Here is a 55,427-nt window from a genome sequence, read left to right on the forward strand (position 1 = left end):
TCGGGGTCCATGGCGTCGGTTTCTCTTGAGCCATTCACATTCTTCGTCATTGCGAGGCGCGTAGCGCCGCGGCAATCTTTAACAGGCAGGATATGCGTTACGGGATTGCCACGCTACGCTCGCAATGACGTGGGGACACGGGGTCACTGGAATTTTTCCCCTACTGGTTCATGCGCATCTTACTGACCAAGCCTAGACATCCACCACGCACTGCGCCAGCCAGCGGCCGTCGGCAAGCTGCCGCACCTCCAGCGCGGTCAGGGTCGCGCCCTTGACCTCCACCGCGGGCTGATGCCGGGTCCGGTCCACCGGCTCGCCCCAGGCCGTGGCCTGCAGCCTGCCGTTGTCGATGGCGACCTCGTAGCGGGCGAACAGCAGCCCTTCGGTGGCCATGGCATAGACCAGGGCGTTGATCCAGTCCAGGAACAGAAAATCCAGGTCCGGGGCCTGGCAGGCGAGGGTGAGTGACTGCCTGGGCTGTACGGTTTCGGGCCGGGTGATCACGGCGGTCAGGGCGAGCCCCGCCATGCTGAAGGCCGCGGCCGGGGTGGCGCCGATGCCGCGGATGCCGATGTCGGCGCCATGCTGGAAATGTTCCCAGGCGGCGTCGACAGTGCTGCTGTCAGTCATCGGCAGCCGCCCCCTGCGGTTCGCCGCCATCCCGGTCGACCAGCGGCACGAACATCACCGGCAGCAGGTCCTCGCTGCTGATCCGGCCATCGGCGGCCTTCCGATAGAGCATCAGTTCCTGGCTGAAGGTCCCGCCTATCGGCGCAATCAGGCGTCCCGCCGGGGCCAGCTGTTCCAGCAGGGCAGGCGGCACGCGCTCGCAGGCGGCGGTGATCATGACGCCGTCGAAGGGCGCGGCCTCCGGCCAGCCCAGACGGCCGTTGCCGATGCGGGTGTGCACATTGTCCAGGCCGAGCGCCTGCAGTCGCTCCTGTGCCAGGCGGCCGAGCGCGGCGACCGTCTCCACGCTGTACACCTGCGCGGCCAGCCGGGCCAGGATGGCGGCCTGGTAGCCGGAGCCGGTGCCGATCTCCAGCACCCGGGAGTGCGGCGTCAGGGCCAGGCACTGACTCATCAGGGCGACGATGTAGGGCTGGGAAATGGTCTGGCCGTCGCCGATCGGCAGCGGGTGGTTGCCGTAGGCCTGGTGGCGCAGGTGGGCGGGGATGAAATGTTCGCGCGGCACCGCCTCCAGCGCGGCCCGCACCCGCGGGTCCAGCTGCGGGCAGCCGGTCATTGCGCCGGTATAGGCGAACTCCTGCTCGATCTCGCGCAGCAGCCGGGCCCGGGCCTGATTCAGGGCGGTGTCTGTCATCGTTTCAAGTATAGGCGCGCCGCTGCGCCCGCGGCCACGGATGCGGCCGGGCCTGACCCAACTCAAGCCGGCGCGATCCGGACTTCGGCCGCGGGCGCAGGATTTGCTAGCATAGGCAGTTCACCCAATGCTACGGACCCGCCATGACGACAAGCCCGACGCCCCTGCCCGCCGCGCAGCTGTGTGCCCTGTGTGATCCGCAGCAGTTCGACTTCCACACCACGGACGACCTGGAGCCGCTCAGCGGCATGGTCGGTCAGACGCGGGCGCTGGAGGCGATCCGCTTCGGCGTGGGCATCGACAACCATGGCTACAACCTGTTCGTGCTGGGCCCGCCCGGCGTGGGCAAGCAGACGGCCGTGCACAATTTCCTGCGCGAAGCGGCCGCTGCCGCGCCGGATCCGCAGGACATCTGCTACGTCAACAATTTCACCGACAGCTACCAGCCGCACCTGATCCGGCTGCCGGCCGGCATGGGCGCGCGCTTTCGTCGCGAGATGCTGCACCTGCTCGAGGAGTTGCGCGGGGCCCTGCCCTCGGCCTTCGAGAGCGAGGAGTACCAGCATGCGCTCAAGCGCATCGAGGACGAGTTCGATCAGCGTGAGCAGCGCGCCATGCGCGAATTCGCCGCGCGCAGCGAGTCGCAGCAGGTCAAGCTGATCCAGCGCCCGGGCGAGTTCACCTTCGCGCCGATCTACGAGGACAGGATCCTCGATGCCGAGGGCTTTTCCAAGCTGCCCCGGGACGAGCAGCAGCGCATCGAGCGCATCATCCGGCGACTGGAACAGGAACTGCAGGACCTGCTGCAGAGCACACTGCCGCAATGGCGGCGCGAGCGGCGTGAACGCCTGCGCCAGCTCAATTACGAGTTCACCCGCCAGGCCGTGGGCGGCTACATCGATTCCATCCGCAATACCTACAAGAGCTTCCCCGCCATCCAGGCCCACCTGGACGCAGTCGAGCAGGACGTGATCGAGAACGTCGGCCTGTTCCTGCGCCAGGAGGACGGGGGCATGACGCCCGAGGAGTTCATGCACGGGCCGCTCAAGCGCTATGGCGTGAACCTGCTGGTCGAGCACGAGGAGGGGCAGGGCGCGCCGGTGGTCTATGCCGACAATCCCACCTATGGCCAGCTGTTCGGGCGCATCGAGCATGTGGCCCAGATGGGCGCGCTGATGACGGACTTCACCCTCATCCGTGCCGGCGATCTGCACCGGGCCAACGGCGGCTATCTCGTGATCGACGCCCGCCGGCTGCTGCTGCAGCCCTTCGCCTGGGAGACCCTCAAACGGGTGCTGGAGACCCATGAACTGAAGATCGAATCCCTCGGGCAGTCCCTGAACCTGATCAGCACCGTCTCGCTGGAGCCCGAACCGGTGCCGGTGAATCTCAAGATCGTGCTGCTGGGCGACCGGCTGCTGTACTACCTGCTGTATGAATACGATCCCGACTTCGGGGAGCTGTTCAAGGTCGCGGCCGATTTCGAGGACGACATCGAGCGCAGCCCGGAGAACTTTGAGTTGTTCGCGCGGCTGATCGCCACCCTGGCGCGCAAGCACCAGCTGCGGCCGCTCGATCGCGAAGCGGTGGCGGCGATGATCGATTACAGTGCGCGCGAGGCCGCCGATCACGCGCGCCTGTCCATGCACATGCGCAGCATCGCCGATCTGATGCAGGAGGCCGCCTACTTCACCGCCCGGCGCAACGCCGACACCGTCAGCGCCGAGGATGTGCGTACCGCGTTCACTGCCCGCATCGAGCGCGTGGACCGGCTGCGCGACCGCATGCTGGAGGAGATCCGCAAGGGCGTGGTGCATATCGATACCGAGGGCAGCCAGGTGGGCCAGGTCAACGGCCTGACCGTGCTGGAGCCGGGCAACTTCCGTTTCAGCCTGCCGGTGCGCATCACCGCGGTGACCCGCCTGGGCGAGGGCGAGGTGGTGAACATCGAACGCGAGGTCGAGATGAGCGGGCCGATCCATTCCAAGGGCGTGTTCATCCTGTCCAGCTATGTGGGCATGCGCTTTCTGCCGGACCAGCCGCTGTCGCTGACCGCCAGCCTGGCCTTCGAGCAGTCCTACGCCGGCATCGAGGGCGACAGCGCCTCCCTGGCCGAACTGTGCGCACTGCTGTCCTCGCTGGCCCGGCTCGGCCTGCGTCAGGACCTGGCCCTGACCGGCTCGGTGGACCAGTACGGCAACGTCCAGGCCATCGGCGCCGTGAACGAGAAGATCGAGGGCTTCTTCGACCTGTGCCAGGCCCGCGGCCTGACCGGGCGCCAGGGCGTGATCATCCCGGCCAGCAACGTGGCGCACCTGATGCTCAAGCCCGAGGTGGTGGCCGCGGCCGAACGCGGCGAGTTCGCCGTCTATCCGGTCGCGCATGTGGATGCCGCCCTGGAACTGCTCACCGGCCTGCCTGCCGGCACGGCCGATGACAACGGCCTGTTCGCCGAGGGCAGTGTGAACCGCGCTATCCAGGAACGGCTGGCCGAGTTCGTCGCCATCCGCCAGGCCTTCGGCCAGCACAGGGACGAACCCGAGCCGGAGGTGCCCAGCCTCCCCTCCGGGGCCGACAACGACTGATCCCGCGAAAGTCCCTCTTCCCACCGGGGAGAGGGGAAAATGCCTGTACAGCTCCGAATGGCACTTACATAAGCCGGACTTCACTCTCTCCGTCATTCCCGCGAAGGCGGGAATCCAGGGCCTGGGAGGGCAAACAAATGCTGGATCCCCGCCTTCGCGGGGATGACGCAGCTAAAGTAAGTGCCATTCGGTACAGTTGCCGGTTTGCGAGCGCCCCAGTATTGACACCCTGCCACCGCTGGCGTAAAGTTCGCGCTTCGTTTTCGGGGCTATAGCTCAGCTGGGAGAGCGCCTGCATGGCATGCAGGAGGTCGGCGGTTCGATCCCGCCTAGCTCCACCAAATACCACGAGTGGTTTCATGCACCGATTCGGTCGCTTCCTGGCCTGGCTGGGTGCCGTACTGGTCGCGGTCGGACTGATCGGAGGCTTCACCGCCCTGTTCATGGATGCCGACAGTAACGCCGTACGGCTGCTGACCCTGGTTCCACTCGGCTTTGCCGGACTGCTGACGGGGATCGTCATCACCCAGCTGCACCGGCCGGCAGACGGCAACTAGCGCCACCAAGTTCCGTCCCCTTCGTCTAGAGGCCTAGGACACCGCCCTTTCACGGCGGCGACAGGGGTTCGACTCCCCTAGGGGACGCCATTACGATCAAAGGCCCGGGGTTCTGATCCCGGGCCTTTCTTGTATAGCGAATATATCTGCGGGTTGTTCAACTCCGTTTCGGGATATATTTCACCTGCTTCAGTCCTTCGAAGTCCGCGTCCTGCGTCCACAGCGTGGCATTATGAGCACGGGCGCAGGCGAGTATCACGGAATCGGCCAGCGGCAGTTTATGATCCATACCCAGTTTCGCCGCGGTTAAGGCAAGATCGCCGTCGAGATCAATGATCTCACCCTGACGCATCAACGCGATGGCAGACAAGGCGGCATTTTCATCCCGCTGCTGGCAGACGCGCTTGAAGACCTCCAGCAGGCTGATGGAAGGCACCAGCAGTTTCTCTGTATCGAGAACCGGGGTTGAGAAGAAATCGGCATTGGGGGCATCGGCGAAATATTCGAGCCATCCCGATGAGTCCACCACGTTCATACCCGGTCCTTATCGCGCGGCACGTCGGTATCGATCCCCTTCAAGAATCCCCGGGCAGTTTTGAGGTCCCGAACGGGAATGAATTCGAGCCGCCCGTCATAAATCAGCACCTCAATCTTCTCTCCCGGCTTGAGGTGTAGCGCCTGGCGCGCGGCCTTTGGAATAACGATTTGATATTTCTCTGAAATGGTTACTGATGTCATACGAATATCTCATCGATTCGGTATTCGTAAAGCGTAATCCTTGTCCGATGGGGAGTCAATCACCAGGGACGGCGGCTGCGAGGCATTGGTAGCGCAATCTCCACCACGGTGGTCACCACAGGGAAACCATAGCCTCCCCTAGGGGACGCCAGTAAAGGCAAAAGGCCTGGAGTGCAAAGCTCCAGGCCTTTTTTATGGTTCGTCGGATATCTCCGGGGAAGTATGCGAGACGCTTCAGCCGCTGACCCCATGAAAGCCGCCGAAGCCAAACGCCTCGATTTCCTGAAAAAGTCACTCCAGTTCGTCATTTCCATTTACCAGCGTACCTGGTCCTGGACCGAGTTGCAGTGCCGGTCGTTGTGGGACGATATTCTGCGCGCCGGGCGCAGTGGGCGCATCAGCGCCGACATCATCGGGTCGATGTCTATATCGACAGGGGGCTGAATGAGGTTTCCAGCCCGTCGCCGTTGCTGGTGATCGACGGGCGGCAGCGGCTGACCACCGCGACGCGCATCATCGTGGATATTTCGTTGAGCCGGGACCAGGGTAATCCGCAGCACATCTTCGAGAGCATGAACTCCACCGGACGCGAGTTGAGCACCAGGTGGATCTGATCCGCAACTTTGTGTTGATAGGGGTGGATACTGCACACCAGATCCAGTTGTATGAAGACCACTGGCGGCCGATGAGCGGAACGAAATGATATCCAAAAACAAATATTTGTCTGAACAGTTCAATCCTCGATTGAAACTATACGCAAATAACGTATACTCGATTCCATGAAACTGGTGTTTGTGGAAGCGCCGCCATTTACTCGGTTACTGGCGGACTACCTCACGGATGAGGCCTATCGGGATCTGCAAGCCGCGTTACTGGAAAATCCGGAACTCGGTGATGTGATTCCCGGGACGGGCGGGTTCCGCAAGTTGCGCTGGCAGGATGCACGCCGGGGCAAGGGAAAGCGGGGCGGTTTGCGGGTGATTTATTACTATCTCACCGACGATGGTCAGATCTGGTTCTTTGCGCTGTATGACAAGGACGAGGCGGTGGATTTAAGTGCCGAGGAAAAACGACTGCTTAAACAGGCGATTCAACAGGAGTTGGCCGCCAGGAGGCGAAAGCGATGAGCAGGAAACGCAAGCTGTTTGATGAATTGATGGAAGGGGTGGATGCCATGCGCTCGCAGCGCGAGGGCAAGATCACGCTGCGTACCCACGAGGTTGAAGCATTGCCCCCGCTTGAGATCGACCCTGCCACCATTCGGGAGACGCGCGAAAAACTGCATGTGTCCCGTGCGGTGTTCGCCCGCCATCTGCGTGTGTCGACCCGAACCCTCGAAAATTGGGAACAAGGCCGCGCCAGGCCCAATGCCCAGGCGGCGGCTCTGATCCTGATGGTTCGTCAGTACCCGGATACGCTGGAGAAGCTGCACTCGCTAAACAATGCCGCGGCCTGACGGTCCGGTCGGCAGCCGCAGGACTACGGCAATTGGCGTCATATGACGGGTTGTTTGATGTATATCGACAGGATGAGGTGCGGTCATGCGTATGACCCTGAATATCGATGATCAGCTGCTGGACGCAGCGCAGCGTATCACCGGCATTACCGAAAACGCCGCCCTGGTAAGGGAAGGGCTGTGCGCGCTGATCGAGCGCGAGAGCGCCCGGCGTCTGGCGCGGCTGGGCGGGTGCGAGCCGCAGTTGAGGTCAGCGCCGAGGCGGCAGCCCGGTCCGAAATGATCCGGCTTGACCCTCTGAAAGGGGTCGGTGATGACCCTCTGAAAGGGGTCGGTGACAAAACGCAATCATTTTCATTTGTCACCGACCCCTTTAAAGGAGGCGAGACCAGAAAGGAATCAGAGAAGCTGGCGCGCGAACTCGGTCTCGCCGGCCTCGGCAAAGGCGGCGGCGGTCAGCAGCTGTTCGAGTCGGGTGGTCAGGCGTTTGATCATGGCCGGGGTCCTGCAGTTAATTAGAAAAGCCTGATAGACTGATGCAGAATCCCTGCCAACCCCCGGAATGGTCAGCAGTACCTTGTTTTTAAAGGAAAACCCGGATTCCTGCAGCGGGCAGGCAGTGTCCATGACTGCTGCATATTGTAACGATCTGGCCGGCCTTTACTCAGATGAGGCTGCAGTTTGCTGTTTTCACGACTGTTACGCTGTGTAACAGGTGTTGCAAACTGCAATTTCCGCTATCATTCCGGATCATGACCTCGCTGCGCAAAACGGTCACCCTGGGCTACTACGCGCTCGCCACCCTGCTGGTCGGGGTGTCGCTGCTGGCGATCCTGGAACTGCGCCTGATCGGCGACAGGGTCATGGCCGGCGAGCATGTCACTGAGTTCTTCGGCTTCGCGCTCGAAATCCGCCGCTTCGAGAAGAATGCCTTTCTCTATCACCAGCCCGCGGACATCACCGAGGCGCTGGCGTATGCGCACCGGGCCCGGCGCACGCTCGAGCTCCACCAATCCGCCTTCGAGGCCTTCACCAGCACCGCCCGGCTGCAGTCGCTGCAGACGGCGCTGGCCGACTATGCCGGCCAGATGCAGCGCTACGCCGAACTGGCGGAAGGCGCAGCGGCGGAGCGGACGCAACTGGAGCAGGCCATCCGCCTCACCGGACGCGAGATCGTGGACACGGCTGAGGCCCTGGCCCAGGAGGAACGGCGTTTTCTGCGCGCCTCGCTGGACCGCCACCGTCTGCTGCTGCTCGGCTCGCTGGCATTGCTGGTGCTGCTGGCCGTGGCCATCGGTCAGTTCCTGTCGCGGCGCGTGACGCGCCCGCTCATGCGCCTGGAGGCCGGGATCGAGGCCGTGGCCGAGGGCCGCCTGGCGCGGCTGGACATGGCCTCCCCGCACCGCGAGATCGTCTCCCTGACCCAGGCCTTCAATCATGTCATGGGCGAACTGGAACTGCGCCAGCGCCAGCTGGTGCGGGCGGAGAAGCTGGCCTCGCTGGGCACGCTGCTCTCGGGTGTGGCGCATGAACTGAACAATCCGTTGTCTAACATCTCATCATCCTGCCAAATTCTGACCGAGGAGGGAGACGAGCTCGACCCGGACTATCGGCGTGAGCTGCTGGGCCAGATCGATGAGCAGACGCTGCGCGCGCGGCACATCGTCCGCACGCTGCTCGATTATGCGCGCGATGTCCCCTTCCGCAGGCAGGCGCTGCCGCTGGCCGAACTGATCGAGGAGACGCTGCGTCTGGTGCGGGGCCAGGTATCGAGCCGGGTCAACATCCACCTGGATCTGCCGGCCGGTCTGCAACTGCACGGTGACAAGCAGCGGCTGCAGCAGGCCTTCATCAACCTGATCCGCAATGCGCTGGAGGTGATGGAGAACCGCGGCACACTGCATATCAGCGCCCGGCGGGTGCAGGAGCACGCCTGGGCGGGCGGTGACGGCCCGCATTTTCTCGCCTTCGGCCGCTGCCGGGGCCAGGGCGAGGCAGTGGAGATCGAGATCCGTGACGACGGCCCGGGCATTGCGGCCGATATCCTGCCGCGCATCTTCGACCCCTTCTTCACTACCCGGGACGTGGGGCAGGGTTCGGGACTGGGGCTGTTCATCGTGTTCGAGATCATCGAGGAACACGGCGGCTGCATTGCCGTGGAAAGCGTACCCGGCCGGGGTACGGCCTTTTTCATCCGGCTGCCGGCCGGGGAGGGGGAGGCATGAGCGAGGGCAGGCTGCTGATCGTCGATGACGAGAAGATCGCGCTGAAGAACCTGGAACACGTCATGGCCAAGGCGGGCTACGCGGTCACCGCCACCCAGAGCGGGAGTCGGGCGCTGGCGCTGCTGGAGCGTCAGCCCTTCGATGTGGTGCTGACCGACCTGCGCATGGAAAAGGTCGACGGCATGCAGATCCTGAAGAAGTGCCGCGAGACCTGCCCCGATACCGAAGTGGTGATGATCACCGGCTATGCCACGCTGGACTCGGCGGTCGAGACCATGAAGCAGGGGGCCTTTTACTACATCGCCAAGCCGTTCCGCCTGGACGAAGTGCGCAAGGTGGTGGCCGAGGCGATGGAGAAGATCCAGCTCAAGCGCGAGAACCGCAGTCTGCGCGAGCAGGTGGAGCGCTACCGGGGCCGGGTCCGCATCCTGACCCAGGACGGGCGCATGCAGTCGCTGCTGGAGACGGCGCGGCAGGTCGCGCCCACCGATTGCAACGTGCTCCTCACCGGCGAATCCGGTACCGGCAAGGAACTGTTCGCCCGCTATCTCCATGCCCACAGCACGCGTCGCGATGGTGCCTTTGTCGCGTTCAACTGCGGCGCCTTCAATGAAGAGTTGCTGGCGAACGAACTGTTCGGCCATCTCAAGGGCGCCTTCACCGGGGCGGCCGCGGACAAGCGCGGTCTGCTCGAGGCCGCCTCGGGCGGCACCCTGTTTCTGGATGAGATCACCGAGATGTCGCCGGCCATGCAGGTCAAGCTGCTGCGCGCGGTGCAGGAGCGGGAGGTGCTGCCGCTGGGGTCGACCACGCCGGTGCCGGTGGATGTGCGTTTCATCGCGGCCACCAATCGCGATATCGAGGCGGCGCTGGACAGCGGTGCCTTCCGCCAGGACCTGTACTTCCGGCTCAACGTGGTCAATCTGCATCTGCCGGCGCTGGCCGAGCGCCGGGATGACATCCCGCTGCTGGCCCAGCATTTCCTGGCCAGGCACGCGGCACTGATGCACAAGACGGTGGACGAGATCACGCCCGAGGCGATGGCGCTGCTGACGGCCTACGATTTTCCCGGCAATGTGCGCGAACTGGAGAACATCATCGAACGCGGCGTGGCCCTGGCCACCGGGCATGCCATCGATACCGGGCATCTGCCCGAGCATCTGCGCAACCTGTCCATCCGCACCTTCCGGCGCAAGGACGGACGCATCCCGTCGCTGGAGGAACAGGAGCGCGACTACATCCAGTGGGTGTTGCAGGAAGTGGGCGGCAACCAGACCCGGGCCGCCCGCATCCTGGGCATCGATCGCGTCTCCCTGTGGCGCAAACTCAAGCGCTACGAGGCGCAGGAGTAGAGGCGGCGCGCTCAGCCCGCCCTGACCACCAGCACCGGCCCCGGCGCGGCGCCGATGACCCGCTCCGAGACCGACCCCAGCAGTACCTTCTGCAGGCCGCTGCGGCCATGGCTGCCGACCACGATCAGATCGGCCCCGGTGCTGGCGGCGGCCTGCACGATGGCCGTCTCCGGACGGTCGCCTGCATCCACCCGCGCCTCGGCCTCCAGGCCGTCATCGAGATAGGCCTGCAGGGTGCGTTGGGCGGCCTCCTGCGCCTCGGCCTGGCGCGCCTCACTGTGGCTCGGCAGGGTCGCCGACACCACCGTGAGCGGCAGTTCGCACAGCCGGGCCAGCCGGCCGGCGGCGTAGGCGGCGGCATCGGAATAGCGCGAGCCGTCGGTCGCCACCAGGATGCGGCTGCGCGGCATCTGCGCCGCCCGGGGGGCGACCAGAACGCTGCAGCTGGCCATGCCGCAGATCCGGCCGGTGGCGTCTCCGACCATCATCCGCGCCAGGCCGCGGCGGCCGCGGCGGCCCATGATCAGCAGATCGGCCTGCATGTCCTCGCTCTGCTGGAGGATCTCCGCCACCGGTTCCTGGCCGTGCCGGATCACGGTTTCGACCTCCACCCCGGCGGCCCTGGCCTGATCCCGGACCCTGTCCATGATGTCCCTGGCCTCCTGTCCCGCCGCTTCCGCCAGCTGCGGGGCCAGGGCGTCGTACTCGGGGTTGGAGATGACCACGGTCATCACGGTCAGGGCGGCGCCGCATCTGGCGGCCAGTTCCAGGGCCAGGCGCACGGCGCCGTCGGAATATTCCGAACCGTCGGTGGCCAGCAGCAGCTGCTCGAAGCGCCCCAGGGGCGAAAGCTCTGTCATCAGGTGTTCTCCAAGTCGCGTCAGTGGCCGGCGGCCAGGATGCCGGAGGCGGCCAGCACCAGCACCAGGATCTCGAGCGCGGCGATCACGACATAGGGCCGGTCGCCGTTGGCCTGCAGGATCGGCAGTACCCGGATGTAGCAGATAATGGTGACGGCCGACAGGAAGGCGATCGGCACGAAGTTGAGGAAATCGCCCGTGCCGGCCAGTCCCAACCAGCCCCAGCCGATCGGCACGTCGGCCGCGGCCAGGTAGTCGGGGGCGCGCATCGACCAGTAGTGCGTGATCTCCTCCAGCGGCACATGCGGGGTGATCACGCCGAAGACATAGAGCATGAAGGTCACCACCAGCAGCACGAAGCCGAGCTTCATGCCCGCATCGAGCAGCCCGGCATAAACGATCTGTTCGCGGGAGGCGTAGTCGGAGCCGTGTTCGGTGTGTGCCATGACGTGTGTCTCCTTGGTCAGATGCCCAGGCCCTTGAGCAGGGCGCGTGAGCCGGCCACCAGCAGCATGACGATGACGATCTTGCGCACCAGCGAGGCGTTGACCTTCTTCAGCAGGCGCACCCCCAGCAGCGATCCGAGCATGATGCCGATGATGGAAGGTACGGTGATGATGGCCAGGATGGCCCCCTGGTTCAGATAGACCCAGGCAGCGGAAGTGTCGACGATCGAGAGCATGAACTTGGAACTGGCGACCGACACCTTGAGCGGTGCGCCCATCAGCAGGTTGAGCACCGGGATGTTGGCCCAGCCGGCGCCGAGACCGAACATGCCGGCCATGATGCCGATGGCCACGAACAGCGACAGCCCGGTGGCGGTGCGGTGGACCTTCCAGTTGATGTCCTTGCCGGCGGCGGCATCGTGATAGATGCCGGTGATATGCAGCGCGCTGGACAGGTTGTCGGCCCGGGGTACCTCGGGGAATTCGGATTTCTTCGCCATCCACATCAGGGCGACGATGCCCAGGATGATGATGCCCAGCGCCAGGTTGACCACGTTGGCCGGCAGGGCCAGACCGATCATGGCCCCGACGATGGCCGAGGCCGAGGCGATCAGCGCCAGCGGCATGGCCAGGCGCAGGCTGGCCATGCCCGAGCGCAGCAGCCCCGGCCCCGCGACCAGGGCCCCGGCCAGCGCGACCATCAGGCCGGCGCCGCGGACGAAGTCCATACCGAAGGGGAAGAAGCCGCCGACGATGGGCACGAACAGCACGCCGCCGCCCACGCCCCCCAGCACCGCGACGATGCCCATGAGAAAGGTGGTGACGAACAGCAGGATCACCCAGCCCCACCAGGGCAGGGCCGAGGCGCTCCCGGCAGCACTCGCGGCCTCCAGTTCCGGACTGAGGCCCGCCGCTTCGGTGGCGCCGGCGGCGCCTCCGAACAGGGCTGCGCCAAGACCAAACAGGATAGTGAAGTAACTGATTCTTATTGTGATGCCCGGCATTCTTCTTCCCTTACGGCCAAATTGTTGCAATGTGCAATATGCTTGTTGCACTAATAAACGCTGGATTATAGCTTCGCCCCAGTCTATTTGCATCCGCTTATGATTTGCCTCGCCCTGCACCGGCCGCGTCGGCCTGCAGGCCGTCCCGGGGTATAATCAGGCTGTTTTCCGCAGCCGCGACCGACTCCTATGCAATGCGTCATCTACAAGGGCGACCGCAAGGCCGACACCTATCTCTATGTCGAATGTGAGGGCGATTTCTCCCGCGTGCCCGACTCGCTGCTGCAGCTGCTCGGCAACCTGGAACAGGTCATGACCCTGGAGCTGCACCCCGAACGCACCCTGGCCCGGGCCGACCCCGAACAGGTGCGCGAGCACCTGCGCCGCCAGGGCTTCTATCTGCAGCTGCCGCCGGAACACCGGGATCCGGTTTTGTAGCGGCTGGCCCGCCGCCCGTTTTTTTCCGTCATCCCGGCGCAGGCCGGGATCCAGAGCCGCCGCACCGATGGAATCTGCTTGATGGAACTCATCGACACCCACTGCCACCTCGATGTGCCGGAGTTCGATTCCGATCGGGAAGCCGTCCTCAGGCGTGCACAGGCGGCCGGCGTGACCACCCTCGTCAATCCCGGCATCCATGCCGAAGAATGGCTGCCGCTGATCGAACTGGCGCAGAACAGCCCCGGCGTGCATTACGCCCTGGGCCTGCATCCGGTCTATCTGGCGCGTCATCGCGATGCCGACCTCGACCGGCTGGAACGGCTGCTCGCCGAGACAGCGCCGGTGGCCGTGGGCGAGATCGGTCTGGATTTCCAGCTGCGCGAACTGGACCGCGACCGCCAGCAGCAACTGTTCGAAGCGCAGCTGGTCATCGCCCGGGATGCCGGTCTGCCGGTGATCCTGCATGTGCGCAAGGCGCACGATCAGGTGCTGCAGTCACTCAAGCGCATCCGGGTGCCGGGCGGCATCGCCCACGCCTTCAACGGCAGCCTGCAGCAGGCACAGCAGTACCGCGACCTGGGCTTCTGTTTCGGTTTCGGCGGCATGCTGACCTTCGAGCGCTCCCGCAAACTGCGCGAACTGGCCGCGGCCCTGCCGCTGGAGTCCATCGTGCTGGAGACCGATGCGCCGGACCTGACCGTGGCCGCCCACCGGGGCGAGCGCAACAGCCCCGAATACCTGCCCGACTGCCTGGCCGCCCTGGCCGGGGTGCGCGGCATCACGCCGGAGGACGCCGCCCGCGCCACCAGTGCCAACGCCCGTGCGGTGCTGGGGCTGCCCGGGCTATAATGACTCAGCGGTTGGAAATATTGGCAACAACACCGAACTGTACTGTCATCCCCGCGCAGGCGGGGATCCAGTTGCCGTGGCGGCTTGTGGATTCCCGCCTGCGCGGGAGTGACGCTGTGTTGTTGAGGCTGTCTCGACGCATCCATGCGTGAAGTGTGAAATCAACTATCTGAATGCGACCATGGACTTTCCCGCCCAACTCCTGCCCGACTGGCTGCTGTGGCTGAGCGCCCTGATCTATATTCCGGTGCTGGCGCTGGCCCTGTATGTGCTGCCGCGCCGGCGGCTGCGCGACAACGGCTTCACCCATGTATACTTCGCCGCCTGCGTGACCATGCTGCTGCTGTGGAGCATCAAGGCCGGCATCCACCCGGCGCTGAACTTCCACCTGCTGGGGGTGACCGTGCTGACCCTGATGGTGGGCTGGGCCTATGCCTTCATCGGGGTGTCGCTGGTGGCCCTGGGCACCACCCTGAACGGCAATGCCGGTTTCGAGACCTTCGCGCTCAATGTCCTGCTCATGGGCCTGTTGCCGATCATGTTCACCCAGCTGCTGCTGGACCTGGCCCGGCGTCGGCTGCCGCACAATTTCTTCATCTATGTCTACATCAATGCCTTTCTCGCCGGCGGTCTGTCCATCGTGCTGGCCGCGCTCAGCGGCACCCTGCTGCTGTGGGGGCTGGGTCTGCACGAGTTCGGCTGGCTGGGGCACCAGTACCTGGCCTACTTCCCGCTGATCTTCTTCTCCGAGGCGCTGATGAGCGGCATGCTCATGACCATGCTGGTCGCGCTGCGCCCGGCCTGGGTCTGTTCCTTTGATGACCGGCTCTACATCGACGGCAAGTAAGGCAAGCGGAGCGCACAGTGCACGACAAGCGGCGGGATACCCCTATCTACAATGTCGATTACGACGATTTCGAGGCGCGGGTGCTCAGCCCCTCGCACGAACGCCCGATCCTGGTCGATCTCTGGGCCGAGTGGTGTTCGCCCTGCCTGGTGATCGCGCCGGTGCTGGAGCGGGTGATCGCCGGGTTCGGCGGCGCGGTCTGGCTGGCCAAGGTGGAGGTGGACGAGGGCGAGAACATGAAGCTGGCCGGCCACTACCGGGTGCGCGGCTTTCCCACCCTGATCCTGTTCGAGCGTGGCGAAGAGAAGGCCCGCTTCAGCAGCGCGCGGCCGCAGCACTTCATCCGCGAATTCATCGAGCAGCACAGCGAACTGCTGAAACTGTAAGATTTCCTGTCAGTTGGCCGGGCCGGGCCGGGCTGTTACCATGCCCTGCAAGCGTCCTGTTCCGGGAGGAACGGGGATTATGGGGCTGCGACAACAATAAGACTTACCCATGACCCGGGTCATCACAATCAGCAGCGGCAAGGGCGGCGTGGGCAAGACCTTCGTCGCCGTCAACCTCGCCGTCGAGGCGGCCCGCCGCGGGCTGAAGGTCTGCCTGTTCGATGCCGACCTGGGCCTGGCCAACGTCGACATCCTGCTCAAGCTCCAGCCCGAACGCACCCTGGTGGATGTCATCGAAGGCCGCTGCGCGCTGCGCGACATCCTGCTGTCCACCGAGTACGGCGTGGACGTGGTGCCGGGCAGTTCCGGGGTGGATGTCATGGCCAATCTGCCGCCGGCCCGGCTGCAGCCGCTGCAGTCCCAGTTCGAGGTGCTCAAGGACTACGATCTGGTGCTGTTCGATACCTCCTCCGGCATCGGCCGGGGCGTGATGTCCATCATCCTGGCCTCGCCCGAGGTCTGCCTGGTCATCACCCCCGAGCCCACCTCGCTGACCGACGCCTACGGCATGATCAAGCTGCTTTACCGCGACGGCTTCACCGGCCGGCTCAGCGTCATCGTCAACAACGCCCGTACCCATGCCCTGGCCGAACATACCTTCGAGCGTTTTCGCGAGGTGGCCCGGGTCTACCTGCAGCGCTCCCTGCCGCTGCAGGGTGTGGTGCCCTACGACAGCCGGGTCGGTGAGGCCATCCGTATGCAGCGCCCGTTCCTGGCCCACGCCCCCGATGCCCCGGCAGCCCGCCGTCTGGGGGAACTGGCCGAGCGCCTGCTGACATCCCCGGCGCCGGTGACGGACGGCATCGACGAGTTCTGGCAGCACTATCTGGCCCGGCTGCCGGCGGACGAGGCAGCGCCGGCAGGACCGCCGCCGGCGGCGCCCGCGGCCGCTGCCGAGACGGCCAGCGTCTATCCCGATGCCGATCTGATCCGACAGCTCACGCACCGGCTGGATGACCTGTCCAGCCAGGTCCGTGCCCTGAGTGAACAGGTCGGCGCGCCGTCCGCTCCGGAACCGGCGCCCGCCGCCGGCCCGCCGGCCGCCGAGGCCGAACCGGAGCCGGCCGGACCTGAACCCCGCGTCGGCGTGATCCGGCTTCCGCGCGGTGCGCGCCATGCCCGCAGCCTGCGCCAGGACCGCCGGCCGACCCCGATCGACGGTCTGCAGCTGCGCCGCATCACCGGCCGGCTGCTGCTGCGGGCCCAGGAACATGCCCGTGGCCCGGTGACCGTCGATACCGCCATCCGTGAATTGGACGCGGACAACAATCTGCATCTGATCCCGGGCCGTTATACCTGCATCGCGCTGACGCTGACGGCGGTCGAGCAGCCGCGTCAGTTCGTCAACGATGTGCTGGATATCTGCGAGATCGACGGCTGTGATGTCCGCGAACTGGGCACCAGTCAGCATCTGTGGCTGACCAGCGATCGTGACGGCTGCATCAAGCTGGATGATTCCGACCGGACGCGGGCCAGGATCGAAATCCATGTCACGGCCAGTCCGACCGGTGAGGGGCGCTTGGCGCAGACGGAAGCGGCGGCGGACCCGCGGGCGCAGCTGGTCCGCAGCGGTGTCCCGGCGGGGGCCTGGCCGGAACTGGCCGAACGCCACCGCAACCGCCTGGTGCGCGAAGCCGATCTCAGTGATACGGAAATGGATGTCTACCGGCTGAAACGTTTCGGCAAGGCGCCGCTGTTCTGCGGGGTGGTTCGCTCCGGCAACGGGATGGAGAGCCGCGAACGGAACCAGGCCAACAGCGCCGGTGACTGATTGCCCGCATCCCGGCCTGCGCCGGGATGAGGAAAGGGGGGATGGGGGATGGCTGCCGGGCCATGCCGTGCCCGGCCTCATTCGGGTGGAGACTATTCGGTCGTCTCGATCTTCGCTTCCTTGCGCAGCTCCGCCATGTACTCGCTCAGCCGCTGATTGTTCAGCCGGTTGACGATCTGCTCACGTACCTCTTCCAGTGCCGGTGCCTGGGCCTTGCGGGTGTCCTCCAGCTTGATGACGTGCCAGCCGAACTGTGTCTTCACCGGCGCGCTGGAATGCTCGCCCTTGTCCATCTGCTGAACGGCCTCGGAGAATTCCTTCACCATGCGGTCGGGCGAGAACCAGCCCAGGTCGCCGCCGCGGGGGCCGGTGGGGCCGGTGGATTCGGCCTTGGCCAGTTCGGCGAAGTCGGCGCCGTCGTCGAGTCTGCTGATCAGTTCCCGGGCCTGCGCTTCGCTGTCGACCAGGATGTGGCGGGCATGGTACTCATTGCCGGTCTGGCTGGCGGCCAGTTCCTCGTAGGCGGCCTGGATGTCGTCCTCGGTGACGGGGTGACGCTGCAGGTACTGGCGGGCGGCCATGTTCACCATCAGGTTCTGACGGTAGAACTCGAGTTGCTGCTGCAACTCGGGATGCTGGTCCAGTCCCTGCCTGTGTGCGTCCTGGATCATCAGTTCGATGTCGATGACTTCCTTCAGCAGGTTGTCGGGATCGGGCTCGCGGCCGCCGAGCTGGCGTTGTTTCTGGGCCCGGTAGAAGTCGAGCATGGCCTGGCTGACGGGTTCGCCGTTGACGCGGGCGACCACGTCCTCATCGGCGGCCAGCGCCGGGGTCAGGGGCAGGCTGGCGGCGAGCAGCAGGGAGGCGAGGCGGTTTTTCATCATGGCTGTCCTTTTATAGTTCTTCCGGGGTCTTGGCCTGGATGCTGAGGGCGTGGATCTCGCTGTGCATGGCATCCCCCAGGGCATCGTAGACCATGCGGTGGCGTTCCAGCAGGTTCCTGCCTGCGAAGGCCGGGCTGACGATACGGACGTTGAAATGTCCGCCGCCGCCCTTGGCGCCCTCATGCCCGGCATGCCTGGCCGAATCGTCCTGGATTTCGAGATCCTCGGGCTGCAGCGCCGCGGTCAGGCGCTCACGGATCATGGCGACACGTTCTGCTGTCATCTGGGAAACACCTTCTTGAACGGTTTGACGGTCACCTGGGCGTAGACCCCGCCGGTCTGGTAGGGGTCGGCCTGGGCCCAGGCCTCGGCCGCTTCCTGGGAGTCGAATTCAGCCACCACCAGGCTGCCGGTGAAGCCGGCCGGGCCGGGTTCCTCGGTGTCGGCCGCCGGACAGGGACCGGCCAGCACCAGGCGGCCCTCGGTCTGCAGCTGTTCCAGGCGTTCAAGATGCGCCGGGCGGTTGGCCTTGCGCAGCTCCAGGCTGTTCTCCACATCCTGGCTGATGATGGCGTAGAGCATCAGGATTCCTCCTCGGCCTTGTCCTCACGCGAGGCGGCATAGCGGGCGATGACGATGCCCTGGCCCAGGATGAACACCAGCGACAGGGACATCAGCCCGAACAGCTTGAAGTTCACCCAGGTGTCCTCGGCGAAGTTGTAGGCCACATACAGATTGAGCACCCCCATCACCACGAAGAAGGCCACCCATGACAGGTTGAGTCCGCGCCAGACGCGCGCCGGGGCGGTAATGGCGTGGCCCATCATGCGCTCGGTGACGGAGCGGCCGCCGATATACTGACTGCCGAGAAACACCAGGGCAAATAACCAGTAGGCGATGGTGGGTTTCCACATGATGAAGGTCGGATCCTGCAGCGCCAGGGTCGCGCCACCGAACACGGAGATGATGATCAGGGTGATCAGGTGCATCTTCTCCACCCGGCGGTGTCTGAGCCAGAAGCCGGCCACCATGATCAGGGTGACGGCAATGGCCACGGCCGTCGCCACATAGATGCCATAGAGCTTGTAGGCGACAAAGAACAGCAGGATCGGGAGGAAGTCGAATATGAATTTCATGTTGTCCGAGCGGCCGCGACGGCCTGCGGGGTGATTGCCGGGGCCGTCATGGTAACCGATTTGTGTGAACAGACGATAGCCTGCCCCGCAACCCCGGACGGCGTGGATTGCGAATGGCCACGAAACCCACGAAATCCACCAATGGTTCATTGCTTCGCCGCGGTGCTGCGCGCCCGGCGCCAAATAAAATTTTCGTGGGTTTAGTGGGTTTCGCGGCCATCTCGAAGCGGCATGCGCCAGAGGATTCAGGTAAAATGGGCGGATGTTCACGCATTACGATCTGCACACCCATTCCCGCCAGTCCGACGGCACCCTCACACCGACCGCGCTGGTCGAGCGTGCCGCCGCCGCCGGGGTCGAGGTGCTGGCCCTGACCGACCACGACACCCTGAGCGGCATCGGCGAGGCGCGGTCGGCGGCCCGGGCGGCCGGTATCCGGCTGATCCCGGGCGTGGAGATCTCGGTGACCTGGAACCGCCAGACCATCCATGTGGTGGCGCTGAACGTCGATCCCGAGGCGCCGGCGCTGCGCGCAGGACTGGAACGGCTGCAGGAATTCCGCGTCTGGCGGGCCGAGGAGATCGGCCGCCAGCTGGCGAAGGCCGGCATCGAGGGGGCGACTGAGGGCGCCCGCCGGCATGCGCAGGGGGTGCTGATCAGCCGCACCCACTTCGCCCATTATCTGGTCGAGATCGGCCGGGCGAAGGACCTGCGTGCCGTGTTCAGGAAGTTTCTGGTCAGGAACAAGCCGGGGCATGTCTCCGGCCAGTGGGCCGGACTGGAGGAGGCCGTGGGCTGGATTCGTGCGGCCGGCGGCCAGGCCGTGATCGCCCATCCGGCGCGCTACCGCCTCACCGGCAGCAAGCTGCGGCGCCTGATCGCTGAGTTCCGCGACTGCGGCGGCGAGGGCCTGGAAGTCGTCTCGGGCAGCCATTCGCAGCAGGATATGCACAATATGGCCAGTCTGGCCCGCCAGTGCGGACTGCTGGCCTCGCGCGGTTCCGACTATCACGGTCCCGAAAACGCCTGGATAGAACTGGGCCGGCTGCCGGCGCTGCCGGCGGACCTGACCCCGGTCTGGCAGGCTTGGCCCCAGCACGCCGCCTGATTCCCGGCATCCGATCCGATGAGCCAGTTCTTCGACATCCATCCCGACAATCCCCAGCCGCGCCTGGTGCGCCGCGCGGTGGAACTGCTGCGCGCCGGCGAGGTGATTGCCTATCCCACCGATTCGAGCTATGCCCTGGGCTGCCTGGTCGGTGACAAGGCGGCGATGGAGCGCATCCGCCGCATTCGCCGTCTGGACGACAAGCATAATTTCACCCTGGTATGCCGCGACCTGTCCGAGATCGCCGCCTATGCCAAGGTGGACAATACCGCCTTCCGGCTGCTCAAGACCTATACGCCCGGACCCTACACCTTCATCTTCAAGGCCACCCACGAGGTGCCGCGGCGGCTGCAGCACCCCAAGCGCAAGACCATTGGCATCCGCGTGCCCGACCATCGGGTCACCCAGGCGCTGCTCGATGAACTGGGAGAACCCCTGATGAGCTCCACCCTCATCCTGCCGGGCGAAAGCCTGCCGCTGAACGATCCCGAGGAGATCCGCGAGCGGCTGGAGCACGAACTGGGTGCGGTGATCGCCGCCGGGGCCTGCAGTCCGGAACCGACCACGGTGGTGGACATGACCGCTGAGGTGCCCGAGGTGCTGCGTCAGGGCCAGGGCGAGATCGAGGCGCTGGCATGATCTCGCAGTTGAGTCTGATCCAGCAGCTGGCGGTGTGGGTGGTGCCGGTGCTGCTCGCCATCACGGTGCATGAGGTCTCGCACGGCTATGTGGCCCGCGCCTACGGCGACACCACCGCCTACATGCTGGGGCGGCTGACCCTGAACCCGGTCAAGCACATCGATCCCATCGGCACCGTGCTGGTGCCGGCGATCATGCTGCTGTTGCCCGGCAGCTTCGTCTTCGGCTGGGCCAAACCGGTGCCGGTCAGCTTCAACAATCTGCGCAATCCCATGCGCGACATGGCCGTGGTGGCCGCCGCCGGGCCGCTGTCGAACCTGACCATGGCCTTTCTCTGGGCGCTGCTGGCGCGGCTCAGCATGGGACTGCTCAAGCAGGGGCAGCTGTTCTTCGAGCCGCTGCTGCTGATGGCCATTGCCGGCATCTACATCAACATCATCCTGATGGTGCTCAACCTGCTGCCGTTGCCGCCCCTGGACGGTGGCCGGGTGCTGGCGGGGCTGCTGCCCGGCCGGATGGCCATGAAGTTCAGCCGCATCGAGCCCTACGGCTTCATGATCCTGATCGGGCTGCTGGTGACCGGGCTGCTGGGCTGGATCCTGTTTCCGCTGATCAGTCTGGTGCTGTTCGTGGTGCTGCCGGTGTCGGGTTTCGCTCCGCAGGGCTTCTGGCAGATAATACAAATACTCATTCAGTAGGAGGAATGGCACTTGCTGCTACCTCGTCATCCCCGCGAAGGCGGGGATCCAGGGATTGTCCGCCCTGCCTGGCTCTGGATTCCCGCCTTCGCGGGAATGACGTACAGGCTGAAATCCGGCTCATGCGAGTGCCATTCATTCAGTAGGAGGACGTCTTGAATACACCCGTCGTGCAAAACGGCCGCGTGCTCTCCGGCATGCGGCCGACCGGCCAGCTGCATCTGGGGCACTATCACGGGGTGCTGAAGAACTGGATCAAGCTGCAGCACGAGTACGATTGCTTCTTCTTCGTCGCCGACTGGCACGCCCTGACCACCCACTACGACGAGCCGCAGACCATCTCGGCCAGCGTCTGGGACATGGTCATCGACTGGCTGGCCGCCGGCGTCAACCCGGGGGCGGCCAAGCTGTTCATCCAGTCGCGCATTCCCGAACATGCCGAACTGCACCTGTTGTTGTCCATGATCACGCCGCTGGGCTGGCTGGAACGGGTGCCGACCTACAAGGACCAGCAGGAGAAGCTGCAGGAGAAGGATCTGTCCACCTACGGCTTTCTCGGCTACCCGCTGCTGCAGAGCGCCGACATCCTGGTCTACAAGGCCACCGGCGTGCCGGTCGGCGAGGACCAGGTCGCGCACGTCGAACTCACCCGCGAGGTGGCGCGCCGCTTCAACCACCTCTACGGCCGCGAAACGGGTTTCGAGGAGAAGGCCGAGGCCGCCGTCAAAAAGATGGGCAAGAAGAACGCCAGGCTCTACAACGAGCATCGCCGGCGCTATCAGGAGCAGGGCGATGCCGAGGCCCTGGCGGTGGCGCGCGCCCTGCTGGAGGAGCAGCAGAACCTGTCGCTGGGCGACCGCGAGCGCCTGTTCGGCTACCTGGAGGGCGGCGGGCGCATCATCCTGCCCGAGCCGCAGGCCCTGCTCACCCCGGCCGCGAAGATGCCCGGCCTGGACGGCCAGAAGATGTCCAAGTCCTACAACAACACCATCGGCCTGCGCGAGGACCCGGAGTCGATCACCCGCAAGCTGCGCACCATGCCCACCGACCCGGCCCGGGTGCGGCGCACCGATCCGGGCGATCCGGAGAAGTGCCCGGTCTGGCAGCTGCACCAGGTGTACTCGGACGAGACTACCCGCGACTGGGTGAATCAGGGTTGCCGCAGCGCCGGCATCGGCTGCCTGGAGTGCAAACAGCCGGTCATCGACAAGGTGCTGGAGGAGTTGGAGCCGGTGCGCGAGCGGGCCGAGGAGTACGCCGCCAACCCCAACCTGGTGCGCAACATCATCGAGGAGGGCTGCGACGAGGCGCGTGCCGTGGCGCGTGAGACTTTACAGGAAGTTCGCTCCGTAATTGGCTTGAATTACAAGTAAAAAAACGGCCTCAATTTCCGGCCGGGTTGCAGTAACGCAGAGGGCGCGGAGACGCAGAGGCGCGGAGTTTTTCCATGTCATGCTCCTTTGCGTCTCCGCGCCTCTGCGCCCTCTGCGTTGAGCTCACCCAGGCCCAACCAGGTCACCCGTCACATCCCGGGCCGGAATTACGGTAGAATCCCGAACCATTGCAACCACCCGCCGAGCCGCCGCGCATGACCGACACTGATATCCCGCCCGAGACCGCGCCCGAGCCGCCCCGCCAGGTGGAAATGCCCTTCGCCATCGTCCATGGCGAGGCGGTGCTGGAGCTGCCGCAGGATCTGTATATCCCGCCCGATGCCCTGGAGGTGATCCTGGAGGCCTTCGAGGGCCCGCTCGATCTGCTGCTGTATCTGATCAAACGCCAGAACCTGGATGTGCTGGACATCCCGGTGGCCGAGATCACCCGCCAGTACATGGACTACATCGGGCTGATGCAGGAACTGCGGCTGGAGGTGGCGGCCGAGTACCTGGTCATGGCCGCCATGCTGGCCGAGATCAAGTCGCGCATGCTGCTGCCGCGGCCGGTGGAGGCGGACTCCGACGAGGAGGACCCGCGGGCCGAACTGGTGCGCCGGCTGCAGGAATACGAGCGCTACAAGAAGGCCGCCGAGGATATCGACGAACTGCCGCGGCTGCAGCGCGACGTCTTCCCCGCCGAGGCGGCCGCCCCCGAGCGCCAGCAGGTCAAGCAGCAGCCCGATCTCGACCTGCGCGAACTGCTGCTGGCGTTCAAGGACGTGATGTCGCGCGCGGACATGTTCTCGCACCATCATGTGCAGATGGAGGCGCTGTCGGTGCGCGAGCGCATGTCGTCCGTACTCAGCAGCGTCAATGCAGACAAGTTCTCCGAGTTCACCCACCTGTTCAAGGTGGAGGAGGGGCGGATGGGCGTGGTGGTGACCTTCCTCGCCATCCTGGAACTGCTCAAGGAGTCCCTGATCGAGATGATCCAGGCCGAGCCCTACGCCCCGATCTACGTCAAGGCCGCCGGCGGCGAGGCCCCGGCCGAGGTCCCCGAACCCACCGCGGATGCGGGTGCCTGAACCGTGACTCTGGGAGCTTCTCTTCTCGTCATCCCCGCGAAGGCGGGGATCCAGCCACCTCAGCGGTTAATGGATTCCCGCCTTCGCGGGAATGACGGGAAGGAGATAATCAGCCCAGGTAGGTTGGGTTAGGTGCGCAGCACCGTGACCCGACATGTCGCGGGCTGTGGTGACGTCAACGCAGAGGGCGCAGAGACGCAAAGGGGTTTGAAAATATAAATCACTGCGCCTCTGCGTCTTTGCGACCTCCGCGTTATCGCCGCAACGGGTCAGGAAGCACTAACACACATCGATGACGAAGCATTCAACATGAGCGATCTGTCACTGAAACACATTCTCGAGGCGGCCTTGCTGGCCGCCGGCCGGCCGCTGACGCTGGAGCAGATGCAGAATCTGTTCAGCGAGGTCGAGCGCCCGGACAAGACCGAACTGCGCGATGCCCTCAAGGAACTGGACGCGGATTACAGCGGCCGCGGGCTGGAACTGAGGGAGGTCGCCAGCGGCTTCCGCATCCAGGTGCGCCAGCAGCTCGAGCCCTGGGTCTCGCGGCTGTGGGAGGAGCGCGCGCCCAAGTATTCGCGCGCCCTGCTGGAGACCCTGGCCCTGGTGGCCTATCGCCAGCCCATCACCCGCGGCGAGATCGAGGACGTGCGCGGTGTCAGCGTGAGCACCACCATCATGAAGACCCTGCAGGAGCGCGAATGGGTGCGGGTGGTGGGGCATCGCGACGTGCCGGGCCGGCCGGCCATGTACGGCACCACCCGGGAATTCCTGGACTATTTCAATCTCAAGTCGCTGGACGAACTACCCACCCTGGCCGAGTTGCGCGACATCGACAGCATCAATGCCGAACTGAATTTCAGCGATGCCGGGACGGTGCCGGACGAACTGGGGGATCCATCCGCCATCGATGTCACGGCCACGCCTGACGATACCGACATTCAGGCCAGCGCCGCGGTGGCGTGGGAGGAGGATGAAGCGCAGGCCGCTGCCGATGATACGGCCCCGCGCGACCCGGCCGAGCAGGCATCGGCCGAACCACCGTCCGAGATGCTGCATTAAGCCGACTTCCTCCCCCTTGATGGGGGAGGATTGAGGAGGGGGTGAGCACGGCGGGGCCGCCAGACTTCACCCTCGCCTGGCCCCTCCCATCAAGGGAGGGGAAACTCATAAACCTGACCCCTGATTCCATGCCCGAACGCCTGCAGAAAGTCCTCGCCCGCCAGGGCCTCGGCTCGCGCCGCCAGATCGAGGAGTGGATCCGCGCCGGACGCCTGAGCGTGAACGGTCGGGTTGCCACCCTGGGCGTGACCGTCTCCGAAGCCGACCAGGTGCTGCTCGATGGCAGGCCCGTCACGGTGTCCGAACAGCGCCCCTTCCCGCGCGTGATCGCCTATCACAAGCCCGAGGGCGAGATCACCAGCCGCAGGGATCCCGAAGGCCGGCCGAGCGTATTCGACCGGCTGCCGCCGCTGACGCAGGGCCGCTGGGTCGCCGTCGGCCGGCTGGATATCAATACCTCCGGGCTGCTGCTGCTGACCGACGACGGCGAACTGGCCAACCGGTTGATGCATCCTTCGCGCCAGGTCGAGCGGGAGTATGCCGTGCGGGTGTTCGGCCAGGTCGATGGCCTGGTGATCGACAACCTGCTCGGCGGCGTGCAGCTGGAAGAGGGCATGGCGCGGTTCGAATCCATCACCGAGGCCGGCGGCCGCGGCGCCAACCAGTGGTATCACGTGGTACTGAAGGAGGGGCGCAACCGCGAAGTGCGGCGGCTGTGGGAGTCGCAGGGACTGCAGGTCAGCCGCCTGATCCGGGTGCGCTATGGGCCGGTCGCGATGCCGCCCGGTCTCAGGGAGGGCCGCTGGGAGAACCTGCCCGCCGCCGCGGTCAATCAGCTGCTGAACCTGGTCGGGCTGCACAAGCAGGACTATGCCCCGCGCGTCCGTACGGCCCCGGCGGCACCCAAACGCAAGCCCGCGGCCCGCAGCGGTCCGCCGCGCCGTTCCGGACCGCGCCGCCGCTGAATCCATGTCGCTGCGGCTGTCGAAACGCGTCCTGCTGCGGACCTTCGATCACCTCTATGCCCAGCACGGTCCCCAGCACTGGTGGCCGGGCGAGACGCCGTTCGAAGTCATGGTCGGCGCCATCCTCACCCAGAACACCGCCTGGACCAATGTCGAGCGCGCCATCGCCAATCTCCGGCAGGCGGACTGCCTGACACCGGATTGTCTCCTCGCAACAGACTTCGACCAGGTCGCCGACTGGCTGCGTCCCTCCGGCTATTTCAACATCAAGACCCGGCGGCTGCGCGAGTTCTGTGACTGGTACCTGGACCAGGGCGGTTATGCGCGCCTGCGCCGGCGTCGGACCCACACCCTGCGCACGGCCCTGCTGGGGGTGCGCGGCATCGGTCCGGAGACGGCCGACGATATCCTGCTGTATGCCTTCAACCGGCCGGTGTTCGTGATCGACGCCTACACCCGGCGGTTGTTTACGCGTCTGGGACTGATTGCAGGCGACGAACCCTACGACAGCCTGCGCCTGGCGGTGGAGGCGGCGCTGCCCGGGGATGTGCAGCTGTTCAACGAATATCACGCCCTGATCGTCAACCATGCCAAGGACTACTGCCGGCCGAAGCCGCGGTGTGAGGCCTGCCGGCTGCGGCGGGGATGTGGGGGCGTGCCAGAGGTATCGCGTAGGATGGGTGGAGCGCAGCGCAACCCATCACGGCGCGGTAAATGATGGGTTGCGGCGCAAGCGCCTCCACCCATCCTACGCGATGGAATCAGGGGAGCTGCGGTTGGCGCAGACCACCCGGTTGCGGCCCTTTTCCTTGGCCTGAAGCAGGGCGCGGTCGGCGCGGTCGAACAGGCTGTCGGCGGAATCGTCGGCCAGCAGAGACGCCACACCGGCGCTGACGGTGAAGCGGATCCGGGCCTTGTCGCATTCGATGCTCAGGTTCTCGATGCTGGAGCGGATGCGTTCGGCCAGCATGCAGGCGCCCCTGGCCTCGGTGTTGCGCAGGAGCATGACGAATTCCTCGCCGCCGTAACGGTACAGGTTGTCGCTGTCGCGGGCGCAGTCGAGTGCGGCCTGCACCGCGGCCTTGATGGCGCAGTCGCCGCGCTGGTGCCCGTGGGTATCGTTGATGCGCTTGAAGTTGTCCAGATCGAATACGATCAGGGCCAGTTCCGAACCATGGCGCCGGGACAGGGCGATTTCGCTGGCCAGATTCTCCTCCAGCGCGGCGCGGTTGCGGATGCCGGTCAGCGGATCCTTGTGCGCCTGGGCCAGGGCGGCGTGATAGAGCAGGGCATTGCGCAGCGGGTAGAGCAGGCAGCAGAGATAGTTTTCCAGCCGGGCGATCTCTTCGCCGGTGAAGGCGTGCCGGCGATAGACCACCAGTTCGCCCAGGCCGGCGCCGCTCAATGCCAGGTTATAGCTGCAGCTGTGCCGTGCGCGCCGCCCGTGCCGGCAGTCGCAGGGCGGCTCCGGATTGGTGTAGCTCAGACCGTCCAGGGGCAGGCGCTCGGCCAGTTCGGTATAAAACAACTCGAGCAGCAGCGGCAGACTCAGGGTGGTCTGCAATACCCGGGTCAGCCGGGCGTGGTCATCCGAGATACTGTCCAGTTCGGTACGGTCGAACGCATGCACGGGTGCTGCGGCCATGGGGATGATTCCTTTGCTGTTGCTTTCGGACTTGAGCGTAATCATTTGATTTCAACTGCCATGTCCCTGAGGCAGGAAAATACTATGCGAATCCTGTGCCACTCCGGCACATACGGGCAAAACCTACTGATAACAATAACATGAAAACGGAGTTGCCGGAGAGGTCAATATCGTGGCGATATCTTGACGCTACTTTCTCAATCCCGGAGCGAGTTCCCTGGAGCGGTTTGCCAGTAAAGCGTCGAAAAGTTGACGATACTGCCAATAATGATGATAACTTGATGAATTGTTGTGTTGTTTTTCAAACACCCGATATATCCATGCGCATAATATGGGATATGGGCGGCCACGACAGGGGCGTGCGGCCGGCGTGCGTGGCGGCCGCGGCATCGGATTGCTGCAGGTCGGCATCTTGACGCCAGCACCGGCAGGGAATTTGTATCCCCCGTCCGGTGTCCTATTCATGAATCAACCCGGTTTCCGGAAGGGAGGAAGGCTATGGCACTGCAACCACTTCGTACTCTGGCCGCACTGCTGCTGGGCTGGCCGGCCATGCTGCTGGCCGCCGGAGAAGGACGGCTGGAGGAGGGAATGGTCAACCCGGGATACCATGAGCACCCGGCCTGGTTCAAGCAGTCCTTCCTCGATCTCCCGGAGGACGTCCAAGAGGCGGCCGCGGCGGACAAGCGCCTGCTCCTGTACTTCTATCAGGACGGCTGTCCCTACTGCAAGAAGCTGCTCGAGACCAATTTCTCGCTCAAGGACATCGTCGACAAGACCCGCGAGAACTTCGATGTGCTGGCGCTGAACATGTGGGGCGATCGCGAGGTGACCTCGCTCGAGGGCGAGGCGACGACCGAGAAGCGGCTGGCGGAGAAACTGGAGGTGATGTACACCCCGACCCTGATCTTTCTCGACGAACAGGGCAACCGGGTGCTGCGGCTGAACGGCTATTATCCGCCGCACCAGTTCCAGGTCGCGCTCGACTATGTGGCCGGCGGACACGAGCGGGAGATGAGCATCCAGGAATTTGCCGCGCGCCAGGCCCCGGCGGCGGCCAGCGGCAGGCTGCACACGAGTCCGGATTATCTGCAGCCGCCCTATGACCTGTCCGGCCATGGCCTGGACAAGCCGCTGCTGGTGCTGTTCGAGCAGAAGGAGTGCCCGGCCTGCGACGAACTGCACACCGACATCCTGGAGCGCGAGACCAGCCGGGAACTGATCGACCGGTTCGACGTGGTGCTGCTGGACATGCAGGCCGACACACCGGTGATCACGCCTGCCGGCAGGCAGACCACTGCCCGCAAGTGGTCGCGCGAACTCGGCGTCAAGTACGCCCCCAGCCTGGTGTTCTTCGACGGCGGCGAAGAGGTGTTCCGGGCCGAGGCCTATCTGCGCGCCTTTCATATCCAGTCCGTGATGGACTATGTCGCCAGCCGCGCCTACCAGGATCAGCCCAACCTGCAGCGTTTCATCCAGAGCCGCGCCGACCGGCTGGAGGCGCAGGGCGTTCACGTGGATCTGATGGACTAGAGCTCAAGAGCGCCACGGAATACACGGAAAACACGGACATATTGATTACCTTTGCCGTGCCGCCTTGCGGCCCGGCATGACAGGAAAGCCTTACTCTTTATCGTCATCCCGGCGTATGCCGGGATCCAGCTACCGCTGCGGATTGTGGATTCCGGCATACGCCGGAATGACGGCAGAAAACGAAACATCGCCAGACATTACATTGTCAGTGCTTTCCGTGTATTCCGTGGCGCTCTTGAACGTGCTCCTGATCTTCAGCCGATCAACCGACCCTCCGGGGTGCGGGTGAACTGCCGTCCGGTATGGGCCTGGCCGTCGGGTCCCAGCAGGTAGAGGAAGCCATCGATCACGTCCGCCGGCAGCGGCAGCGGGTTGGGGTCCTCGCCGGGATAGGCCTGGGTGCGCAGCCGGGTGCGCACGGCGCCCGGATCCAGGCTGTTGACGCGGATGCCGGTATTGGTCTCCAGTTCCGCGGCCAGGGTCTGCATCAGCGCCTCCAGGCCGGCCTTGGAAGCGGCATAGGCGCCCCAGTAGGCGCGCGCACGCCGTCCCACCTCATCGGCGACGAACAGCATGCGGGCCTCGCCGGCGGCATTGAGCAGACCCAGGCAGGCCTGGCTGAGCAGGAAGGGCGCATGCAGGTTGGTCTGCATCACCTGGTACCAGCGTTCCCCGGGGTAATGGGTGATCGGCGTCAGGGACCCCAGCATGGCGGCGTTGTGCACCAGTGCGTCCAGGCGGCCGAACTGCTCGGCCAGGGCATCGGCCAGGGTGATGTAGTCCTCGGGCTGAGCGCCGGCCAGGTCCATGGGATGGATGACCGGCTCGGGCGCACCGGCAGCGACGATCTCGTCATAGACGGATTCCAGCTTGCGCACCGTGCGGCCCAGCAGGATGACGGTCGCGCCATGGCCGGCGCACTGCCGCGCCAGTTCCCGGCCGATGCCGTCGCCCGCGCCGGTGATCAGCATCACGCGATCGGCGAACAGATCGGGCGCGGGCTGCCAGTCATGCAATGCCAGGTTGAATTCGGATTCGACTGTCACTGTTCAAACTCCTCGAGTATCTGTTCGGCGCACCGGCGTCCGCTCAGCACGGCCCCCTCCAGGGTGGCGGGCAGGCCGGTGGCAGTGTAGTCCCCGGCCAGCCACAGCCCGGGCACGGCGCTGCGCTGGTCCGGGCGCAGCTGATCCACATCCACCCCCGCATGGAAGGTGGCGCGTTTTTCCCGGATCACCCGTGTCGCCCGCGGCGCCGGCCAGTTTGGATACAGGGCGGCCAGTTCCCCGGCGATACGCTCGCTGAGCGCGGCATTGTCCAGTTGCAGGTGCTCGCCCGGACCGCTGATGACCACGGCCATGAGACCGGGCTGTCCGCACAGCGCGCGATCGAATACCCACTGACCGGTGCCGTCCATCAGCCCCAGCATGGGCGTCTCCAGGCCGACCTCGGGGGGATACTGCAGATAGACCGTGCAGATGGGCGACTGGCGCAGCCGGGCCAGCCGCTGCGTGGTCGGCGCGAAGACCGGATGCGGGGCGAGCAGCCGTCGGGTCATGACCGGACTGGTGGCCAGGACGACCTGGTCGCTGGCCAGTTTACCCTCGCGCCATTCGACCACAAAGCGGTTGGCCTCGATGTCGATGTGGTGCACCCGTTTGCTCAGGATCACCTTGCCCTGGTTGGCCTCGATGTACTGAAAGGCCGGCGCCGGAATGGCGGTGCCCAGATCGGTGCGTGGAAACAGCAGTTCACTGTCCTCGGCCCGGTCGGTGAAGGCGTGATCCAATACGGTATGAAACAGCCGCGCCGAGGCCTCCTTGACCCGGGTGTTCAGACTGGCCAGGCACAGCGGATCCCACAGCAGCCGGATCAGGCGCGGGCTCTGTTTTTCACTGATGAGAAAGGCCTGGGCGCTGATGTCCCGGTCGAGTTCGATATGCCCGCGCTGGACCCGGTACAGAAAGCGGCTGAGGCGGAACCGTTCCAGCCAGCTCAGGCCGCGGGCACCGAACAGGGCCGCGAGCAGGTGCAGCGGGGCGGGCAGGTCGCGGGCCTCCAGGCGGAAGCCGGGACCCTCCGGAGAGCGGAAGCGCAGACCGAGCGGGTGACGCTGGAAGAGCGCCTCCTCGCGCAGCCCGAGTACCTGCAGCAGGTCCAGCAGGTTGTGGTAGGCCCCGATCATCAGGTGCTGGCCGTTGTCGATCCGCTGGTCGCCGAAGGGCACGCAGCGGGCACGGCCGCCGAGTTGACGGGCGGCCTCGATCAGGGTGACCGGAACCCCGGACCGGGCCAGGTAGACGGCGGCGCTGAGCCCGGCCCAGCCGCCGCCGATCACGCTGACGCTGCAGCGCTTGCCCGCGACGCCGCTCATGTCAGCGCCAGGCCCTGGCGCCGGGCCCGGCGGCGTTCGCGCCGTACCCGGGTCCAGGCGATCCACAGCTTGCGCAGCGGGGTGAGGCTGGTGCGTGCCGTGAGCACGTTGAAGCCGTCGCGTTCGATCTCGTCCAGTGTGGCTTCGTATATGGCCGCCATGGCCAGGCCGCTGCGCTGGGCGTAACGATCCTCGTCCGGCAGCCGGGTATAGGCGCGAGCGTAGTATTCGCGGGCACGTCCGGTCTGGAAGGCCATGAGATCGCGAAAGGCGCCGGTGGCATGAAAGCCGAGGATGTCCTGCGGCGAAACCCCGAAGCGCTCCAGTTCGTCCATGGGCAGGTAGATGCGTCCGCGGGCGGCGTCCTCGCGCACGTCGCGGATGATGTTGGTCAGCTGGAAGGCCGTGCCCAGTTCGGTGGCGTAGTTCAGTGTGGCGCGGTCGCGGTAGCCGAAGATCTCCACCGACAGCAGCCCGACTACCCCGGCCACGCGGTAGCAGTACAGGGCCAGTTCGCTGAAATCGGCGTAGCGATGGTGGTCCAGATCCATTTCCATGCCGTCGATGATTTCGAGAAAGTATTCGCGCGGCAGGTTGTACTGCTCGAACTGCGCCTGCAGGGCGCGGGTGACGGGATGCTGGGGTGTGCCGTTGAAGGCGCGGTCGATCTCCTCGCGCCACCACTGCAGCTTGGTGCGCGCCACACCCGGATCCGAGCATTCGTCGACAACGTCATCGACTTCGCGACAGAAGGCATAGAGGGCGATGATGGCGGCGCGGCGGTCCGGCGGCAGGAAGCGGAAGCTGTAATAGAAGCTGGAGCCGCTGCCTGCCGCCTTGCGTTGGCAATAATCTGCTGGGTCCATGAATGTATGGTTGTGGCCGCTGCGTGCGGCTGTGTGAAAGGAGCCCAAGTATACTACAGGGCCTGCGGCGGCCAAAAAAAACGCCTGTGGGATGGGTGACCAGAGATGGGTTGCGGCGCAGGCGCCTCCACCCATCCTACTTCTGCGGACCGGGGCCTGTTTTTCTCAACGCATGCCACAACAGCCACAGCCGGTCTCCGGTCGTCAGCCGCGGCCGGGCGAAGGGGGCGCTGTTCTGCAGCCGGTCCAGTACGCGGCTGCCGCCGAGCACGATGGCGCGGATCTCCAGGCCGAAGCGTCCGCGCAGGGCCCGGCCCAGCGGTGCGCCGCTGCGCAGCAGCCTGCGGGCACGGCTGTACTGGAACTGCAGCAGCCGGCGCAGGGCGGTGCTGTCGCGGCCGGCGCGCAGGTCCGCTTCGCTTACCTCGAACCGTGCCAGTTCGTCCTGCGGCAGATAGACGCGGTCGTTCTCCAGGATGTCCTGGCGCAGGTCCTGGTAGAAGTTGATCAGCTGCAGGGCGCTGCAGATGGCGTCAGACTCGGCCTCGCGGCGCGGATCGACAACCCCGTGCAGGCGCAGCAGCAGCCGCCCGACCGGGTTGGCCGAGCGCCGGCAGTACTGCATCAGTTCGCCGAAATCGGCATAACGTGTCTGAGTGACATCCTGGCGGAAGGCCGAGAGCAGATCCTGGAACAGTTCGACCGGCAGACCGAAGCGCAGGATGCTGTCGCTGCAGGCCAGCAGGATCGGCTCCGGCGCGGGCTGTCCGGCGAGCGTCTCCAGCAGGCCGGTCTCCCAGTCCGCCAGTGCCGCCAGGCGGGCCTCGGGCGGGGCGTCGCCCTCATCGGCCAGGTCGTCGGCGTGGCGGGCGAAGGCGTAGATGGCCGCGACCGGATCGCGCAGTCGCCGTGGCAGCAGCAGGGAGGCGACGGGAAAGTTCTCGTAGTGGCTGCGGGCCAGGGCGCGGCAGTGACGATAGGCGCGGGCGAGTTCAGGATTGCTCATGCGGGACATCGGGCGGCGTATCGGCGGCCTCGTCGCGGCCCTCCACCTGGCGCGGGGCGCGTTCGATCTGGTCCAGCGGGCCGGCTTCCTTCTTCGCGCTGATGCCCATCTCGGTGAACTTGCGCAGGCCCGGCAGCACCCGGCTGTCGAAGGAGCCCACTGCCTTGTTATAGGCATTCACGCTGCTGTCCAGACTCTTGCCCAGCCGCCCCAGGTGTTCGGCGAAGGTGCCCAGGCGGCTGTAGACCTCCTCGCCGACCTGGCGGATATGCTCGGCGTTCTCGGCCAGTACCGCCTGTCGCCAGCCGTAGCCGACGGCGCGCAGCAGGGCCACCAGGCTGGTGGGGGTGGCCAGTACCACCTTGTTGGCCAGGGCGTCCTCCAGCAGCGCGTGGTCGCGGTCGAGCGCGGCACTGAGGAACTGATCGCCGGGGATGAACAGCACCACGAAGTCCGGCGATTTGCTGAACTGCTGCCAGTAGGCCTTGGCGGAAAGCTCGCGCACCCGCTGACGCACGTTGCGGGCATGGCTGTCGAGATGGCGCTCGCGCACCGCATCGTCGGTGGCCTCGACCGCGCTGAGGTAGGCATCCAGCGGGGTCTTGGCATCGACGATGATCTCGCGGCTGTCGGGCATGCGCACCACCATGTCGGGGCGCAGCCGGCCGGACTCGCCTTCGCTGCGCACCTGTTCGACGAAATCGCAGTGCTCGACCATGCCGGCCAGTTCGGCCAGGCGCTTGAGCGTCAGTTCACCCCACTGGCCGCGCACCTCGGGTCGGCGCAGCGCCTGCACCAGGTTGCGGGTCTCGGTCTGCAGCAGGCGGTGGGATTCGGCGATGGTCTGGATGTGGCGGTTCAGCGCGCCGAAGGCCTCCTTGCGTTCGTTCTCCATGCGCCGGACCTCGGCCTCGGTCTTGGTCAGGGCCTCGCGGATGGGCTTGACCAGGTTCTCCACCGCCTTCTCGCGCTGGGCCAGATCCTGCTGGGCCTGGGACTGGTAGCGTTGCAGGTTTTCCTGCGCCAGCTTGAGGAACTCGCTGCTGTTGTGCTTGAGCGCCTCGCTGGCCATGGCGCTGAAGGCCTGACCGAGTTGCTCGCGGGTGGTTGCATAGGCGCTGGCGCGTTCCTCGGCGGCGCGGCGTTCCGCGGCCAGCGCGGCGGCCAGTTCCTCCTTTTCCTCACGCAGGGCGGACTCGCGACGGTGCAGGCGCCACCAGGTAATCAGTGTTCCCAGCAGCAGGCCGGCCAGGGCGGTGAGGCTCAACAGCAGAGGATCGTTCATACGGCCAATGGTACAGGGCCAGGGGGCGGGGGGTAAGGGGTGATGAGGAGTGAGGGGAGACGCGTAGGATGGGTGGAGCGCAGCGCAACCCATCGGATGCTTTTCTGACGGGAACACTTCACTGGCCGGACGGGATGCTGCCCACCGAACGGTTTATCGAACAGACGGCTTGCTGGCTTCGGCGCTCAGAATGAACTCCATGATGTCTCCAGGCGCGTTGATCAGGCCATCGGCCTGCCAGGCGGCCGGATCGTCGGCGGCGGCGAGGTAGCCGAACAGCGCGACCAGGGTGTGCATACCCGCGGCCCGCCCTGCCTGGATGTCGCGCTCGGCATCGCCTACGTATATACACTGCCCGGGCATGCTGCCGGTCTGATGGCAGGCATGCAGCAGCGGGGCCGGATGCGGCTTGTTCGGTTCGACCGTGTCGCCGCTGACCACCACGGCGGCGCGCGCCAGCAGTCCGAGTTGTTCCAGCAGGGGTTCGGTCAGCCAGGCCGGCTTGTTGGTGACCACGCCCCAGTTGCGCTTGCCTGCCTCCAGCCATTCGAGCAGTTCCGGGATGCCCGGAAAGGGTCGGGTCTCCCGGGTGAGGTTGGCGCGGTAGACCTCGAGCAGGTGCGCACGGCGCTCGTCGTAGCCGGGCTCGCCGGGACCGAGATCGAACCCCAGCCGGAGCAGGGCCACGCCGCCGTGGGAAACCACGGGCCGGATGCGTTCATAGGGCAGCGGCGGCCGGCCGAAGGCCTCGAGCGTGCGGTTGAGCGCGTGGGCCAGGTCCGGCGCCGTGTCGGCCAGGGTGCCGTCGAGGTCGAACAGAACGGTTTTGATCATGGGGCTGGGTTCAGGAGTGGGGGGGCGATATTGACCCAATCATTGCATAAATTGAGGTTGTCATACCCATCATCGTCATCCCCGCGAATGCGGGGATCCAGCAACAGCGGTGGTATCTGGGTCCCCGCCTGCGCGGGGATGACGGCAGCTGGCAGCTTAACAGGCGGTATTCATCCTTTGCGTTGTCTGCGTTGAAGCCGCTGCAGTCGGGCTCAGTCCTGAGTGCCGTCTTCTTTCCGGTAGCAGGCCAGGTAGTTCACATCCACATCCCGGCCCAGGCGGTAGTGACGGGTGAGCGGGTTGTAGGTCATGCCGGTGAGATCCTCGAGCTCCAGTCCGGCCCGGCGGGCCCAGTCGTCGAGTTCGGAGGGGCGGATGAACTTGCGGTAGTCATGGGTGCCCTTCGGCAGCATGCGCAGCAGGTATTCGGCGCCGATGATGGCGAAGACGTAGGCCTTGGGGTTGCGGTTGATGGTGGAGAAGAACACATGCCCGCCGGGTTTGACCAGTTCGGCGCAGGCACGGATCACCGCGGCCGGATCGGGCACGTGCTCCAGCATCTCCAGGCAGGTGACCGCATCGAACTGTCCGGGCTGCTCATGCGCCACGGCCTCGGCCGTGGTCTGGCGATAGTCCACCTCCAGGCCGGATTCCAGCAGGTGCAGGCGGGCCACCGACAGCGGTGCCTCGCCCATGTCGATGCCGGTGACCTCGGCGCCGGCCCGGGCCATGGCCTCGCTGAGCAGGCCGCCGCCGCAGCCGACGTCGATCACCCGCCTGCCCTCCAGGCCGACCCGGCGGCGGATATAGTCCAGCCGCAGGGGATTGATGTCGTGCAGCGGCTTGAACTCGCTGTGCGGGTCCCACCAGCGCGCGGCCAGGTTCTCGAACTTGGCGATTTCGGCCGGGTCCAGGTTGTCGGTGTGGGAGGTCATGGAGGGCAGTATAACGCTGTGCCGGAGAGAAACGAAGGCGGGTGGCGAGGGTAGGATGGGTGGAGGCGCGTAGCGCCGTAACCCATCGATTAAACGTGCGGTGAACGATGGGTTGCGCTGCGCTCCACCCATCCTACGGGTCTGCGTTTGTTGCCGGACAATCCCGGATCAGGTCTCGGCCAGATGCGCCTGCCAGCGGGCGGCGGTTGCGAGCAGTTCGTCGCTGTCCGGCCCGGTCAGCACCCGATCCTTGAGCAGATGACGGCCGGCCACCCAGACGTCGCTGACCTGGTGGCGGCCGGCGGCATAGACCAGCTGCGAGACCGGATGATAGACCGGCTGGCTCTCCAGCGTGGCCAGGTCCACGGCGGTGATGTCGGCCCACTTGCCTGTCTCCAGCGAGCCGGTCTCGGCGCCCAGCCCCAGGGCGCGGGCGCCGTTGAGGGTGGCCATGCGCAGGACAGTGTGGGCGGGCAGGGCGGTGGCGTCGTTGCTGACCGCCTTGCCCAGCAGGGCGGCGGTGCGCATCTCGCTGAACAGGTCCAGGTCATTGTTGCTGGCCGCGCCGTCGGTACCCAGGGCGACATTGACGCCGGCCGCCACCAGCCGGGCTGCCGGGCAGAAGCCGCTGGCCAGTTTGAGGTTGGATTCGGGGCAGTGCACCACGTGGCTGCCGGTCTCGGCCAGGCGCGCGATCTCGTCATCGTCGAGTTGCGTCATGTGCACCCCGACCAGGGCGGGGGAGAGCAGCCCCAGCCGGTCCAGTCGCGCCAGCGGCCGCTCGCCGTTCTGCTGCAGGCCCTGCCCGACTTCGTCGGCGGTCTCGTGCACGTGCATGTGCACCGGAATGTCGAGTTCATCGGCCAGGGTCTGGATACGCTGCAGCGGGGCATCGGAGACGCTGTAGGGCGCATGCGGGGCGAAGGCGGTGCGGATCAGTGGATCGTTGCGGTAGCTGTCGTGCAGCGCCAGGCCCTTGGCGAGGTATTCGTCGGCATCACCGGCATAGACGGTGGGGAAGTCGATGGCGATCAGGCCCACACAGGCACGCATGCCCAGGTGGGCGGCGGCGCGGGCCGTGACCTCGGGAAAGAAGTACATGTCATTGAAGCAGGTGATGCCCCCGCGCAGCATCTCGGCCATGGCCAGCAGGCCGCCGTCGTGGACGAACTCTTCATTGACCCAGCGCTGCTCGGCCGGCCAGATGTGCTCGTGCAGCCACTCCATCATCGGCAGGTCGTCGGCCAGCCCGCGCAGCAGGTTCATCGGGGTGTGGGTATGGGCGTTGATCAGGCCCGGGATCAGGGCGTGGTGGTCCAGGTGCAGTTCGGTTTCGGCCCGGTAGTGCTGCGCAGCCCGGGCGCTGGGCAACAGGGCGAGGATGCGGCCGTCATTGACGGCGATGCAGTGGTGCTCGAGCACCTGTTCGTCGGGCTCGACCGGGATCACCCAGCGGCCATGGAGCAGCAGATCGATGTCTTGCATGGGAATTCTTGGTGGTTGTGTGCCCGCGTCAGTGTGCCGACGGGCTGCGGATGGCGCAACTGTTCAGGCTGGGCGGTGGGAACGCAGAGAGCGCGGAGGCGCAGAACCCCGTCATTGCGAGAAACGAAAGTGACGAAGCAATCTCGTGATCGGGCTGCCGGGTTACGAGATTGCCGCGGCGCTACGCGCCTCGCAATGACGATGGATATATTCTACGGCCTTCGCACCCATAGGGCATAAACGCCTCTGCGTTGAGGTTGTTCAGGCCGACTTCACCTCGTGCATGTACACGTCCTGCTGCGGGAACGGGATGCTGATGCCGTTCTCGTCGAAACGGGTCTTGATGGTCTCCAGCAGATCCGCGCGCACGTTCCAGTAATCGCCCTTGTTGACCCAGGGCCGGACATTGAGATCGATGCTGCTGTCGCCCAGTGCGGCGACGTTCACCACCGGAGCGGGATCCTTCAGGATGCGTTCTTCCTGCTTGATGATCTCCATGACCAGTTCGCGCGCCTTGCGGATGTCGTCGCTGTAGCTGATGCCCACCACCAGGTCGAGGCGGCGGGTCTCGCGGGCGGTGACGTTGGTGATGGTGCCGCCGTAGATCTGGCCGTTGGGCACGATGATCTCGCGATTGTCCGGCGTGAGCATGGTGGTGGCGAAGATGCCGACGTTCTCCACCGTCCCGGCGACGCCGCCGGCCTCCACATAGTCACCTTCCCGGAACGGGCGGAAGACGATCAGCATCACGCCGGAGGAGAAGTTGGCCAGCGAGTCCTTCAATGCCAGGCCCACGGCCAGGCCGGCGGCGCCGAGGACGGCGAGCAGGGAGGTGGTCTGGATGCCGAGGTGGTCCAGGGCGGCGATGATCACGACCGCGATCAGCAGGGCATAGAGGATGTTGCCGAGGAAGTTCGACAGCATGCTGTCCATGCCGCCGCGGGCCATCATGCGTTTGCTGATGTTGACGATCTTTCCGGCGATCCAGCGGCCGATGAAGAAGATCAGCAGGGCAACGACGAGGCTGACGGCCCAGGGAATCAGTTGGGTGGTGACGAAATCCGATTGCAGAAATTCGTTGATTTTATCCATGGGGAGTCCTGTTCAGACTGAAATGCCTCCCCCGCCGGCCGGCGGGGGAGGAGGGAGCCACGGTCGGTGCTTACTGGACCCGCTGCTCGCCGCTGATGGTGATCTCCACGCGGCGGTTCTGGGCACGGCCGGCACGGGTGGAGTTGTCAGCGATGGGCTTGGTCTCGCCCCAGCCCACGGTGGTCATGATGCTGGGATCCACGCCCTTCTCCAGCAGGTAGTTCTTGACCGCATTGGCGCGGCGTACGGACAGGTCCTTGTTGTAGGCGGCGTCGCCGGTGCTGTCGGTGTGGCCGGCGATCTGGATGCTCTGCACGTCACTCAGCTGTCCCAGGTCGGAGACCAGCTGGTCCAGTTCGCGCTTGCCCTCGGCACGCAGTGCGTCGCTGTTCAGGTCGAACAGGGCGCCGGCGCCCAGGTTGACGGTCTTGTAGACGGGCTGCGGCGCCGGGACCGGGGCCGGTTCCGGCTCGGGCTCGGCGACCGGCTCGGGCTTCTTCATATCCGGTTCGCACTCGGCAATCGCGCCCTCGGGACGCCAGCCGCTGGTGCGCACGCAGTCGCCGGCGCTGTCGCGCACCACCATCCCGGCGGAATCGTAGACGTAGGAGCAGGTGCGCTCGGAGGCCGCCGTGGCGGTGCCGGTCAGGGTGATGGTGGAGGCAACCAGAATGGCGTAGCTGAGTTTGTGCATTGTTGTTACTCCTTATTGGTAGAAGAAAAAACTTTGTCGCCCGCAGGCGCAGGGGAGGCAGGCCCGGGCCGCTCTGGGACCAGATTATACATATCTCTGACTTTAGAGCATCTGCCTAGTGTGTCAAACTGTATACAATTATGAGGTGGTTTCGGGCCTGCCGTGCCGGCTGCGCCAGGGTCACAGACGAGGGCATCGAGGTGCGCATCGCTCTACTTGAAGACGACACTTTTCAGGCCGAGGCCCTGACTGTGTGGCTGGAGGCGGCTGACCACCAGGTCAGCGTCCGGCACGACTGCGCCGGATTCCGCGCGGCGCTGCAGGAGGCGGACTACGACCTGCTCATCCTTGACTGGATTCTGCCCGACGGCAGCGGGCTGGAGGTGCTGGACTGGCTGCGCGGCGAACGGGGAGACACGACACCGGTGCTGTTCATCACCCAGCGCGACCGGGAAAGCGATGTGGTGACCGCCCTGGAGCACGGCGCCGACGACTACATGGCCAAGCCGGTCAAACCGCTGGAGATGCTGGCCCGGGTCACGGCCCTGGCGCGTCGGGCCAGCACGCCGGGGACGCAGGTGCTCGAGTTCGGTCCCTACCGCATCGATACCGCCAGTCGCACCCTGTACCGTGACGGCGACAGGATCGATCTCACCCACAAGGAATTCGACCTGGCCCTGTACCTGTTCCGCAATCTGGGCCGGCTGATCAGCCGCGGCCGTCTGCTGGAAGCGGTCTGGGGCACCCGGGCCGAACTCAACACCCGCACCGTCGACACGCACATCAGCCGCCTGCGCAACAAGCTCGGTATCAGCCCGGCGCAGGGCTGGAGGCTGGGCGCGGTCTACCAGCACGGCTACCGGCTGGAACGGCTGGAACCGCAGGCGGTCGAAGACGAAGCATGAACACACCCCCTGACAGCATTCGCGCGGTGGTCTGGCAGGAAGGCGAACTGCGCCTGCTCGACCAGCGCCGGCTGCCGGACGCGGAAAGCTGGCTGCAGTTGGGCACCGTTGCCGATGTGGCCGCTGCCATTCGCGATATGGTGGTGCGCGGCGCGCCCGCCATCGGCATCGCCGCTGCCTATGGCGTTGTCATCGCCGCGCGGCAGCGCTACCGGGAAAACCCCGCTGACTGGAAGACGGCGCTGGAGCCCGACCTGGAGCAACTGGCCGCCGCGCGGCCCACGGCCGTGAACCTGTGCTGGGCGCTGGCGCGGATGCGCGGTCTGATCCAGTGTCTGGACGGCGACCCGGTACCGGCCTTGACCGCCGAGGCCGGGCGCATCCATGAGGAGGATATCGCCGCCAACCGCCGCATGGGCGAACTGGGTGCGGCCTTCCTCGACGGAGTCGAGGGCGTGCTTACCCATTGCAACACCGGCTCGCTGGCCACCGGCGGCTTCGGCACCGCGCTGGGCGTGATCCGTCAGGCCTGGGGCGAAGGCCGCATCCGGCGCGTGTTCGCCGACGAGACCCGGCCCTGGCTGCAGGGGGCGCGCCTGACGGCATGGGAGCTGGTCCGCGACGGCATCCCGGTGACCCTGCTGGCCGATGCCGCCGCCGCACACCTGATGCATACCGGGCAGGTGCAGTGGGTGATCGTCGGTTCCGACCGCATCGCCGCCAACGGCGATGTGGCCAACAAGATCGGCACCTACGGGCTGGCCGTGGCCGCACGCCATCACGGAGTGAAATTCATGGTGGTCGCACCCACCTCCACGGTGGACCTGGGCACCGCCTCCGGCGCCGACATTCCCATCGAACAGCGGCCCGGGGAAGAGGTGCTGGGCGCCGGCGGCCGACGTATCGCCGCGCCCGGCGCCGAGGCCTGGAACCCGGCCTTCGACATCACCCCGGCGGAACTGGTGGACGTGATCGTCACCGAGGCCGGGGTGGTGGAACGGCCCGACCGCGACAAGCTGGCCGCGCTGATGGCCCGCGCCGCGGCCTGATTTCTGCCGGGCAATACGTAGGTCGGGTTAGCCTGCAGGGCGTAACCCGACGTGTCCCGGGCCGGTGTCGGGTTACGCTGCGCTGACCTGACCTACCGCACTGCAACACCCAAGACCCCGTCATCCCCGCGCAGGCGGGGATCCAGCAGCCGCGGCGGTTTATGGATTATTCACTTCGCTCACCCTGCGGGCCGCCCTCCGGGCGTTCAACGCGCTGCGCGCTTTTGTCCCGCCTGCGCGGGAATGACGGTGGGGAAACTCCAGTCATATACCCGATTCCTGGTCAAACCCCGTCTGAGCGCCTCAGATTCGTTCTGAGGCGCGTTTTTCTGGGACGCTGCCCCCCGGCTGTGGTAGTATTGATCGAATTACAGCGCCTGTGCGGGGTTCAGCCGCGCCGGCGTCGGAGGAACCCCACAATAAATAACGTTACCGACTGACTGCACCCATGGCCGAATTCGCCAAAGAAGTCCTGCCCGTCAATCTCGAAGATGAAATGAAGCAGTCCTACCTCGATTACGCCATGAGCGTGATCGTGGGCCGGGCACTGCCGGATGTTCGGGATGGCCTCAAGCCGGTCCACCGGCGCGTGCTCTTCGCCATGAGCGAACTGGGCAACGACTGGAACAAGGCCTATAAGAAGTCGGCCCGCGTGGTCGGTGACGTCATCGGTAAGTACCATCCCCACGGCGACACCGCCGTCTACGACACCATCGTGCGCATGGCGCAGCCGTTTTCGCTGCGCTACATGCTGGTGGACGGCCAGGGCAACTTCGGCTCCATCGACGGCGACTCGCCGGCGGCCATGCGTTACACCGAGGTGCGCATGGCCCGCATCGCCCATGAGATGCTGGCCGACATCGACAAGGAAACGGTCGATTTCATCCCCAACTACGACGAGACCGAGAGCGAACCCTCGGTCTTCCCGACCCGCTTCCCCAACCTGCTGGTCAACGGCTCGGCCGGCATCGCCGTGGGCATGGCGACCAACATCCCGCCGCACAACCTGAACGAAGTCATCAATGCCTGTATCGCGCTGATCGACAATCCCGAGATCGAGATCCGCGAACTGATGGAGTACATCCCGGGCCCGGATTTCCCCACCGCCGGCATCATCAACGGCGTGCGCGGCATCCAGGAGGCCTATCTCACCGGCCGCGGCCGGGTACAGGTGCGCGCCCGCACCGAGATCGAGGAGGACAGCAAGGGTCGCGAGACCATCGTGGTCACCGAACTGCCCTACCAGGTCAACAAGGCCCGCCTGCTGGAGAAGATCGCCGAACTGGTCAAGGACAAGAAGATCGACGGCATCAGCAACCTGCGCGACGAGTCCGACAAGGACGGTATGCGCATGGTGATCGAACTCAAGCGCGGCGAGGTCTCGGAGGTGGTGCTGAACAACCTCTACCAGCAGACCCAGATGCAGAACGTGTTCGGCATCAACATGGTCGCGCTGGTCGACGGTCAGCCGCGCCTGCTCAATCTCAAGGCCATTCTGGAATCCTTCATCCGCCACCGCCGCGAGGTGGTCACGCGGCGCACTGTCTTTGAACTGCGCAAGGCGCGCGAGCGGGCCCATATCCTGGAAGGCCTGGCGGTGGCGCTGGCCAACATCGACGAGGTCATCGAACTGATCAAGACCTCGCCCAGCCGCGCCGAGGCCCGTCAGGGCCTGATGGGCCGCGCCTGGCCGCCGGGTCTGGTGCTGGACATGCTGGAGCGCGCCGGTGCCGAGGCCTCGCGCCCCGACGGCCTGGCCCCGGGACTGGGGCTGACCGATGCCGGTTACCGCCTGTCCGAGGCCCAGGCCCAGGCCATCCTGGAACTGCGTCTTCACCAGCTGACCGGGCTGGAGCAGGACAAGATCCTGGACGAGTACCGCGAGTTGCTGGAGAAGATCGACGACCTGCTCGCCATCCTCAACAGCACCGAACGGCTGATGCAGGTCATCCGCGACGAGCTCATGCAGGTGCGCGACCAGTTCGGCGACGAACGCCGCACCGAGATCCGCGAGGCCGAGGCCGACCTGGCGCTGGAGGATCTGATCACCGAGGAAGACGTGGTGGTCACCCTGTCGCACGCCGGTTATGCCAAGGCCCAGCCGCTGAGTGAATACTCCGCCCAGCGCCGCGGCGGGCGCGGCAAGAGCGCGACCAGCGTGAAGCAGGAAGACTTCATCGACAAGCTGTTCATCGCCAGCACCCACGATACGATCCTGTGCTTCTCCAGCCGCGGCAAGGTGTACTGGCTCAAGGTCTATCAGTTGCCGGTGGCCGGGCGCCAGGCGCGCGGCAAGCCCATCGTCAACCTGCTGCCGCTGGAGCAGGGCGAGCGCATCAACGCCGTGCTGCCGATCCGCGATTTCGACACCGAGGATTTCATCTTCATGGCCACCGCCAATGGCACGGTCAAGAAGACCCCGCTGCGCGCCTTCGCCCGGCCGCGCAGCAGCGGCATCATCGCCCTGGAACTGCGCGACCAGGACTGGCTGATCGGCGTGGCCGTCACCGACGGCAACCAGGACGTGATGCTGTTCACCGACGCCGGCAAGGCCATCCGCTTCAAGGAGGAGAGCGTGCGCGCCATGGGCCGCACCGCTGCCGGCGTGCGCGGCATCCGGCTGCAGCCGGACCAGCAGGTCATCGGCATGCTGATCGCCGCCGAGGGCGATGTGCTCAGCGCCACCGAGCACGGTTACGGCAAGCGCACCCCGATCGACGAGTATCCGGTGCATGGCCGCGGCGGCCAGGGCGTGATCTCGGTCCAGACCAACGAGCGCAACGGCGCCGTGGTCGGCGCCAAGCTGGTGAGCGAGACCGACGAGGTCATGCTCATCACCAACATGGGCACCCTGGTGCGTACCCGCGTGGACGAGATCTCGCGCATGGGCCGCAACACCCAGGGCGTGCGCCTGATCCGCGTCGGCGAGGACGAAAAGCTGGTCGGCATCGACGCCATCGCCGAGGCCGAGGAGGATGAGGAAGCCTCCGAAGGCGAGGCGTAGGTCGTAGGATGGGTGCAGGCGTTGTGCGCCGGAACCCATCGTCAGGCCGGCACGCATGATGGGTTGCGCTTCGCTCCACCCATCCTACAGGAATACACGGTAATCGGAGTCTTTTATGAGTCGTATCTACAATTTCAGCGCCGGTCCGGCCATGCTGCCGGAGGCAGTCCTGAAACAGGCGCAGGAGGAACTGGTCGACTGGCAGGGCAGCGGCATGTCGGTCATGGAAATGAGCCACCGCGGCAAGGAGTTCATGTCCATCGCCGAGGCCGCCGAGGCCGACCTGCGCCAGGTCATGGGCATCCCCGACAACTACAAGGTGCTGTTCCTGCAGGGCGGGGCCAGCAGCCAGTTCGCCATGGTGCCGCTGAACCTGCTGCGCGGGGGCGCCAAGGCCGACTACATCAACACCGGCGCCTGGTCCAAGAAGGCCATCGCCGAGGCCAAGCGCTATTGCAACGTCAACGTCGCCGCCACCTCCGAGTCCGAGAACTTCATGACCATCCCGGCCTTCGATTCCTGGCAGCTGGCCGATGACGCTGCCTATGTCCACTACACCCCCAACGAGACCATCGGCGGGGTGGAGTTTCACTGGATCCCGGAGGTCGGCGACAAGCCGCTGGTGGCGGACATGTCCTCCACTATCCTGTCGCGCCCGATCGACGTGTCGAAATACGGCGTGATCTATGCCGGCGCCCAGAAGAACATCGGCCCGGCCGGCCTGACCGTGGTGATCGTGCGCGAGGACCTCATCGGCCAGGCGATGGAGCGCACCCCGACCATGTTCGACTACAAGACCCACGCCGAGTCCGATTCCATGTACAACACCCCGCCGACCTACGGCTGGTATCTGGCCGGACTGGTGTTCAAGTGGATCAGGGACAACGGCGGGCTTGAGGCCATGGCCGAGATCAACAAGCGCAAGGCCGACAAGCTCTACGCCGCCATCGACGGCTCGGACTTCTACGCCAACCCGGTCGATCCCGAGTGCCGCTCCTGGATGAACGTGCCCTTCACCCTGGCGAATCCGGAGCTGGACGCCACCTTCCTCAAGGAGGCGGCCGCCCAGGGCCTGACCACGCTCAAGGGCCACCGTTCCGTCGGCGGCATGCGCGCCAGCATCTACAACGCCATGCCCGAGGCGGGTGTGGATGCGCTGATCGACTTCATGGCCGATTTCGAAAAACGCAACGGGTAAATCAAGAGCGCCACGGAATACACGGAAAACACGGAATTGAAATGATTATGGTTTTTCATTGCCGGGCGCGCAGCGCCACGGCAATGACAATAAAATTTTCCGTGTCTTCCGTGGGTTCCGCGGCGCTCTGATCGCTCTTTGGTAGGATAAATTTCATGTACAAGATACTCACCCTCAACAACATCTCCGTCACCGGCCTGGACCGGCTGCCGCGCGACAACTACGAAATCGCCTCCGAGATCACCCATCCGGACGCCATCCTGCTGCGCTCCTACAAGATGCACGACATGGAGATCCCGGCTTCGCTCAAGGCCGTGGGCCGCGCCGGCGCCGGGGTGAACAACATCCCGGTGGACAGGATGAGCGAACTGGGCATCCCGGTGTTCAATGCCCCGGGCGCCAATGCCAACGCGGTCAAGGAACTGGTGTTGACCGGCATGCTGCTGGCTTCACGCAACATCTGCCCGGCCTGGGACTTCGCCCGCAACCTGGAAGGCGACGACGCCGCCATCAGCAAGGCGGTGGAGGCCGGCAAGAAGAACTTCGTCGGCACCGAGCTGCCGGGGCGTACCCTGGGCGTGATCGGCCTGGGTGCGATCGGCGTGCTGGTGTGCAACGCGGCCAAGGCGCTGGGCATGAACGTGATCGGCTATGATCCGGACATCAGCGTGCAGCGCGCCTGGCAGCTGTCGTCCGACGTGCAGAGTGCCAGCAGCGTGGATGACCTGCTCAGTCGGGTGGACTATGTCAGCTTCCATGTGCCGCTGATCGATGCCACCAAGCACATGATCAATGCCGACCGGCTGAAGAACATGAAGGACGGCGTGGTCATCCTCAACTTCGCCCGCAACGGCATCGTCGACGACGAGGCCGTGGTCAAGGCGATCGATGCCGGCAAGGTCGGCGGCTATGTCTGCGATTTCCCCAGCAACCTGCTGAAGAACCACGACAAGGTGGTGACCCTGCCGCATCTGGGCGCCTCCACCCGCGAGGCCGAGGAGAACTGCGCCATCATGGTGGCCGATCAGGTGCGCGAGTTCCTGGAAAATGGCAATGTGCACAACTCGGTCAATTTCCCCGAGGTATTCATGCCGCGCAGCGACGGTCAGCGCCTGGCGGTGGTAAATGCCAACGTGCCCAAGATGCTGGGCCAGATCTCCACCGTGCTGGCCGACACCGGCCACAACATCATCGACATGCTGAACAAGTCGCGCGGCGAACTGGCCTACACCCTGGTCGACGTCGAGGGCGAGGTGGACCAGGACTGCCTGGACCAGATCAAGGCCATCGAGGGCGTGCTTGCAGTGCGCACTCTGTAGATGATTCGGTGGCATTAACGCAGAGGACGCGGAGGCGCAATGGTCCGTCATTGCGAGGAACAAAGTGACGAAGCAATCTCTTGATTGAGGCTACCGCGTTACGAGATTGCCGCGGCGCTACGCGCCTCGCAATGACGATGAATATATTTGATAGCCTCTGTATCCATAGGGCATAAACGCCTCCGCATCCTTTGCGTTACCATCACCCAGGTGAAACAGAACAACCAAACGGCAGCCATGAACGAGTCGGACCAACTCAAGGCCATCCGGGAGAGCATCGACCGGATCGATGACCAGCTGCTGGAGCTGATCAGCCAGCGGGCGCGCTGTGCCCAGGATGTGGCGCAGATCAAGCAGGCCGCCGGCGAGATGAACGACTTCTACCGCCCCGACCGCGAGGCGCAGATCCTGGCGCGTATCCGCGAACTCAATCCCGGTCCGCTCAGCGACGACGAGGTCGCGCGCCTGGTCCGCGAGGTCATGTCCGCCTGCCTGGCGCTGGAGAAGCCGCTGACCATCGCCTATCTCGGCCCCGAGGGTACCTTCACCCAGGCCGCCGCGCTCAAGCACTTCGGCCATTCCATTCGCAGCACCGCCCTGGGTTCGATCGACCTGGTCTTCCGCGAGGTGGAATCGGGCAGCGCCCACTACGGCGTGGTGCCGGTGGAGAACTCCACCGAAGGCGTGGTCAATCATACCCTGGACATGTTCATGCGCTCGCCGCTGCACATCTGCGGCGAGGTGCAGCAGCGCATCGAACTGCACCTGCTCGGCAAGGCCGCTGACACCTCCGGCATCAAACGGGTGTACTCGCATCAGCAGTCCCTGGCCCAGTGCCGGGAATGGCTGGACACCAACCTGCTGCAGGCCGAGCGCATCGCGGTGAGCAGCAACGGCGAGGCGGCACGGCGTGCCGCGGCCGAGTCCGACAGCGCCGCGGTGGCGAGCGAAACCGCCGCCGAGTTGTACGGCCTGAACCGGCTGGCGCGCAACATCGAGGACGAGCCGGGCAACACCACCCGCTTCCTGGTGATCGGCAAACAGACGGTCGCGCCCTCGGGCCGGGACAAGACCTCGCTGCTGGTCTCGGTGCGCAACGAACCGGGCGCGCTCTACACCCTGCTGGCGCCGTTCAACGAGCACGGTATCAGCATGACCCGCATCGAATCGCGGCCCTCACGGCGCGGCGTCTGGGATTATGTCTTCTTCGTCGACATCGAAGGCCATGCCGGGGATGCGCAGGTCGCAGCGGCGCTGGCCGAGTTGGAACAGCGGGCGAGCGTTCTCAAGGTGCTGGGGTCCTATCCGCGCGCCCAGGTTTGAACAGTACTGCAGATCGGGTCAGCGCAGCGTAACCCGACAGGGGCCGGCCTGATGTCGGACTACGCCCTTTGGGCCAATTCCACCTGCGCCGCTGACCTGTGTTGATGTTTTCCCGTCATCCCGGCGCATGCCGGGATCCAGTGACCGCAGCGGGGCCTGGATTCCGGCATGCGCCGGAATGACGAGTTTGTGGTTTGGAATAGGCTGGTCGGGTTGGCGCAGCGTAATCCGACAGGGGCCTCACCGGTGTCGGATTACGCCCTGCGGGCTAATCCGACCTACGTTGCAGATCGAGTGAAAAACCGCGAATCGAGTGATTGATGAACGACCACCAACGCCATTATCTGTTCGACTGCGCCACTGCCGGGGTGCAGGGGCTGCAGCCCTATCAGCCGGGCAAGCCGCTGTCCGAACTGGAGCGCGAGTACGGCGTGCGCGACGCGGTCAAGCTGGCCTCCAACGAGAACCCGCTCGGTCCCAGTCCGCGGGTGCAGGAAGCCATTCAGGCCCATGTCGCCGAACTGGCCCGTTACCCGGACGGCAACGGTTTCGGTCTGAAGCGGGCGCTGGCCGACCGCCACGATGTCGATCTGAAGCAGATCACCCTGGGCAACGGCTCCAACGACGTGCTGGAACTGATCGCCCGGGCCTTTCTGGCCCCGGGGCGCGGCGCGGTGTTCTCCGAGCACGCCTTCGCGGTCTATCCCATCGTCACCCAGGCCATCGGTGCGACACCCCAGGTGGCACCGGCGCGCGACCACGGCCACGACCTGCAGGCCATACGCGCGGCCATCGATGACACCACCCGGGTGGTGTTCATCGCCAATCCCAACAACCCGACCGGCACCTGGCTACCGGGGCGCGAACTGGAGGCCTTCCTGGCCGAGGTGCCGCGCGATGTCATCCTGGTGCTGGACGAGGCCTATGTCGAATATGTCCGCGAGCCGGACTATCCCGACAGCCTTCCCTGGCTGGACCGCTGGCCGAACCTGGTCATCACCCGCACCTTCTCCAAGGCCTACGGCCTGGCCGGCCTGCGCGTGGGCTATGCCCTGTCCAGCCCGGTGGTGGCCGATCTGCTGAACCGTGTGCGCCAGCCGTTCAACGTGAACAGCCTGGCCCTGGCCGCGGCCGAGGTGGCACTCGGCGATGCCGAGCACATCGCCCGCGCCGTGGCCTTGAACGACGCCGGCATGCAGGCCTGGCGGGCGGCCTGCGACAAGTTGGGACTGGCGTATATCCCTTCGGTGGGCAACTTCCTCAGCGTGGATGTCGGCCGCCCGGCCGGTGCGGTCTACGAGGCGCTGCTGCGCGAGGGCGTGATCGTGCGGCCCATCGGTGCCTATGGGCTGCCCAACCATCTGCGCATCACCATCGGCACCGAGGCCGAGAACAGCCGCGCCATCGCCGCGCTGGAAAAGGTTCTGGCATGAACATCGAAGCCGCGTGTACTCCGTCATTCCGGCATCGGCCTGCGCCGGCACAGGCTGCGGCCGAATCCAGTAGGCGCGGCGGTATCTGGACCCCGGCCTGCGCCGGGGTGACGGAAAAATGCATTGCAGCGTGCTATTGCATTCGCTGCATACGAGGGCTCTGAGCCATGCGGATTGAACGCCTCTGCATCATCGGCGTGGGACTGATCGGCGGTTCGCTGGCCCGCGCCCTGCGGGCGAACGATGCGGTGGGCGAGGTTGTCGGCTGCAGCCGCAGCGCCGAGCATCTGCAGCAGGCGGTCGACCTGGGCGTGATCGACCGCTATGACACCGATCCCGCACAGGCGGTCGCCGGTGCCGACCTGGTGCTGGTGGCCGTGCCCATGGGCGCGATGGAAGCGGTGTTCAAACAGATCAGGCCCCATCTGGCGCCGGATGCGGTGATCACCGATGTGGGCAGCGCCAAGGGCGCGGTGGTCGATGCCGCCCAGAAGGCCTTCGGCGGCGTGCCGGCCAACCTGGTGCCGGGCCATCCCATCGCCGGCACCGAGCGCAGCGGCGTGGCGGCCTCCTTCGCCGAACTGTTCCGGCAGCGCCGGGTGATCCTCACCCCGCTGGCGCATACGGATGCCGAGGCGGTGGAGCGGGTGCGCGGCCTGTGGGAGACGGCCGGGGCCGGGGTGGTCGAGATGGGGGTCGAGCATCACGACCGGGTGCTGGCCGCCACCAGCCATCTGCCGCACATCCTGGCCTATGCCACGGTCGACAGCCTGGCGCGCTTGCACGAACACGATGAGATATTCCAATATGCCGCCGGCGGCTTCCGTGACTTCACCCGCATCGCCGGCAGCGACCCGGTGATGTGGCGTGACATCTGCCTGGCCAACCGCGAGGCCATCCTGGAGATGATCGCCCATTTCCAGGTGGACCTGACGGCCCTGACCGAGGCCATCCAGGCGCGTGACGGCGAACGGCTGGTGGAAATCTTCAGCCGCGCCAAGCGGGCGCGGGATGAGCATGCGCCGCGTTAGGCGTCATTCGCGTAGTCGTAGGCCGGGATAAACGCAGTGTTCCCGGCACTCCGGATCGAATGCCGGAAACGGGCCATCCGGCCCTTATTCCGGTCTACGCGCTGAACCCCATGGATTCCCGCTTTCGCGGGAATGACGGGAAGGCAGTAACGTAGGTCGGGTTAGTCCGCAGGGCGTAACCCGACGTTTGCCGCGACGCTGTCGGGTTGCGCTGCGCTAACCCGACCTACTCGTTTGAATCGAATGAACAGGAACCCGAATTGACCCACACCAACAAACAATTCCACATCCAGCCCGGTGGCCGGCTCGAAGGCCGGTTCAAGGTGCCGGGGGATAAATCCGTGTCGCACCGCGCCATCATGCTGGGTTCGCTGGCCGAGGGCGTGAGTGATGTGACCGGTTTCCTCGAGGGCGAGGACAGCCTGGCCACCCTGGCCGCCTTCCGTGCCATGGGTGTGAAGATCGAGGGGCCCTACGATGGCAGCGTGCGCATCCACGGCGTGGGAATGCACGGCCTGCAGCCGCCGCCCGAGCCGCTGTACCTGGGCAACTCGGGCACCTCCATGCGGCTGCTGGCCGGGCTGCTGGCCGGGCAAACCTTCGACAGCGTCCTGACCGGCGATGATTCCCTGTCGCGGCGGCCCATGGGCCGGGTCATCGATCCGCTGACTGCAATGGGCGCACGCATCGACAGCGAGGCGGGCGGGACCGCGCCGCTGAAAATCACCGGGGGGCGGGCATTGCGGGGCATCGACTACGCCCTGCCCATGGCCAGCGCCCAGGTGAAATCCTGCGTCCTGCTGGCCGGGCTCTATGCCGCGGGCCGGACCTGCACCACCGAGCCGGCGCCGACCCGCGACCACACCGAGCGCATGCTGCAGGGCCTGGGCTACGCGGTCGAAGTCGACGGGCCGCGCGCCTGCCTCGACGGCGGCGGCCGGCTGACCGGCGGCGCGATCACGGTGCCGGCCGACATCTCCTCGGCGGCCTTCTTCCTGGTGGGGGCCAGCATCGCGCCTGGCTCGGACCTGGTACTGGAGCAGGTGGGTATGAACCCGACCCGCACCGGGGTGATCGACATCCTCCAGCGTATGGGCGCGAACATCGAAATTGCCAACGAGCAGGTGCTGGGCGGAGAACCGGTGGCCGATCTGCATATCACCGCCGCCGCGCTCAAAGGCATCGACATCCCGCCCGAACTGGTGCCGCTGGCCATCGACGAGTTTCCCGCCCTGTTCGTGGCCGCCGCCTGCGCCGAGGGCCGCACGGTGCTGCGCGGGGCCGAGGAACTGCGGGTCAAGGAAAGCGACCGCATCCAGGTGATGGCCGATGGTCTGCAGGCGCTGGGCGTGTCCGCCGAGCCCACGCCGGACGGCATCGTCATCGACGGCCGGCCGCAGCTGGGCGGTGGCCGCATCGACAGCCACGGCGACCATCGCATCGCCATGGCCTTCGCCATGGCCGGCCTGCGGGCCGGCGCCGAGATCGTCATCGACGACTGCGCCAACGTGAACACCTCCTTCCCCGAGTTCGTGGCGCTGGCCCAGCAGGCCGGTCTTGGGGTGACCGAATGAGTGATCAGGCACCGGTGGTCGCCGTCGATGGACCCAGTGGCTCGGGCAAGGGCACGGTCAGCCGGGCCCTGGCGACCCGCCTGGGCTGGCATTTCCTCGACAGCGGCGCCCTCTACCGGCTGGTGGCCCATGCCGCCCTGGACCGGGGGGTGGCGCTGGACGACGAGGCCGGACTGGCCGATCTTGCCCGGCATCTGGAAGTGCGCTTCGACACCGATTCCGACCGCATCTGGCTCGGGGACGAGGAGGTCAGCCTGGCCATCCGCAGCGAGGCCGCCGGGGACGCCGCCTCCCGGGTGGCGGCCCTGCCGGGCGTGCGCGAGGCGCTGCTGCAGTTGCAGCGGGATTTTCGCGCCGCGCCGGGGCTGGTGGCCGACGGTCGCGACATGGGCAGTGTGGTTTTTCCCGCGGCCGAGGTGAAGATCTTTCTCACCGCCAGCGCCGGGGAACGTGCCCGGCGCCGCTATAACCAGTTGAAGGAAAAGGGGATCGAGGCCGACATTGCGGAACTGGTGGCGGCCATCGAGGCCCGCGACAAGCGCGACATGGAACGGCCGGTCGCGCCGCTGAAGCCGGCGGAGGACGCCGTGGAGCTGGATACCTCAGGGCTGGATATCGAGGGCAGCATTGCGGCGGCGTTGGGGATCGTGCGGGGGCGGCTGGGCGCCTGATGCCCTCACCCCCGGCCCCTCTCCCAAAGGGAGAGGGGAGGCTGGCTCCCTCTCCCCGCCGGGAAGAGGGTCGGGGTGAGGGGGCGAATGTGCCCGGCGCCTACCCAGACTAGTGATATTTTTCGCATTTCTGCCTATAATACCCGTTTGTACGAATCGGCGCCCGGATAGCCCTTATCCGGGCTTTGTCTTTGCAACCAACCCGTGACGGTTCGTCTGTCCGACCGCGCGGCCCAACAAGTGAATCGCAGTTGCGGTTCAAGGAATGAGTCAACCATGAGCGAAAGCTTTGCAGAACTGTTCGAAGAGAGCCTGGCCAAACAGGAACTCCGCCCCGGATCCATCGTCACCGGCACCGTCGTCGACATCAAGCCGGATGTGGTCATCGTCAACGCGGGACTGAAATCGGAAGGCGTGATTCCGGTCGAGCAGTTCTATAACGAGCAGGGCGAGCTCGAGATCAACGTGGGCGAGGACGTGGAAGTCGCCCTGGATTCCGTCGAGGACGGTTTCGGCGAGACCCGCCTGTCGCGCGAGAAGGCCAAGCGCGCGCGTGTCTGGAAGGAACTGGAACAGGCCTACGAAGACAACGAGACCGTCAAGGGCATGATCAGCGGCAAGGTCAAGGGCGGCTTCACCGTCGACATCAAGGACATCCGCGCCTTCCTGCCCGGCTCGCTGGTGGATGTGCGCCCGGTGCGCGACACCACCTACCTGGAGAACAAGGAACTCGAATTCAAGGTCATCAAGCTCGATCAGCGCCGCAACAACGTGGTGGTCTCCCGCCGCGCGGTGGTCGAGTCCGAATACAGCGCCGAGCGCGAGGAACTGCTCAAGAACCTGCAGGAAGGCATGGTCATCAAGGGCATCGTCAAGAACCTCACCGATTACGGCGTGTTCGTGGACCTGGGCGGCATCGACGGTCTGCTGCACATCACCGACATGGCCTGGAAGCGCATCAAGCATCCGAGCGAGATGGTCGCCGTGGGTGACGAGATCGAGGTCAAGGTGCTCAAGTTCGACCGCGAGCGCAACCGCGTCTCCCTGGGTATGAAGCAGCTGGGCACCGATCCGTGGGAGGATCTGTCCCGCCGCTATCCCGAAAGCACCCGCCTGTTCGGCAAGGTCACCAACATCGCCGACTACGGCTGCTTCGTCGAGATCGAGGAAGGCGTGGAAGGTCTGGTGCACGTCTCCGAGATGGACTGGACCAACAAGAACGTCAACCCGGCCAAGGTCGTGCACGTGGGCGACGAGGTCGAGGTCATGGTGCTGGACATCGACGAGGAGCGTCGCCGCATCTCCCTGGGCATGAAGCAGTGCCACGCCAATCCCTGGGAAGAGTTCGCCGCCACCCACAACAAGGGCGACAAGGTCTCCGGTCAGATCAAGTCCATCACCGACTTCGGCATCTTCGTCGGCCTGGACGGCGGCATCGACGGTCTGGTGCATCTGTCGGATATCTCCTGGAGCGATACCGGCGAGGAAGTGGTGCACAACTTCAAGAAGGGCGACGAGGTCGAGGCCGTGGTCCTGGCCGTGGATCCCGAGCGCGAACGCATCTCGCTGGGCCTGAAGCAGCTGGAAAAGGATCCCTTCTCCAACTTCGTGGCCGCCCATCCCAAGGGCAGCATCGTTAAAGGAACCGTCAAGGAGGTCGATGCAAAGGCAGCAGTGATCGATCTCGGCGAAGGGATTGAAGGCATCCTGCGCGCCTCCGAACTGGCCCGTGACCGGGTCGAGGACGCCCGCACCGTGCTCAAGGAAGGCGAGGAGGTCGAGGCCAAGTTCATGGGCGTGGACCGCAAGAACCGCACCCTGAGCCTGTCGATCAAGGCCAAGGAACTCGGCGAGGAAGCCGAGGCCGTGCAGGATTATGCCAAGTCCGGCTCCGCCACCACCACCCTCGGGGACATCCTGAAGGAGCAGATGGAAGAGAAGGGCAACAGCTAAGCATTGATTTCTGCGTGCTTTTTGGCATACTCCTAGTGGAATGACGCCGGCGGCCGCCCGCGTGCGGCCGCCGCCACTTGCCATCCGGCCCGGATATCAGGAAGAAGACGAATGACAAAGTCAGAGCTGATCGAGATTCTTGCCAGCAAGAACAGCCATCTGAACTACAAGGATGTGGAACTGGCGGTCAAGAGCCTGCTGGAGCAGATGAGTCAGTCCCTGGCGACCGGACAGCGGATCGAGATCCGCGGCTTCGGCAGCTTCTCCCTGCACTACCGCCCGCCCCGCGTCGGCCGCAATCCCAAGACCGGCGAGGCCGTGGCCCTGTCCTCCAAGTACGTCCCCCACTTCAAGCCCGGCAAGG

At 65.6% G+C, this 55,427-nt stretch carries 55 protein-coding genes, 2 tRNA genes and 2 pseudogenes (2 of these 59 only partly in view); 36 read left to right on the plus strand and 23 right to left on the minus strand.

The annotated features are described in order from the left end of the window. From COW1_RS02050 to COW1_RS02060, 3 genes are all read right to left on the minus strand, one after another. A protein-coding gene (locus COW1_RS02050; RefSeq protein WP_201346005.1) for an RtcB family protein crosses the window boundary here: on the minus strand, positions 1 to 11 show its start. Its footprint begins 1,420 nt before the window's first position; only the first 11 of its 1,431 coding nucleotides appear in the window; its start codon is at positions 9 to 11; its stop codon lies beyond the left edge, outside the window. A gap of 181 nt (positions 12 to 192) precedes the next feature. Then, positions 193 to 630, minus strand: a complete 438-nt coding sequence (locus COW1_RS02055) for an archease (protein WP_201345271.1) — start codon at positions 628 to 630, stop codon at positions 193 to 195. Then, the gene (locus COW1_RS02060) at positions 623 to 1,324 is read right to left on the minus strand and encodes a protein-L-isoaspartate(D-aspartate) O-methyltransferase (protein ID WP_096366696.1); all 702 of its coding nucleotides are present in this window, start codon (positions 1,322 to 1,324) and stop codon (positions 623 to 625) included. Before COW1_RS02060 ends, COW1_RS02055 begins: the two co-directional genes overlap by 8 nt. 143 nt (positions 1,325 to 1,467) lie before the next feature. Here COW1_RS02060 and COW1_RS02065 point away from each other — a divergent pair, with 143 nt between their 5' ends. From COW1_RS02065 to COW1_RS02080, 4 genes are all read left to right on the plus strand, one after another. After that, a complete protein-coding gene (locus COW1_RS02065; protein WP_096366695.1) occupies positions 1,468 to 3,909 on the plus strand; it encodes a Lon protease family protein in 2,442 nt (813 codons plus the stop codon). Positions 3,910 to 4,174: 265 nt separating this feature from the next. After that, positions 4,175 to 4,250 (plus strand) — tRNA-Ala (locus COW1_RS02070). Positions 4,251 to 4,268: 18 nt separating this feature from the next. After that, entirely contained in the window at positions 4,269 to 4,466 is a 198-nt protein-coding gene (locus COW1_RS02075) for a hypothetical protein (protein ID WP_096366694.1), read from the plus strand. Between the two features lie 14 nt (positions 4,467 to 4,480). After that, positions 4,481 to 4,556 (plus strand) — tRNA-Glu (locus COW1_RS02080). A 67-nt stretch (positions 4,557 to 4,623) separates the two neighbouring features. Here the strand turns inward: COW1_RS02080 and COW1_RS02085 are convergent. Together COW1_RS02085 and COW1_RS02090 are read right to left on the minus strand one after the other, a co-directional pair. Then, the gene (locus COW1_RS02085) at positions 4,624 to 5,001 is read right to left on the minus strand and encodes a type II toxin-antitoxin system VapC family toxin (protein ID WP_201345272.1); all 378 of its coding nucleotides are present in this window, start codon (positions 4,999 to 5,001) and stop codon (positions 4,624 to 4,626) included. Then, a complete protein-coding gene (locus COW1_RS02090; protein WP_201345273.1) occupies positions 4,998 to 5,204 on the minus strand; it encodes an AbrB/MazE/SpoVT family DNA-binding domain-containing protein in 207 nt (68 codons plus the stop codon). The genes COW1_RS02085 and COW1_RS02090 overlap by 4 nt, the downstream gene beginning before the upstream one ends. Before the next feature lie 249 nt (positions 5,205 to 5,453). Between COW1_RS02090 and COW1_RS17220 the strand changes: the two are divergent. The 6 genes and pseudogenes from COW1_RS17220 to COW1_RS02120 all read left to right on the plus strand — a co-directional run. Beyond that, positions 5,454 to 5,892: pseudogene (locus COW1_RS17220) on the plus strand (DUF262 domain-containing protein); the annotation flags it as partial. Between the two features lie 91 nt (positions 5,893 to 5,983). After that, complete coding sequence (locus COW1_RS02100; protein ID WP_242466476.1) at positions 5,984 to 6,331, plus strand: type II toxin-antitoxin system RelE/ParE family toxin; 348 nt, start codon at positions 5,984 to 5,986, stop codon at positions 6,329 to 6,331. Further along, on the plus strand, positions 6,328 to 6,660 hold the full coding sequence (locus COW1_RS02105; RefSeq protein WP_096366676.1) for a DNA-binding transcriptional regulator: 333 nt from the start codon (positions 6,328 to 6,330) through the stop codon (positions 6,658 to 6,660). The genes COW1_RS02100 and COW1_RS02105 overlap by 4 nt, the downstream gene beginning before the upstream one ends. An 85-nt stretch (positions 6,661 to 6,745) precedes the next feature. Continuing rightward, the gene (locus tag COW1_RS02110; protein ID WP_096366675.1) at positions 6,746 to 6,943 is read left to right on the plus strand and encodes a type II toxin-antitoxin system VapB family antitoxin; all 198 of its coding nucleotides are present in this window, start codon (positions 6,746 to 6,748) and stop codon (positions 6,941 to 6,943) included. Positions 6,944 to 7,412: 469 nt separating this feature from the next. Beyond that, the gene (locus COW1_RS02115; RefSeq protein WP_201345275.1) at positions 7,413 to 8,885 is read left to right on the plus strand and encodes a sensor histidine kinase; all 1,473 of its coding nucleotides are present in this window, start codon (positions 7,413 to 7,415) and stop codon (positions 8,883 to 8,885) included. Then, complete coding sequence (locus COW1_RS02120; RefSeq protein ID WP_201345276.1) at positions 8,882 to 10,237, plus strand: sigma-54 dependent transcriptional regulator; 1,356 nt, start codon at positions 8,882 to 8,884, stop codon at positions 10,235 to 10,237. The genes COW1_RS02115 and COW1_RS02120 overlap by 4 nt, the downstream gene beginning before the upstream one ends. Positions 10,238 to 10,248: 11 nt before the next feature. On the opposite strand, the gene COW1_RS02125 is transcribed toward COW1_RS02120, so the two are convergent. Genes COW1_RS02125 through COW1_RS02135 form a run of 3 tightly spaced genes read right to left on the minus strand, consistent with a single transcriptional unit; the run spans position 10,249 to position 12,547 of the window. Then, positions 10,249 to 11,097, minus strand: coding sequence for a universal stress protein (locus COW1_RS02125; RefSeq protein ID WP_096366672.1), 849 nt, complete (start codon positions 11,095 to 11,097; stop codon positions 10,249 to 10,251). Between the two features lie 20 nt (positions 11,098 to 11,117). After that, positions 11,118 to 11,543, minus strand: coding sequence for a hypothetical protein (locus COW1_RS02130; RefSeq protein ID WP_096366671.1), 426 nt, complete (start codon positions 11,541 to 11,543; stop codon positions 11,118 to 11,120). Between the two features lie 17 nt (positions 11,544 to 11,560). Further along, positions 11,561 to 12,547, minus strand: a complete 987-nt coding sequence (locus COW1_RS02135) for a sulfite exporter TauE/SafE family protein (RefSeq protein WP_201345277.1) — start codon at positions 12,545 to 12,547, stop codon at positions 11,561 to 11,563. Positions 12,548 to 12,736: 189 nt separating this feature from the next. Here COW1_RS02135 and COW1_RS02140 point away from each other — a divergent pair, with 189 nt between their 5' ends. The 5 genes from COW1_RS02140 (at position 12,737) to COW1_RS02160 (ending at position 16,901) form a co-directional block, all read left to right on the plus strand. Then, positions 12,737 to 12,985 (plus strand): YcgL domain-containing protein, encoded by a 249-nt coding sequence (locus COW1_RS02140; RefSeq protein WP_201345278.1) that lies wholly within the window; start codon positions 12,737 to 12,739, stop codon positions 12,983 to 12,985. Positions 12,986 to 13,066: 81 nt separating this feature from the next. Continuing rightward, positions 13,067 to 13,837 carry a TatD family hydrolase gene (locus COW1_RS02145; protein WP_201345279.1) on the plus strand — a complete coding sequence of 257 codons (771 nt, stop codon included), beginning with the start codon at positions 13,067 to 13,069 and terminating at the stop codon, positions 13,835 to 13,837. Between the two features lie 148 nt (positions 13,838 to 13,985). Next, positions 13,986 to 14,684, plus strand: a complete 699-nt coding sequence (locus COW1_RS02150) for an energy-coupling factor ABC transporter permease (RefSeq protein WP_096366667.1) — start codon at positions 13,986 to 13,988, stop codon at positions 14,682 to 14,684. 17 nt (positions 14,685 to 14,701) lie between these two features. Continuing rightward, positions 14,702 to 15,070 carry a co-chaperone YbbN gene (locus COW1_RS02155; RefSeq protein WP_096366666.1) on the plus strand — a complete coding sequence of 123 codons (369 nt, stop codon included), beginning with the start codon at positions 14,702 to 14,704 and terminating at the stop codon, positions 15,068 to 15,070. Between the two features lie 109 nt (positions 15,071 to 15,179). Beyond that, positions 15,180 to 16,901, plus strand: a complete 1,722-nt coding sequence (locus tag COW1_RS02160) for a MinD/ParA family protein (RefSeq protein WP_201345280.1) — start codon at positions 15,180 to 15,182, stop codon at positions 16,899 to 16,901. A gap of 92 nt (positions 16,902 to 16,993) precedes the next feature. On the opposite strand, the gene COW1_RS02165 is transcribed toward COW1_RS02160, so the two are convergent. Genes COW1_RS02165 through COW1_RS02180 form a run of 4 tightly spaced genes read right to left on the minus strand, consistent with a single transcriptional unit; the run spans position 16,994 to position 18,921 of the window. After that, a complete protein-coding gene (locus COW1_RS02165) occupies positions 16,994 to 17,785 on the minus strand; it encodes a peptidylprolyl isomerase (RefSeq protein WP_201345281.1) in 792 nt (263 codons plus the stop codon). Positions 17,786 to 17,795: 10 nt separating this feature from the next. Next, a complete protein-coding gene (locus COW1_RS02170) occupies positions 17,796 to 18,068 on the minus strand; it encodes a BolA family transcriptional regulator (RefSeq protein WP_201345282.1) in 273 nt (90 codons plus the stop codon). Further along, the gene (locus COW1_RS02175; RefSeq protein WP_201345283.1) at positions 18,065 to 18,367 is read right to left on the minus strand and encodes a YciI family protein; all 303 of its coding nucleotides are present in this window, start codon (positions 18,365 to 18,367) and stop codon (positions 18,065 to 18,067) included. Before COW1_RS02175 ends, COW1_RS02170 begins: the two co-directional genes overlap by 4 nt. Next, complete coding sequence (locus COW1_RS02180; protein ID WP_201345284.1) at positions 18,367 to 18,921, minus strand: septation protein A; 555 nt, start codon at positions 18,919 to 18,921, stop codon at positions 18,367 to 18,369. Before COW1_RS02180 ends, COW1_RS02175 begins: the two co-directional genes overlap by 1 nt. Before the next feature lie 262 nt (positions 18,922 to 19,183). Between COW1_RS02180 and COW1_RS02185 the strand changes: the two genes are divergently transcribed. The 8 genes from COW1_RS02185 to COW1_RS02220 all read left to right on the plus strand — a co-directional run bounded on the left by COW1_RS02185 (position 19,184) and on the right by COW1_RS02220 (position 26,572). Next, a complete protein-coding gene (locus tag COW1_RS02185; RefSeq protein ID WP_201345285.1) occupies positions 19,184 to 20,029 on the plus strand; it encodes a PHP domain-containing protein in 846 nt (281 codons plus the stop codon). Between the two features lie 18 nt (positions 20,030 to 20,047). Further along, positions 20,048 to 20,668, plus strand: a complete 621-nt coding sequence (locus tag COW1_RS02190) for an L-threonylcarbamoyladenylate synthase (protein WP_201345286.1) — start codon at positions 20,048 to 20,050, stop codon at positions 20,666 to 20,668. Beyond that, positions 20,665 to 21,366 carry a site-2 protease family protein gene (locus tag COW1_RS02195; protein ID WP_242466477.1) on the plus strand — a complete coding sequence of 234 codons (702 nt, stop codon included), beginning with the start codon at positions 20,665 to 20,667 and terminating at the stop codon, positions 21,364 to 21,366. The genes COW1_RS02190 and COW1_RS02195 overlap by 4 nt, the downstream gene beginning before the upstream one ends. A gap of 155 nt (positions 21,367 to 21,521) precedes the next feature. Then, positions 21,522 to 22,739, plus strand: coding sequence for a tryptophan--tRNA ligase (locus tag COW1_RS02200; protein WP_201345287.1), 1,218 nt, complete (start codon positions 21,522 to 21,524; stop codon positions 22,737 to 22,739). Between the two features lie 215 nt (positions 22,740 to 22,954). Next, positions 22,955 to 23,827: a ScpA family protein gene (locus tag COW1_RS02205; protein WP_201345288.1), complete on the plus strand. Its 873-nt coding sequence runs from the start codon at positions 22,955 to 22,957 to the stop codon at positions 23,825 to 23,827. 309 nt (positions 23,828 to 24,136) lie between these two features. Beyond that, positions 24,137 to 24,889 carry an SMC-Scp complex subunit ScpB gene (gene scpB, locus COW1_RS02210; RefSeq protein ID WP_201345289.1) on the plus strand — a complete coding sequence of 251 codons (753 nt, stop codon included), beginning with the start codon at positions 24,137 to 24,139 and terminating at the stop codon, positions 24,887 to 24,889. A 128-nt stretch (positions 24,890 to 25,017) separates the two neighbouring features. After that, the gene (gene rluB, locus COW1_RS02215; protein ID WP_201345290.1) at positions 25,018 to 25,854 is read left to right on the plus strand and encodes a 23S rRNA pseudouridine(2605) synthase RluB; all 837 of its coding nucleotides are present in this window, start codon (positions 25,018 to 25,020) and stop codon (positions 25,852 to 25,854) included. Positions 25,855 to 25,858: 4 nt separating this feature from the next. Next, positions 25,859 to 26,572: an endonuclease III domain-containing protein gene (locus tag COW1_RS02220; RefSeq protein WP_201345291.1), complete on the plus strand. Its 714-nt coding sequence runs from the start codon at positions 25,859 to 25,861 to the stop codon at positions 26,570 to 26,572. Positions 26,573 to 26,602: 30 nt separating this feature from the next. Here the strand turns inward: COW1_RS02220 and COW1_RS02225 are convergent, their stop codons facing one another. Further along, a complete protein-coding gene (locus COW1_RS02225) occupies positions 26,603 to 27,499 on the minus strand; it encodes a GGDEF domain-containing protein (protein WP_201345292.1) in 897 nt (298 codons plus the stop codon). 498 nt (positions 27,500 to 27,997) lie between these two features. On the opposite strand from COW1_RS02225, the gene COW1_RS02230 reads away from it, so the two are divergent. Next, positions 27,998 to 29,032, plus strand: coding sequence for a thioredoxin fold domain-containing protein (locus tag COW1_RS02230; protein ID WP_201345293.1), 1,035 nt, complete (start codon positions 27,998 to 28,000; stop codon positions 29,030 to 29,032). Positions 29,033 to 29,286: 254 nt separating this feature from the next. On the opposite strand, the gene COW1_RS02235 is transcribed toward COW1_RS02230, so the two are convergent. The 10 genes from COW1_RS02235 to COW1_RS02280 form a co-directional block, all read right to left on the minus strand. Further along, a complete protein-coding gene (locus tag COW1_RS02235) occupies positions 29,287 to 30,078 on the minus strand; it encodes a YciK family oxidoreductase (RefSeq protein ID WP_255405012.1) in 792 nt (263 codons plus the stop codon). Then, positions 30,075 to 31,406, minus strand: a complete 1,332-nt coding sequence (hpnE, locus tag COW1_RS02240) for a hydroxysqualene dehydroxylase HpnE (protein ID WP_201345294.1) — start codon at positions 31,404 to 31,406, stop codon at positions 30,075 to 30,077. Before hpnE ends, COW1_RS02235 begins: the two co-directional genes overlap by 4 nt. Next, positions 31,403 to 32,272, minus strand: a complete 870-nt coding sequence (gene hpnD / locus COW1_RS02245; protein WP_201345295.1) for a presqualene diphosphate synthase HpnD — start codon at positions 32,270 to 32,272, stop codon at positions 31,403 to 31,405. The genes hpnE and hpnD overlap by 4 nt, the downstream gene beginning before the upstream one ends. Before the next feature lie 136 nt (positions 32,273 to 32,408). Next, a complete protein-coding gene (hpnC, locus tag COW1_RS02250; RefSeq protein ID WP_201345296.1) occupies positions 32,409 to 33,278 on the minus strand; it encodes a squalene synthase HpnC in 870 nt (289 codons plus the stop codon). After that, positions 33,265 to 34,563 (minus strand): DNA recombination protein RmuC, encoded by a 1,299-nt coding sequence (locus tag COW1_RS02255; protein WP_201345297.1) that lies wholly within the window; start codon positions 34,561 to 34,563, stop codon positions 33,265 to 33,267. The genes hpnC and COW1_RS02255 overlap by 14 nt, the downstream gene beginning before the upstream one ends. 153 nt (positions 34,564 to 34,716) lie before the next feature. Beyond that, a complete protein-coding gene (locus COW1_RS02260) occupies positions 34,717 to 35,397 on the minus strand; it encodes an HAD family hydrolase (protein ID WP_201345298.1) in 681 nt (226 codons plus the stop codon). Between the two features lie 212 nt (positions 35,398 to 35,609). Beyond that, a complete protein-coding gene (gene ubiG, locus COW1_RS02265) occupies positions 35,610 to 36,332 on the minus strand; it encodes a bifunctional 2-polyprenyl-6-hydroxyphenol methylase/3-demethylubiquinol 3-O-methyltransferase UbiG (RefSeq protein ID WP_201345299.1) in 723 nt (240 codons plus the stop codon). Between the two features lie 168 nt (positions 36,333 to 36,500). Continuing rightward, a complete protein-coding gene (locus COW1_RS02270) occupies positions 36,501 to 37,817 on the minus strand; it encodes a TRZ/ATZ family hydrolase (protein ID WP_201345300.1) in 1,317 nt (438 codons plus the stop codon). Between the two features lie 261 nt (positions 37,818 to 38,078). Then, the gene (locus tag COW1_RS02275; RefSeq protein WP_201345301.1) at positions 38,079 to 38,909 is read right to left on the minus strand and encodes a mechanosensitive ion channel family protein; all 831 of its coding nucleotides are present in this window, start codon (positions 38,907 to 38,909) and stop codon (positions 38,079 to 38,081) included. A 70-nt stretch (positions 38,910 to 38,979) separates the two neighbouring features. Next, positions 38,980 to 39,603: an OmpA family protein gene (locus COW1_RS02280; RefSeq protein ID WP_201345302.1), complete on the minus strand. Its 624-nt coding sequence runs from the start codon at positions 39,601 to 39,603 to the stop codon at positions 38,980 to 38,982. A 140-nt stretch (positions 39,604 to 39,743) separates the two neighbouring features. On the opposite strand from COW1_RS02280, the gene COW1_RS02285 reads away from it, so the two are divergent. The 12 genes and pseudogenes from COW1_RS02285 to COW1_RS02340 form a co-directional block, all read left to right on the plus strand. Further along, complete coding sequence (locus COW1_RS02285) at positions 39,744 to 40,508, plus strand: response regulator transcription factor (RefSeq protein WP_201345303.1); 765 nt, start codon at positions 39,744 to 39,746, stop codon at positions 40,506 to 40,508. After that, positions 40,505 to 41,557: an S-methyl-5-thioribose-1-phosphate isomerase gene (mtnA, locus tag COW1_RS02290; RefSeq protein ID WP_201345304.1), complete on the plus strand. Its 1,053-nt coding sequence runs from the start codon at positions 40,505 to 40,507 to the stop codon at positions 41,555 to 41,557. Before COW1_RS02285 ends, mtnA begins: the two co-directional genes overlap by 4 nt. 448 nt (positions 41,558 to 42,005) lie before the next feature. Next, positions 42,006 to 44,561 (plus strand): DNA gyrase subunit A, encoded by a 2,556-nt coding sequence (gene gyrA, locus COW1_RS02295; protein ID WP_096366642.1) that lies wholly within the window; start codon positions 42,006 to 42,008, stop codon positions 44,559 to 44,561. 115 nt (positions 44,562 to 44,676) lie between these two features. Next, positions 44,677 to 45,759: a 3-phosphoserine/phosphohydroxythreonine transaminase gene (gene serC, locus COW1_RS02300; protein ID WP_096366641.1), complete on the plus strand. Its 1,083-nt coding sequence runs from the start codon at positions 44,677 to 44,679 to the stop codon at positions 45,757 to 45,759. A gap of 155 nt (positions 45,760 to 45,914) precedes the next feature. Next, the gene (locus tag COW1_RS02305) at positions 45,915 to 47,078 is read left to right on the plus strand and encodes a phosphoglycerate dehydrogenase (RefSeq protein WP_201345305.1); all 1,164 of its coding nucleotides are present in this window, start codon (positions 45,915 to 45,917) and stop codon (positions 47,076 to 47,078) included. 237 nt (positions 47,079 to 47,315) lie between these two features. Further along, complete coding sequence (gene pheA, locus COW1_RS02310; RefSeq protein ID WP_201345306.1) at positions 47,316 to 48,401, plus strand: prephenate dehydratase; 1,086 nt, start codon at positions 47,316 to 47,318, stop codon at positions 48,399 to 48,401. A gap of 320 nt (positions 48,402 to 48,721) precedes the next feature. Beyond that, entirely contained in the window at positions 48,722 to 49,834 is a 1,113-nt protein-coding gene (hisC, locus tag COW1_RS02315) for a histidinol-phosphate transaminase (protein WP_201345307.1), read from the plus strand. Between the two features lie 167 nt (positions 49,835 to 50,001). Continuing rightward, the gene (locus COW1_RS02320; protein WP_201345308.1) at positions 50,002 to 50,865 is read left to right on the plus strand and encodes a prephenate dehydrogenase/arogenate dehydrogenase family protein; all 864 of its coding nucleotides are present in this window, start codon (positions 50,002 to 50,004) and stop codon (positions 50,863 to 50,865) included. 281 nt (positions 50,866 to 51,146) lie between these two features. Then, a pseudogene (aroA, locus tag COW1_RS02325) lies at positions 51,147 to 52,439 on the plus strand (3-phosphoshikimate 1-carboxyvinyltransferase); the annotation flags it as partial. Next, positions 52,436 to 53,110, plus strand: a complete 675-nt coding sequence (cmk, locus tag COW1_RS02330; RefSeq protein ID WP_096366635.1) for a (d)CMP kinase — start codon at positions 52,436 to 52,438, stop codon at positions 53,108 to 53,110. The pseudogene aroA and the gene cmk, both read left to right, overlap by 4 nt. A 240-nt stretch (positions 53,111 to 53,350) precedes the next feature. Beyond that, a complete protein-coding gene (rpsA, locus tag COW1_RS02335; protein WP_255534308.1) occupies positions 53,351 to 55,063 on the plus strand; it encodes a 30S ribosomal protein S1 in 1,713 nt (570 codons plus the stop codon). A gap of 93 nt (positions 55,064 to 55,156) precedes the next feature. Further along, positions 55,157 to 55,427, plus strand: partial view of an integration host factor subunit beta gene (locus COW1_RS02340; RefSeq protein WP_255534309.1) — the 5' portion only. The gene runs 68 nt beyond the window's last position; 271 of the gene's 339 nt are visible here — the first part of the coding sequence; it begins with the start codon at positions 55,157 to 55,159; the stop codon falls past the right edge of the window.

Origin of the sequence: Thiohalobacter sp. COW1 (assembly GCF_016629505.1) — a bacterium.
Taxonomy (GTDB): domain Bacteria; phylum Pseudomonadota; class Gammaproteobacteria; order Thiohalobacterales; family Thiohalobacteraceae; genus Thiohalobacter; species Thiohalobacter thiocyanaticus_A.

Excerpts from the sequence above, each read along its gene's own strand:
- COW1_RS02065 (WP_096366695.1), top strand. The coding sequence starts at position 1,468 with ATGACGACAAGCCCGACGCCCCTGCCCGCCGCGCAGCTGTGTGCCCTG.
- COW1_RS02185 (WP_201345285.1), top strand. The coding sequence starts at position 19,184 with ATGTTCACGCATTACGATCTGCACACCCATTCCCGCCAGTCCGACGGC.
- COW1_RS02320 (WP_201345308.1), top strand. The coding sequence starts at position 50,002 with ATGCGGATTGAACGCCTCTGCATCATCGGCGTGGGACTGATCGGCGGT.
- COW1_RS02225 (WP_201345292.1), bottom strand. The coding sequence starts at position 27,499 with ATGGCCGCAGCACCCGTGCATGCGTTCGACCGTACCGAACTGGACAGT.
- COW1_RS02100 (WP_242466476.1), top strand. The coding sequence starts at position 5,984 with ATGAAACTGGTGTTTGTGGAAGCGCCGCCATTTACTCGGTTACTGGCG.
- COW1_RS02120 (WP_201345276.1), top strand. The coding sequence starts at position 8,882 with ATGAGCGAGGGCAGGCTGCTGATCGTCGATGACGAGAAGATCGCGCTG.
- COW1_RS02285 (WP_201345303.1), top strand. The coding sequence starts at position 39,744 with ATGAGGTGGTTTCGGGCCTGCCGTGCCGGCTGCGCCAGGGTCACAGAC.
- COW1_RS02125 (WP_096366672.1), bottom strand. The coding sequence starts at position 11,097 with ATGACAGAGCTTTCGCCCCTGGGGCGCTTCGAGCAGCTGCTGCTGGCC.
- COW1_RS02160 (WP_201345280.1), top strand. The coding sequence starts at position 15,180 with ATGACCCGGGTCATCACAATCAGCAGCGGCAAGGGCGGCGTGGGCAAG.
- hpnC (WP_201345296.1), bottom strand. The coding sequence starts at position 33,278 with ATGAGCAATCCTGAACTCGCCCGCGCCTATCGTCACTGCCGCGCCCTG.
- COW1_RS02090 (WP_201345273.1), bottom strand. The coding sequence starts at position 5,204 with ATGACATCAGTAACCATTTCAGAGAAATATCAAATCGTTATTCCAAAG.
- hisC (WP_201345307.1), top strand. The coding sequence starts at position 48,722 with ATGAACGACCACCAACGCCATTATCTGTTCGACTGCGCCACTGCCGGG.
- COW1_RS02165 (WP_201345281.1), bottom strand. The coding sequence starts at position 17,785 with ATGATGAAAAACCGCCTCGCCTCCCTGCTGCTCGCCGCCAGCCTGCCC.
- COW1_RS02060 (WP_096366696.1), bottom strand. The coding sequence starts at position 1,324 with ATGACAGACACCGCCCTGAATCAGGCCCGGGCCCGGCTGCTGCGCGAG.
- rluB (WP_201345290.1), top strand. The coding sequence starts at position 25,018 with ATGCCCGAACGCCTGCAGAAAGTCCTCGCCCGCCAGGGCCTCGGCTCG.
- serC (WP_096366641.1), top strand. The coding sequence starts at position 44,677 with ATGAGTCGTATCTACAATTTCAGCGCCGGTCCGGCCATGCTGCCGGAG.
- COW1_RS02195 (WP_242466477.1), top strand. The coding sequence starts at position 20,665 with ATGATCTCGCAGTTGAGTCTGATCCAGCAGCTGGCGGTGTGGGTGGTG.
- hpnD (WP_201345295.1), bottom strand. The coding sequence starts at position 32,272 with ATGGACCCAGCAGATTATTGCCAACGCAAGGCGGCAGGCAGCGGCTCC.
- COW1_RS02275 (WP_201345301.1), bottom strand. The coding sequence starts at position 38,909 with ATGGATAAAATCAACGAATTTCTGCAATCGGATTTCGTCACCACCCAA.
- gyrA (WP_096366642.1), top strand. The coding sequence starts at position 42,006 with ATGGCCGAATTCGCCAAAGAAGTCCTGCCCGTCAATCTCGAAGATGAA.
- COW1_RS02220 (WP_201345291.1), top strand. The coding sequence starts at position 25,859 with ATGTCGCTGCGGCTGTCGAAACGCGTCCTGCTGCGGACCTTCGATCAC.
- COW1_RS02205 (WP_201345288.1), top strand. The coding sequence starts at position 22,955 with ATGACCGACACTGATATCCCGCCCGAGACCGCGCCCGAGCCGCCCCGC.
- COW1_RS02115 (WP_201345275.1), top strand. The coding sequence starts at position 7,413 with ATGACCTCGCTGCGCAAAACGGTCACCCTGGGCTACTACGCGCTCGCC.
- ubiG (WP_201345299.1), bottom strand. The coding sequence starts at position 36,332 with ATGACCTCCCACACCGACAACCTGGACCCGGCCGAAATCGCCAAGTTC.
- COW1_RS02305 (WP_201345305.1), top strand. The coding sequence starts at position 45,915 with ATGTACAAGATACTCACCCTCAACAACATCTCCGTCACCGGCCTGGAC.
- COW1_RS02145 (WP_201345279.1), top strand. The coding sequence starts at position 13,067 with ATGGAACTCATCGACACCCACTGCCACCTCGATGTGCCGGAGTTCGAT.
- COW1_RS02255 (WP_201345297.1), bottom strand. The coding sequence starts at position 34,563 with ATGAACGATCCTCTGCTGTTGAGCCTCACCGCCCTGGCCGGCCTGCTG.
- COW1_RS02075 (WP_096366694.1), top strand. The coding sequence starts at position 4,269 with ATGCACCGATTCGGTCGCTTCCTGGCCTGGCTGGGTGCCGTACTGGTC.
- COW1_RS02110 (WP_096366675.1), top strand. The coding sequence starts at position 6,746 with ATGCGTATGACCCTGAATATCGATGATCAGCTGCTGGACGCAGCGCAG.
- COW1_RS02170 (WP_201345282.1), bottom strand. The coding sequence starts at position 18,068 with ATGACAGCAGAACGTGTCGCCATGATCCGTGAGCGCCTGACCGCGGCG.
- COW1_RS02175 (WP_201345283.1), bottom strand. The coding sequence starts at position 18,367 with ATGCTCTACGCCATCATCAGCCAGGATGTGGAGAACAGCCTGGAGCTG.
- COW1_RS02270 (WP_201345300.1), bottom strand. The coding sequence starts at position 37,817 with ATGCAAGACATCGATCTGCTGCTCCATGGCCGCTGGGTGATCCCGGTC.
- COW1_RS02055 (WP_201345271.1), bottom strand. The coding sequence starts at position 630 with ATGACTGACAGCAGCACTGTCGACGCCGCCTGGGAACATTTCCAGCAT.
- COW1_RS02280 (WP_201345302.1), bottom strand. The coding sequence starts at position 39,603 with ATGCACAAACTCAGCTACGCCATTCTGGTTGCCTCCACCATCACCCTG.
- COW1_RS02140 (WP_201345278.1), top strand. The coding sequence starts at position 12,737 with ATGCAATGCGTCATCTACAAGGGCGACCGCAAGGCCGACACCTATCTC.
- COW1_RS02105 (WP_096366676.1), top strand. The coding sequence starts at position 6,328 with ATGAGCAGGAAACGCAAGCTGTTTGATGAATTGATGGAAGGGGTGGAT.
- COW1_RS02180 (WP_201345284.1), bottom strand. The coding sequence starts at position 18,921 with ATGAAATTCATATTCGACTTCCTCCCGATCCTGCTGTTCTTTGTCGCC.
- scpB (WP_201345289.1), top strand. The coding sequence starts at position 24,137 with ATGAGCGATCTGTCACTGAAACACATTCTCGAGGCGGCCTTGCTGGCC.
- mtnA (WP_201345304.1), top strand. The coding sequence starts at position 40,505 with ATGAACACACCCCCTGACAGCATTCGCGCGGTGGTCTGGCAGGAAGGC.
- COW1_RS02190 (WP_201345286.1), top strand. The coding sequence starts at position 20,048 with ATGAGCCAGTTCTTCGACATCCATCCCGACAATCCCCAGCCGCGCCTG.
- COW1_RS02085 (WP_201345272.1), bottom strand. The coding sequence starts at position 5,001 with ATGAACGTGGTGGACTCATCGGGATGGCTCGAATATTTCGCCGATGCC.
- COW1_RS02135 (WP_201345277.1), bottom strand. The coding sequence starts at position 12,547 with ATGCCGGGCATCACAATAAGAATCAGTTACTTCACTATCCTGTTTGGT.
- COW1_RS02230 (WP_201345293.1), top strand. The coding sequence starts at position 27,998 with ATGGCACTGCAACCACTTCGTACTCTGGCCGCACTGCTGCTGGGCTGG.
- hpnE (WP_201345294.1), bottom strand. The coding sequence starts at position 31,406 with ATGAGCGGCGTCGCGGGCAAGCGCTGCAGCGTCAGCGTGATCGGCGGC.
- cmk (WP_096366635.1), top strand. The coding sequence starts at position 52,436 with ATGAGTGATCAGGCACCGGTGGTCGCCGTCGATGGACCCAGTGGCTCG.
- pheA (WP_201345306.1), top strand. The coding sequence starts at position 47,316 with ATGAACGAGTCGGACCAACTCAAGGCCATCCGGGAGAGCATCGACCGG.
- COW1_RS02260 (WP_201345298.1), bottom strand. The coding sequence starts at position 35,397 with ATGATCAAAACCGTTCTGTTCGACCTCGACGGCACCCTGGCCGACACG.
- COW1_RS02130 (WP_096366671.1), bottom strand. The coding sequence starts at position 11,543 with ATGGCACACACCGAACACGGCTCCGACTACGCCTCCCGCGAACAGATC.